Below are 57,671 nucleotides of genomic sequence, written 5' to 3'. Positions count from 1 at the left end.
ATTAATTACTTTTGCCAATTCATCTTGAATTTCATCAGATTGCAAGTTGTTAATTACTTTTGATTTAATAATTGAGAGAGACTGTCCTATATCATCATGCAAATCCATTGAAATTCTTTTTCGCTCTTGCTCAATATTCATTATTAACAACCGGCTAAATTGCTCTTGTTCTTCTTTTAATTTTCGTAAGTACCTGTTATAATAATATATTACTATTGTTATTAATATTATTATTGCAATACCAATTACAAGCCATTTATTGTTTTTTTCTTTTTGATTACTTATTTCAAGTAACATAGATCTGGTCTTCTCTTTCTCTAATTCTGCTTCCTTTTGTTGAACCTTATAGTTATACTGCAAATCCTCTATAATCTTATTATTCAGATTATTATTTATACTGTCCCTGATTTTTATATAATTTAAATAATTTTCCAGTGACTTTTCGTAATTCTTTTTTATAAATTCTTTCTTATATAACAAATAACAATAATTAGATTTTGCTTCTAGGTTATTTGTTCTTACAATTACCTCGTTTGTAAGTTCTAAATACTTTTCAGCTTCTGTAATATTATTAGTTTCAAAAAGAATTAAAATCTTTCCCATATATGCATGAGACAATTCGTTTAATAAATTATTCTTATTTAGAATTGCAATTGAAGAATCATAGTAACAATTTGCAATATCATACTCTTTGTTGTTAAAAAATGTACTTCCTGTATTAGCATAAATATTTGAAAGTTCTCTGGGTAAATTATTGTTTTTGGTATATATTATTGCTTCATTTAAAACAACCCTTGCTTTGTCCGACTCTTTATTAAGTATTTGAGCCAAGCAAATATTTAGTTTTAAATGATTTGCCAACCTTTTATTATTCCCTTTCTCGGCTAACTTTAAACCAACATAAAAATCTGACAAAGCTTCTTTTATCTGGCCAGAACCAAGTTTTATTAAACCAAGATTATTTTTAAATACGCCCTGATAATATTCAAGTTTTTTTTCTTCAGATAATGACAAACCGCTATAATACAATTCTGCTGCTTTTTTTATTTCATTTTTTGATTCTTTTATTATCCCTAACAAATTATACAATTCAAGAATATTGCTATAATCTTTTTCAAGCTGAGCTATTTCAAGTAGCTGATATAATGCTTTTTCTGATTTTATTTTATTTCCTTTTTCAAATTGCATATATACTAATCTGATTTTTGCCAGATTTATCCAATGTCTTGACTTAGCTAATTCTGCTTCTTTTAGACTTAGCTTAAAATATTCAATTGCTTTTTCTAACCTATGAGTATAAAAAAAATAGCTTCCATAATATAAATGTACTTCAGCTTTTGTTTCATTTAACGAAGATAGTGAAATGGCTTCCTGTCCCTTGCGAAACATCAATGTAGAATCAAAAAAAGAGGCATCCTTTACATCTAATAACAGGTGCTTTATATCTGTTTGCTGTTGCGCAAAGCATAAATTAAAAATTAACACATATAGGAGACAAATTATTAACCTAATTTTCATTTAATTATCTTTTGAAATGGATAGGCTCATAAATTACAAATATTAACTACACAAAATATTAATAATAAAGTTTATAATTATCATTATCCACCTATTATTTTCAACAGTAATATTTAATAAAATTTCATTCCATAATAAACAAAAGGTGCTACCCCTCTTGATTAATCGTTATAATAAATCAATTTTGTACCTGTTTTCATAGTTAAGAAAGTAAGGGTAATTGGTTTAAAATTTCATTTTGGTTTATGAAATTTTAGCGAAGTGAAAATTTTTCTTATTGCACTTCGAATTCTGTTTGTAGGTAAAAAACCGGCTCTCGCCGGTTTTTTTTGATTATAAATCTCATCTAAACTACAATTAAATAATTTAGCAGATTCATTGTATCTTTGCGCATCATGGAACTCTCATTTGATATTATTGTTGTAGGTGCAGGTCATGCCGGTTGCGAAGCCGCTGCTGCTGCCGCAACTCTTGGTTCAAAAACTTTACTCATTACTCACGACATGACAAAAATGGCGCAAATGTCGTGCAACCCAGCAATGGGTGGAATTGCAAAAGGGCAAATTGTTAGAGAAATTGATGCTTTGGGTGGGCTGGCAGGAATTATTAGCGATAAAACAACCATTCAATTCAGAATGTTAAATAGATCTAAAGGACCTGCTATGTGGAGTCCACGAGCACAATGCGATAAAACTCTGTTTACATTTGAATGGAGAAAAGAGCTTGAGTCAATTCAAAATTTAAGTTTCTGGCAAGATGATGCAATTGAATTAATTATTAAAAACAAAAAAGTTTGTGGTGTAAAAACCCGAATGGGAGTTGAATTTTCTGCTGAAGCAATTGTTCTAACAAATGGAACTTTTTTAAACGGATTAATTCATATTGGAAAAGAAAGTGTTTCGGGAGGAAGAATCTCTGAAGCAGCTTCTTTTGGTTTAACTCCACAACTTGTAGAATTAGGTTTTTCTGTTGGAAGAATGAAAACCGGAACACCTGCACGCCTTGATGGAAGAACTATTGATTTTAATAAATTAATAGAACAAAAAGGTGATAAAATTGCCGGGAAATTCAGTTACCTGCCAACAATAAAATCAAACTTAACACAACGCAGTTGTTTCATTGCTCATACAAGTAAAGATGTTCATAATATACTTGAAACTGGTTTTACCGACTCGCCAATGTTTAACGGAACAATTCAAAGTACAGGTCCAAGATATTGCCCAAGTATAGAAACTAAACTTGTAACTTTTAGCGATAAAAATAGTCACCAATTATTTATTGAACCCGAAGGCGAACAAACAGAAGAATATTATATAAACGGATTCTCTAGCAGCCTTCCCTGGGAAGTACAATATTCTGCTTTAAGAAAAATTGAAGGATTAGAAAACGTTAAAATCTTCCGCCCCGGATATGCAATCGAATACGATTATTTTGACCCAACACAATTGCACCCAACATTAGAAACAAAGCTTATCGAAAACCTGTTTTTTGCAGGACAAATAAATGGAACAACAGGATACGAAGAAGCCGGAGCACAAGGATTAATGGCGGCAATAAATGCACATCAAAAAATTAATAATTCCACCTCATTAGTCTTAAATAGAAACGAAGCATACATTGGAGTTTTAATTGACGATCTTGTAACAAAAGGAGTCGACGAACCCTATAGAATGTTTACTTCAAGAGCTGAATATAGAATCTTACTTCGTCAGGATAATGCCGATTCGCGACTCACAAAAATTGGTCTCGATTTAGGATTGGCAACAAAAGACCGTTACGATGTATTACAAAATAAAACGAAATTTACATCTGTAATTTCTACGTTTTTAAAAGACATTTCTGTCGATCCAATTCTTGTAAATCCGATGTTAGAACTTGCCGGAACTTCCACCATAAATCAAAAAATTAAAGCCATAGATTTGCTGGGTCGACCACAAATAAATGTCATAGATTTACTAAAATTCATTCCAGAATTTGCTCCTATTGAACAAGAAATTCCACTCGAATTGAAATCAGAAATTTTAGAAAGCTGCGAAATTGAAATCAAATATAGAGGCTATATCGAAAGGGAAAAACAACTTGCGAACAAACTTTTGAAATTCGAAGAGCTATCTATTCCTGCCGATTTTGAGTACGAAAAACTTTCATCGTTATCAACTGAGGCCAGACAAAAATTAGCTAAAATTCAACCCAAAACAATTGGACAAGCATTAAGAATTCCCGGCGTATCTCCGTCGGATATAAATATACTTTTAGTATTTCTTGGCAGATAAAAAATGTCGAGTTTCACGTGAAACAAAAATAAATGAATACAATTAAAGGAAATATAGTTGACGTTGTAAACAAAGAAATTTACAAAGGAGAAATCTTTTTTACAGATGTAATCGAAAAAATCGAAAGGAAAAACGTTGAAGAAAATGAGTATATTTTACCTGGTTTTGTTAATGCACATGTACATATAGAAAGCAGTATGCTTTCTCCTTTTGAATTCTCAAAACAAGTAGTAAAACATGGTACTGTTGCGGTAGTTACCGATCCTCACGAAATAGCAAATGTACTTGGAATTGAAGGTGTAAACTATATGATAGAAAATGCTAAAAACGGACCAATAAAAGTATTTTTTGGCGCACCTTCTTGTGTTCCTTCAACAACATTTGAGAGCTCTGGTTCTGTAATTAATTCGAAAGATATTGATGAACTTTTATCAAGAAAGGAGATTTTTTTCCTAAGCGAAATGATGAATTTTCCAGGAGTAATTTTTGGAAATAAAGAAGTACACGCTAAATTAAATGCAGCTAAAAAATATAATAAACCAGTAGACGGTCATGCCCCTGGTTTAAGTAAAATTGACATTCAAAAATATATTTCGAGTGGAATTTCTACCGATCATGAATGCTTCAATATTCAAGAAGCATTAGATAAAATTAACTTTGGAATGAAGGTTCAAATTAGAGAAGGAAGTGCAGCTAAAAATTTCGAAGCTCTATTTCCACTAATAGAATCTCATCCCGAAATGATAATGCTTTGCACCGATGATTCACATCCTGATGATTTATTAAAAGGACATATTAATATTCTTGCAAAAAGAGCATTTGAAAAAAATCTGGATTATTTTAATGTTCTTAGAACTTGTTCATATAATCCGATTAAACATTATAATTTACCTGTTGGACTTTTACAAAAAGGAGACGCTGCAGATTTCATAATTTGCACTGATAAATATGCTTCAAATATTTCAGCGGTATATATTAATGGTAAGGAAAAATTGTCTGAAAATTATAATCAATTTTCTTCTCCTTCTCCAAATAATTTTAAAGCAACTTCAATTGCTGAAAAAGATATTTCTTTTAAAAATATTGGTAAATTTTGCAATATAATTTCTGTAATTGATGGAGAACTTATAACCCAAAAAGAGAAATTAAATTACTCTGAAGTTTTTAATAATGATAATACCTTTAAGTTTGGATTTAATAAAATAGTTGTAATAAATCGTTACGAAATAAATGCAACTCCAGTAATTGGAATAGTAAAAAACTTTAACATAAAAAATGGAGCAATTGCAAGTACAATTGCACACGATAGTCATAATATAATTTCGATTGGCGATTCTGATTTTGAAATTGCAAAAGCAATAAATTTGGTTATCGAATCAAAAGGTGGAATTTCTGCTTGCAATAAAAATAATTCAGAAATATTACCTCTTGAAATTGCAGGAATCATGACATCAAAAAATGCAGAATGGGTTGCCGAAAAATATAAAGCAATTTCTGATTTTGCAAAAAAAGAACTTTGCACAAATTTACATGCACCATTTATGACAATGTCATTTTTGGCACTGCTTGTAATTCCGGAATTGAAAATTGGAGACAAGGGACTTTTTGATATTAGAACCTTGGAATTTGTCCATCTTTTTGAAAATTGATAGTTTCACGTGGAACGCATAAAAGAAAATATTTCGTCAATTGTTCAGAATTTACCTTCTAAGCCGGGAGTATATAAATTCATAAATAAGGACGAAAAAATAATTTATGTAGGAAAAGCAAAAAATTTAAAGAAAAGAGTAAACTCATATTTTTCGAAAATTCATTCTGACGCAAAAACCAGAATTCTTGTATCAAAAATATATAAAATTGATTATGTGGTTGTTAACTCCGAGTCCGATGCCTTACTACTTGAGAATAACCTGATTAAGGAGCTTCAACCAAAATATAACATTTTATTAAAAGATGATAAAACATATCCCTGGATTTGTATAACAAATGAACAATTTCCAAAATTGTTTAAAACCCGAACTAAAATTAATAATGGCTCTTTATATTTTGGCCCATATTCATCCGGGTATTTATTGAAAGTTTTATTAGAACTAATTAAACAGCTATATCAATTAAGAAACTGTCATTTAAGCTTAACGGAAGAAAGTATAACAAATAACAAATTTAAGTCTTGTTTAGAATTTCAAATCGGTAATTGTCTGGCCCCTTGCATTGGCTTACAAAGCAAAACTAAGTATAATGAGAGTATTCAACAGATTATAAAAATATTAAAAGGCGATGTTGCTGAGCTAACTAACAGCTTAAAACAAAACATGGCTATGTTAGCTTCAAATCTTAAGTTTGAAGAAGCTCAGGAACTTAAAAACAAATTGCAGATATTAGAAACCTTTCAGAGTAAATCGGTTGTTGTTAGCCCAACCATCAGCAATGTAGATGTTTTCTCAATAATTAATGATGAAGATGCTGCTTTTGTAAATTATTTGCGTATTGTTAACGGTGCAATAATTCAGACTCATAACATCGTTCTAAAGAAATATCTCGACGAATCAGAATCAGATCTGCTATTATCAGCTATTCAAAATCTAAGAGAGATGTTTGAATCTACTTCAAAAGAAATTATTGTACCCTTTAAACCTGAATTTGAGGTAGAAAATGTTAAAACTATAGTACCTCAACGAGGTGATAATTTAAGGCTTTTGGAACTTTCGCAAAAAAACGTGAAACTTTTCCGCCATGATATGCAAATGAACAAATTAAAAGCAAATTATGGAAAAGTAAATGTTCGCTTGCTTGATGAAATAAAAACAGCATTACAACTTCCCGAGTTACCTGTTCATATTGAATGTTTTGACAACTCAAATATTCAAGGTGAATTTCCAGTTGCATCATGCGTTGTGTTTATTAACGCAAAACCTAGTAAAAAAGATTATCGTCATTTTAACATAAAAACAGTAGTTGGGCCTGATGATTTTGCTTCGATGGAAGAAATCATTGAGAGGCGATATAAGCGTTTTTTGGACGAGAATCAACACTTACCCCAGCTCATAATAGTTGATGGCGGAAAAGGGCAGCTGAGTGCCGCATTATCGTCTTTAAATAAATTAGGAATTGCTGATAAAATAAGTTTGATTTCCATTGCTAAAAAACTTGAAGAAATTTTTAAACCTAATGATTCAGTACCTCTTTATCTAGATAAACGTTCAGAAGTTCTTAAACTCATTCAACGAATGAGAGATGAGGCTCACAGATTTGGAATAACATTTCACAGAAATAAACGCTCAAAGGCATTTATAAAAACAGAATTAGAAGAAATTGATGGCATTGGTGATAAAACAATTGAACTACTTTTAAAAGAATTTAAAAGTCTTGAAAACATTAAAATGGCAACAGAAGAATCTATTGAGAATGTTGTTGGAAAAGCAAAAACTGCTATATTGTTGAGCTACTTAAATCAGCCAAAGGAAAAGTCCTAATTTAACGTGAGTTCGAAATAAAATAATAGAATACAAAGTTTTGTTATATTGAGTGAATTTTCGAAGAAAATTTGTATCGAAATGAACAAAACGACTAGTTTTCGATACGAAATTCTTTCAGAATTTCACTCTTCGCCGCGGCGAACTAACATCGTTTTCTTATTTTGAACTCACGTTAATTTAAAAAAATAAAAAAGAGGGTATTTAACCCTCCATTTTACTAAAATCTTCCTCTTAACGTGGCTATAAAGTTTCGTCCCGGTGACCCAATCCCAGAAGCAAATACACGATAGTTGTGATCAAGAATGTTTTCCAAAGCAAGCTGTAACTGAACATATTTGTTAATTTGCCATGCAGTTCTTATGTTCAAAGTATACCATGCCGGCGTATAACCATCAACAGGATTTGCAGAATACATAACATTATCCTCACCAATAAGATTATAATTTTTAGATAGTTTGGCTCCATTGTAAACTACAAAAAACTCACCTCTGAATTTTTTAATCTGAAGATTAAATGAAGTTTTTCCAAATACAGGTGGAATATGATCCAAAGGATAATCAGTTGTATCGGTTCTTATTCTTCCATATGTATAATTTATAGAAGATATAATTGAAAAATCATCAGTAATATCTGCAGAAAGACTTCCACTTAACCCACAAATATATGCTTCTGCTTTGTTTACCAATGTTGTTACACGACTCATTTGTCCTTCATACAAAATAGAATCTTTTCCATCGTAGGTTGAATAATCTGTTGTTACTATGTTATTGTATATTGTATAATAGCCAATAAGCTCTGTTTTAACTTTCTTATTAAATATTTTAGATAATCCCAGTTCGGCATTATAAGTATATTCTGGTTTCAAATTTGGGTTTGGAACAATTAAATCACCTGCTGCCGAACTAAATACTTTTGTCATATCATCAAGATTTGGAGCCCTGTATCCTGATGAACCATTCATTGCAATTCTCCAGTCATTGCAGAAAGTCCATGCAATTCCTATTTTTCCATTAAATGCACCAGAGTTAACCGTAACATCCTTAAAAGGAAAATTAAAAAAGGTTGTATCAATAAATTTAGAGTTTAAGCTAATGTTGCTGTAACGAATTCCGTCGGAAAGAATTAATCTTGGACTAAATTCCCATGAGTGAGTGACATATGCTGCAATAGTCTGCATAGTTGAACCACCATCAGGATAACGGGTATCTAACGGATCTGATAACCCTGTTAAAATATTCTCAACATTTGCTAATGAGGTTACTTTATTAAAGTTTTCTTCTATTCCGTAACGTATCTCCTGCTTTTTAATTTTCTTTCCAAAATCTGCATTTAAAGAGTATATTTTAACGTTTTCACTTCTGTGATTTAATTTAGTACTATTAAATTTTCTGTCATTACGACTTTCCGTAATGTCCTGATAAGCTAAAATTATTCTCCCCTCATTATAAAAACCTTTATCAGCTTTTAAATTCAAGCTATATGAAGCTAGCAATCTGTTTTGCGGACCATAATACCATTGAGCATATTTTAATGTGCCGCCCGAACTTATTTCTGTTAGCCTATCATAGCGGGGTATATCAGAAGTAGTTGAAAACTGAATATTTAAAACATGTGAAATTTTTTCACTTTGCTGGAAAATTATTTTCTCCATAAAATCACGCTGTTTATATGCAGTTTGTTTTTGAAGATTGGCATCAGAATTTTTAACCATACTATCAGTACCGTTAATTCTAATTGCATAATACTCTCTCTTTCCCCAATTTCCATAATATGGGTTTCGAATATTACCTTGATGAAGATCGCCAAAATCAGAAATTGTAACACTAGTCAGAAATCCGACTTTTTTTAAAGCAATATTAAAATCAATATGCTCTGTTTTTTCATTGTATGCCGTTGAATAACGTGAATATACATTAGCTTTAACAAGCGAAGAATCTCCATCATGCTTAATAATCGGAATTTTAGTATAAAAATGCATTACACCACCCAGAGCATCACTTCCATAAACAACAGAACCTGGTCCAAAAACTATTTCAGTTTTCTCTAAAATTGAATTGTCCAATGATATTACATTTTGCAAATGACCTGAACGATAAATAGCATTATTCATTCTAACACCATCCACAACCATTAAAAGCTTATTAGCTTCAAATCCACGCATAATAGGACTACCGCCTCCCATCTGACTTTTTTGAACAAGTACTTCACCCGTGCCCTGCATAACTTCTGCCATAGTCTGCTGATTCATCATTTCCAATTCTTTAACTTTTATAACCCTTATTTGGTGGGGTACATCTGATTTTTTTTCGTTAAACCTACTGGCAGAAACAACTACTTCATCCATTGAATAGGTTTTTTCAGATAAAGCTACTTTAAACTTCATCTTTTGTATCTGACTGTAGGACAGCACTCTTTCGGCATACCCAACATAACGGAAATAAATTGTATCCTCATTCTTAAAAGCAGAAATATCCATCTGTCCTTTAGAATTTGTTGTTAGCCCCATTGCTTTTTCTTTTCCATAAACATGAACATCGCTAAGTAATTGAAGGGTTGATTTGTCAATTACAGTAACAATTTGAGAAAAAGCTTGAAAAACAAAAAACAATAATGCAAATAACACTATGATTTTTTTCATAATTATCAAATTAATTAATATTAAATATTTGCCAAAAGCATAAATACTTACCAAGTATAATATTAATTAACTGTGCTTTGGAGGAGGTAACTTAACTTCAATATTAGGAGACAAACAGTTTATATTATAATAATTTTCTGTTTTGCACCGTGTTATAGTATTGTGTATGATAATATTTAATGATTGGAAAAAATAATTTAAAATAACTTTGGAAACCCTATGCTTTGCTTTAGAATCTTTATTATCAGAAGAATTATCGTCAATTTGTTTACTGTGCAATTCAAATAGCAATGACTCTCTTTCATCGTCAATGCAATATACTGTAATTGACTCATCTCGATTTTTTACAGTACTTATAACATCATACATTTTTCCATTTAACCTGAATTCCTTACTTTCTTCCCAAACTAAATTTGCATATTCCTCTTTGTTAAACATTAAGATTGTTAATTCATTAGTTGGAACGTTGTTATTTATTCTGTTTTTAATCTCCGCCTTTGCTAAGGTTTTCATGTAAACAAAGACAGGATAGTACAAACAAAAATTGAAAAAGAAAAAAAGGATAAAGAAATATGAGAAAATCTTTTTCAAAACTATATTGATTGATATTCAACTCAAATATAATAAAATAAAACTAAACAATATAAAATCCTAAATAATTAAACTATTTCAAATATTTTTTTATAATCTCTTCGCCCGGATTATAATAACCATGATAAATTTTTGGAAATTCTTTTTTTACACTTTCTATTACATTTCTCACACCCAATGTTTTACTATTGAACTTATAAGCAGTTTCCTCAATATACCATTCGGGATCAATATTAAAATTTCTCCATTGTATCATACTAATATCGTATTCTTTAAGAAATTTTTGTAACTCTGAATACTCAGCTTCGCAATCTGTAATTCCCGGAAAAACAAAATAATTTATTGATATCCATATATTATATTTTCTGGCAATTTTAATGCTTTCTAAAACATCTTTAAATGAATAATTGCGGGGCTTGTAATATTTGTTATAAACGACTTCACGAACAGAATTCATACTTACTCTAATGCTCTGCAAACCCGCCTTGCACATTTCCTCAATTGCCTTGGGATTACTTGCATTAGTATTTAAATTAATTATTCCTTTTTGAGTTCTTTTTCTGATTTTTAAAACTGCATCTCTTAACGTTTCCCATACTAAAATTGGTTCTCCTTCACAACCCTGACCATAACTAACCACAGGATTTGGCGCAGTTTCTAAATGGTCAACAGCAACATCGGCAATTTCATCAGGTGTTGGGACAAATGTTATACGGTTTTGTGTTGATGAGATTTTATGATCTTTTGGCTGATATGAAATACATCCCAAACATTGTGAATTACAGGTTGGCGATGTTGGTAAAGGTGCTTCCCAACGATTTAAAAAGTAATTTCTTGCTGCCGGACAGAAATATTCTAGTGCGCAATATGATAAATGTTTTACCAACCTGTTTTCAGGTTTTTGTTTTATCATTTTTTTTGAACCTGCAATTACTTTTTTCTGATCAAACTGATCACAATCCTGTCTTATATCAACTTCTATTCTTAATGCAGGAACATAAAATTTATTATTTAGCCAGCCTACTGCAGAAAAAGCAAAAAGAGGTAAACGAGGAGCTCCTTCATTTGTTTTCCATGCCGCATGGTGTGTTACGGTATAGGCGGGTGCTACAAAAGCAGCTACTGCCAATCTTGATTTAAGTACTTCAGTTTGTCCTGTCTTAATGTTATAACCTATTGGATTTCGTCCAGGTAAAAAGAACATATCGCTACCAAACGGTAATTCGATAAAATCTTGTGGACTAAGCTTTATTGGTTCATTTCCCGCTTGTCCCATAACATTATACCTTTTATCTTCAAAAATATTTCCTTTATCGTCACAAACAAGCAAATAAGGAACTTTATCGGGATGATTAATTTTCATTATATAAATTATTAAGAGTCACCCTGAGCGGAGTCGAAGGGTTTTTTATAGAATTCATGTGAAGTCTCATTTTGGCATTTAGAATAAGTTTTAAGCAAATCCCAATTTTCATTTATTAAAGCTTCTTTTTTCTTTCTTGTCCACTTTTTTAAGGTCTTTTCAAGCTCGATAGCCTGATTTGGATCCATATTTTCTGATACCCATTTTAATTTTACAGGTCTTCTTGAAAAAGTAAAAGATTCTTCAACTTCACTATTATTATGCTCTAGCAACCGTCTTTCAATGTTATTTGTTACACCCACATAATAAGATTTATCAGAGCACTCAAGTATATAAACACAAAGTTGACTCATTTAGAACTGCTTTTTTAGTCCCCTTCGACTACGCTCATGGTGACTGTAGCGTAATTTAAGAAACTTTATTTTTTTACTATTTTACTCCAGGCATCTTTTAAACCAACTGTGCGATTTAAAACAATGTTATTTGCTGTAGTATCCTTATCAATATTGAAATATCCTAATCTTTCAAGCTGATAACTCTCGCCAGCTTTTGCATTCTTAACAAATGGCTCAATATATCCTTTTATTACTTTTAAAGAATCAGGGTTTAAATCTGCTTTAAAATCCTGTCCCTCTTCCGGATTTTCGCTTTTAAATAATCTATCATAAAGCCTTACCTCACATTCAACCGCGCTTTGTGCAGATACCCAATGGATAGTTCCTTTAACTTTTCTTCCATCAGTAGTTTTTCCACCTTTTGATTCTTTATCGTAGGTACATTGTATTTCAATAATTTCACCGGTTTCAGGATTCTTAACAACGTTCTCACATTTAATATAAAAAGCATAACGAAGTCGCACTTCTCCACCAGGTCTTAATCTGAAATAATCTTTTGGTGGATTTTCCATAAAATCCTCTTGTTCAATATAAAGTTCTTTAGTAAATGGTATTTTTCGTCCCCCAGATGATGCATCTTCGGGATTATTTATAGCATCAAGTTCTTCAACATAATTATCCGGGAAATTAGTAATAACAACTTTCACAGGGTTTAATACGCCAAGAATACGATTTGCTTTTTTATTTAAATCTTCGCGAACACAAAACTCAAGTAAACTTACATCAATTACATTTTCGCGTTTTGCAACTCCAATCCTTTCGGCAAAATTTCTTAAAGATTCGGGTGTATATCCGCGACGACGCAAACCACATATTGTTGGCATGCGAGGATCGTCCCATCCATTCACGTAATTACTTTTAACGAGTTCTAACAGCTTGCGCTTACTCATTACGGTATAAGTAAGATTTAATCGCGCAAATTCGATTTGGCGAGGTCGTGGCAAAGGTAAACCTATTGACTCAAGAAACCATTCGTAAAGTGGGCGATGAACTTCAAATTCTAATGTACAAATCGAATGTGTAATTCCCTCAATATAATCAGATTGTCCATGTGCAAAATCGTACATTGGATAAATGCACCATTTATTGCCGGTACGATGATGATGAGCTCGTAAAATTCTGTATAAAACAGTGTCGCGCATATGCATGTTTGGCGAAGCAAGATCAATTTTTGCCCTTAAGGTTTTACTCCCATCAGGAAATTCTCCATTTTTCATTCTTTCGAACAAATCAAGATTTTCCTCAACACTACGATTTCTGTAAGGACTCGGTGTTCCTGGAATAGTAGGTGTGCCGCGCATACTTGAAACTTCTTCGGCTGTTAAATCGCAGACATATGCTTTTTCTTTTTTGATTAGCACTACTGCCCAATCGTAAATCTGCTGAAAATAATCTGAAGCATAAAACAACCTGTCTTCCCAGTCGAAACCCAACCAACGAACATCTTCCATTATAGAATCAACGTATTCTACATCTTCTGCAACAGGGTTAGTATCATCAAAACGAAGATTACATTTTCCGTTATAATTCTTTGCTAAACCAAAATTAAGGCAGATAGATTTTGCATGACCAATATGTAAATAACCGTTTGGTTCAGGTGGGAAGCGGGTATGAACTCTAGGAAAAGTATCTCCAACTTTAGCACTCTCAACAATTTCCTCGATAAAATTAAGAGGACGACTTTCTTCAACAGGTAATTTTGATTCAGTATTCATTACAAATATTTTCTTGAAATTTTGTACAAAAATAATCTGATTTAACTAATATTGCTCATTATTTTTAAAAACAAATAACGTTTGTCAATCTGAGCATCCGACGCGACGGACGAAGAATCTATTCTTAGACCTTTTCGATCCGCCGCGGCGGACACTCAGGGGGACAGCTAAACAAGTAATTAATGGGACAAATTATTGTTGAAGGAATGGAGTTTTATGCCTATCACGGGCATTTTAAAGAAGAACAAATTGTAGGAAATAAATTTCTTATTGACTTAATTATCGATACCGATACCTCAAAGCCTGAAAAAACTGACAATTTGGAGGACGCTTTAGATTATTCTGCAATTTATAATGACATAAAAGATGAAATGCAAACAAAATCTTTTTTAGTTGAAAACATTGCTGGCAGGATTATTAATCGATTGTATGATAAATATTCAGCAATAATTAAAATTGATCTTAAAGTTTCTAAACTTAACCCTCCCCTAGGTGGTAAAACAGAAAAGGTAAGTATAAGACTTACAAGAGAAAGGGAGTAGAAATAAGTTCCACATGAAACAATAAAAAATTATTTGTCATTCTGAACGTAGTGAAGAATCTATTTTGATAATCCGAACTAGACTCTTCGCTTTGCTCAGAGTGACAAAAAACTACTTAACCACAATAACCTTTTTAAACTGTGAACCTTGTTTTGTTTCTATTTTAACAATGTACAGACCACCATAAAGATTATCAGTGAGAATTCGAGTTTGATTACCGGTAAATTGTTCCTGCTTTACAAAAACTCCTTCAGCAGTATATATTTTTAGTGTTTTAAAATCGTTATTGTTTTCTAATTTTATATCAAAATAACTGCTTGCAGGGTTTGGAAAAAGACTAAATATATTTTCGATATTAACCTCTGCAATACTTATATAAATTTGGTATTCATATGCGCCAATATCAACAATTGTATCATTAACCCTTGGGTTTCCTGCAATATCAGTTATAAAATATAAACCATTAGTATTTCCTGAATTTATACAAGGTGATGATTCTTTTAATTCCCAATTGGCAGATAATGCATTATAATTTTTACCACTGCCAATTGTAGGTGATTCTAATTGGGGATTCAAATTAATATTATTATTAAATGTTCCCAAAAACGTATTAGTGTTTGTATAAATTGCATTTAATCCACCTTCTAAATCGCAAAATAAAAATGAGGGGTCGTTTAAACTATCTTCAAAACTAACATTTACCGTATCATAAAAACTAACATTATTTCCATTATCTGCGGTATTACCATAAATTATAGAATTTTGAACATAGGGATTAGAATTAAACTCACATTTTATACCTCCACCATCTGTAACGGATTTATTATTACAAATTGTATTATTTATTATTCTTGGAGACGAATTATAACAGAATATTCCACCCCCTCCATCGCTAAACAGACCATATCCATTTATTGATTCATTATTCGCTATTAAATTATTTAAAATTTCAGCATTAGAATTAAAACAACTAATTCCTCCTCCACAATGAGCAACATTATTAAATATTTTATTATTAATAATTGTTGAGTTAGAATTTTCCAATCGTATACCTCCACCGCCAACAATAGCATCAGTGTTATTCCATGAAATAACATTATTACTTATTAACGATCTTGAGTTCATGCTTCTAATTGCACTTCCCTCAAGATTTCCCCATATAAAATTTCCAATTATTGTTAAATCTGAATCGATGAAATAAATGCTGTTTGCTTGCATCAATTTATTATTTAATACTTTTACATTCATACAATTTCTAAATTCCATACAATAGGTTAAAACAGGTGAATATAAATTATTAAAAGTATTATTTTCAATTAGTACAGACGCAGAGGAGCAAAAAATTGACCCCCCACCACGTTGTGCACGATTATTTGAAAAAAAACTATTTCTTATAACACATTTAGAAAAATTAAATATATATATCGCTCCCCCAAAACCATCTTCACATCCCGAAGAATACGCATTACCATTAAGAAACGAACAAAATTCAAACTTAGATGAATCATTTAACGATGATGTGTTATCAAAACGAATACCCCACCATCCAGTAGATATACTTTCTGATGAAACAGTAAAAGTTATACCGTTAGAAATATTTCCCAAAGCCAAAATACGACCATTACAATTTAATTTATAATGCCCCTGAAATTCAACAATTACCCCTGGGCTAATTGTTAATGTCGAACCATTGGGAATGGTAATATTATCATGTATCAAATATGGAGAACCCGATATTGGCCAGTTCCCACTAACATTCCCGCCAAGAATAATAGTTTGAGAATTTGTATTTATATAAATACAAAGCATTAAAACTAGTAGTTTAATATTTTTCATAGCCGTTTGTTTTTATTATAACAAAGCTATACTCGAAGAACTCTTTTTACAATGACGAACTTCCCAACAAGCTTTAACAATATACAAAACGTTGTTTTGAGTTTCCCAACAAATAAAATAAGATTTTGCTCCGCTAGAAATTGTAGCTGGTCGATTCGCCCCGACGTATCGATCCACCATCTACATTATGAATATAAAAAAAGCAGTCAGGTCGAAAGACCGTGACTGCATTTTTTGACTAGACCCTTAGATCCACCGAGGCGAACACTCAAGGGGACAAAACTTTGGTTCCTACTTAACCACTATAACTTTTTTAAACTGTGAACCTTGTTTTGTATCTATTTTAACAATGTACAGACCACCTGAAAGATTATCGGTAAAAATTCGGGTTTGATTACCAGTAAATTGCTCCTGTTTTAAAAATACGCCTTCGGCAGTATATATTTTTAGTGTTTTCAAATCGTTATTGTTTTCAAGTTTTATGTCAAAATAAATGCTTGCAGGGTTCGGGAAAAGACTTATTTCTTCTTTATAGTTATTTTCTTTTACCCCCTGACCAAATGTACCACAAGGTGACATTTGATTAATAAAACCATCACGTATAACATCAATCCGCTGCTTCATAACCTCAACACCAGCTAAAGGACTTGGATTAACATAATCCCTACCAAAAACAAAGGCTAAATCAAGTTGATCAATATCGCCAGGTAGCATGGTGTAAGGACCTGCAGATGCAACTCCTCTGTAATCTTTTAAAGAATTTCCTTGAATTGACCATCCCGGTTGAGCAACTCCTCCAGTTCCCCAAGCACATGAATCTGTAGTTGGGCTACCAGGAAAAGCAAAATTTGCTGGAATCGCTGTTTGCGAGGTATCGTACCCAGTTCCACCATAAGTCATTTTTGTACCCTGTTTCCAAAAACCACTCAAAAATCTATAATATTCAATAGCTGTAGATGGGTCACTTAAAGTACTACCATCATTTTGAAAATACATAAATCTACTCATTCCTAAACGTTCGTTATCAATTATTCCATCATTAAAATTTAAACCATTAATACTTTCGTCGCAACCATTTACAATACCAGAACTACCATAATCACTCAAATCTGAATCCATATAAGGACCTCCTAAAAACGTACATGAAAGTGCAGGGGGATTAGTTCCGTAGGTTGCACCTAGACCAGCTCCATCGTTAGCATCACCGTTAAAACCATAAAAACTACCTCTTTTAACATCACACTCAACATAGTCATCATATGCATCACCAACATCGATATCGGTCCAATATCCAACAAAGGTTGAATCGTAACTATTTGTTGATCTATTTAAGATTTCATAATTTATAAAAATTGTGTTCCAAAAAGCAGAATCGGAATTACAATCAAAACCATAAGCCATTGCATGAACTTCTAGTCCTAATTTATTTCCGCCATCTGTTTCAGTGTGGGTAGCCATGCTATCATTAAAAATGAAATAAACAGCCTGATCGCCTTTAATTCTTGGATAATCTCCTGTTTGTGGACTATAAATTCCATCATTGTTTTGATCATAAAAAGGAGCTATAATATTCGCAGACCCACATGTACTACAGTTTCCGGGCCATTGGGCAATTACCTCTGGAATAATATAACCTGGATCAGACCAATGAGCAATATGATATTCTATTTCCTGTTTTGAAACTTTCCATGTTCTATTCCATTTCTCCTGCTCGTTTAAATAACTTATAGAATCCATAATTGGTCCCGGGAAAAAATCGTCTCCATCGCTATATCTCTGACCCGCAACATGAATCTGTCCTGCATTATCACGCGCACCTATCCATACTGCACTAGCATAGTTTGCATGCTTTCCACTACCTATTGGAACTTCAAAAGATGCCATTCTTGTGTTTTTATCCCAAAAAAGCGATCCTTCATTATATATTTTAGCTTTTATGTTATTGATTGAAATATAATCAGAATTCGGATATCCGCCCCCAATTGTTGTTTTATGTATTACACCAGCACTTCCAACCGAATAGCCAATATTATTATCCACAAAAAATATATCGTTTACCAAGTGTCCGGGAACATCTTGCTCTATCCAACTTAATCCTCCATCATTTGTTTTATAAAAAGGAGCATAGCCTGTTAATGTATCAGTAAAAAACAAAGCACCTGCCCCATATGTAGTTGATTGACCAACATTTGTTGTAATCACAGTCCAGCTTGCTCCAGCATTAATTGTTTTTAATAATACATGATAACCACCAATATATCCAATATTGTTAAATATAAAAATTGAATTAAGTACTTGAGTGGTTCCAGAATTTTCAGTTGTCCACGTAGCACCTCCATTAACTGTTTTTAATAAAGTCCCTGAAGCACCAACGGCATAACCAGATTGATTATTAATAAAATTAACAGCTAATAATTTATTTATTGTTCCACTAACTTGCTGGTTCCACGTGGCACCTCCATCAATAGTATTTAAAATTACACCCGACCATCCCACAGCAAATCCTGTTTGTAAATCAGTAAAATATACAGAAACTAAGCTAGAGGTGACCCCAGAAGATTGTATATTCCATGTTATTCCTCCATCAACTGTTTTTAATATTTTTCCTGCACCTCCAACAGCAAAGCCAGTGTTGGGATTAATAAAAAAAACAGAATACAAACTAGAAGTTGTTCCGCTAATTTGTTGACTCCAATTCATTCCACCATTAGTTGTTTTTAATATTGTACCTAAACCCCCAACCGCATAACCCGTTTGAGAATCTGTAAAATAAACGGCATTTAAATTATTGGTGGTTCCGCTTTTAAGTTGATTCCAGGCATATGTATTTATAAAAACACCTAAAATCAAAACCGCTGTTGTAAAAATTATTTTTTTCATAGCTTGTTAAATTAGTTTATACCAAAATTATAGGGTTGGTTAACAAAAATCAATAATGAACTTCCCTACTGTAAATAACAACATACAAAACGTGGGTTTGAGTCTCCCAACGGGGAAATTGAGAATAAAAAAGCAGTCAGGTCGAAAGACCATGACTGCATAAAGTTAGATTGCGGGTCATGCCCGCAATGACGAGTATCTGAATTAATTTACTGTTTTGGTCGACTCCATTCCGCCATCTAAATTTAAGCAAAAAATATAAACAATGTAGTCCGGCTAAAAGTCAGTAGATACAATTTACTCGAATTAGACTCTTCGTTACACTCAGAGTGACAAAAAAATTGATGACGGATTATTTCTCAGTTTTGCCAATTAAGCAGGTAATTGGAAAATGATCGCTTAAATCTTCTTTTCCTATTTTAAAATCGTAGGCTTTGTATTTTGGGCTATGAAAAATATAATCAATTCTTAGTAAAGGAATTTTTCCATTATATGTGCTACCTATGCCACTTCCGGATTCTATATAAGCGTCGCTAAGACCAGATCTTATTGTGTTATAGGAATACGAAACCGGAGTGTCGTTAAAGTCACCACAAACGATTACAGGGTATTTACAAGCGGCTATATGAGCAGCAACAGAATCTGCCTGAGCAGCTCTTTTTGAATAAGCATGTTTAATCCGTTTAATAATATTCTTAGTATCTCTTACCTCAACACTATCAACCTTAAAATCAATTTTATCAATAAATTCGTAGTCTTCTTTACCAAATCTTATACTTTCAAGATGATTGTTATAAATTCTTACAGTATCTTCAAGCATAATGATATCGGTATATATTGTCATGTTTGAAGTGCCGGGAAAAATAATTTCGCCCTTATTAATTATTGGGAATTTTGTTAAAGTAGCTATACCAAAACAATAATTATTTCTGTTAATTACAGGAAATGAAGCATGTACATTTTTGGCTTTTAAGAATTTTACTAAAGTATCTGAAGTAGAAAATTTTCCGTCTTTCTGATAATAATATTCCTGAAAACAAATAATTGCAGGATCTTCTTTTTTTAAGAAATTAAATATTTTATTTTTATTGTGCTCATTGTTTTTCCAGTTATATAAATCAAACAACCTAACGTTAAACGACATTATTTTAACAGTTCCCTTTTCCGGGGTATCATCATTAAAAAAGCCGGGATGATAATAACCAGAAAATACATAAGTTGCATAAAGTATAAAAGGCAGGAATATAAAAAGATGTTTTTTATAACCTCTTAACAATATAAAGAAAAAGAAAATTGCTGATACAGTAAAAATATAAGGAAAAGCTAAGCCTGTAAAAGCCGGTATCCAAAAACTATGAGGATTAATAAATGGTGAAACTAATGAAACAACTAAAAGAAAAAGAATAGAATATGCTGCTATTAAAAAAGAATTTTTAATAAGTAATCTAAAAATTGATTTGTGTTTTTCTTCTTTCAATTAGGTTTGCTTGAGTTAAACAATATCTCCTTTTCTTTCTTAGATAAACTCTCATATCCCGACTTAGAAATCTTATCGAGAACAGCATCTATTTCTTTTTGTTTTCTGGCTTTCTCGTAGTTATACTCTTTATCATCCATTTCCTTAGCTTTACTATAAGTAGCTTTCATTTTAGGCTTACGTTTTAAAGAAAAACTAATGCCGGAGAATAAATTTGAAAACCAGGATAATAAATCCTTACCTCTTTTAAACTGCATTGCATATAAAAAGCCGAAGAAAGCACCACCCAAATGAGCAATATGCCCACCACTATTTTCACCTGCAATACTTAAAAAATCGACAACAATTGAGAATAGTGCTATGTATTTTAATTTTACATCACCAATAAACATTAAATTAACCTTGTGATCGGGAATATAAAATGAGACTGCAACAACTACTGCTATTACAGATGCTGAAGCACCCAATGCATATGATTTAGAAATTATAGGTGCAAAAACAGGAAATAAATTAAACGCTGCAATATAGAATATTGCTCCAAACAGTCCACCGATAATATACAAAGCTGTTAATTTTTTTGCTCCGATATAAGCTACAAATAGCTTCCCAAACCAAAAAAACCATAGCATATTAAACAATATATGAAGGAAGTCCTCATGCAAAAACATGTAAGTAATAACAGACCAAGGGTGATATAATAATGCGTCAAGATCAGCGGGCAGAGAAAGATAATTAACTGGATAATAAACACCCGAATCTCTTACCTGAATAAGAAACAATATAACCCTGAATATACTAACAAACACATAAACAGCAATATTCAGATACAGTATCTTTTCGAAACTGTTTGACTGCTTTAATTTGTTTATGGCAACATTATAAAAACTCATAGCTAATTAAACTTCTTTTTAAACCGATTATTTTGCCAGTACTTAATTAAAATAAACCCAAATAACATTCCACCTAAATGCGCAAAATGAGCAACATTATCGCCTGCCTGATTTGAAATACCGCTATATAATTCAAATGCACCATATAGTAAAACAAAATATTTTGCCTTAAGAGGAAAAAAGAAATACAGATAAATCATTGTATTAGGGAACAACATTCCAAATGCTAACAATATTCCGAATACAGCACCCGATGCACCAACAGTTGGAATATTCATTCTCATTTCAAGCTGACTATTAATAAAACCAGTTGTTTCATTCAAATATCTTGGATCATTTAAATTTTGAGTCCAGTTATAAACAAAGTCAGCAATCGCACCTTTAAATTCAGGAAAATAATCAACAACCAGTTTTGTAAAAGCCTCGGGAGAAGGAGCATTCTGAAAAGCAATAATTCCCGATTGCATATCGCCCATTCTATACCAGCTAACCAATAAATGAAGTCCTGCTGCACCCAAACCTGTAACTAAGTAAAACAACACAAATCGTTTTGTACCCCAAAAATTTTCTATTGCTGCTCCAAACATCCACAATGCAAACATATTTGAAAACAAATGCATAAAACTACCATGCATAAACAAATGCGTAATCAACTGATATGGCTGAAACAATGTTGATTCTGGATAATGTAAACCTAGGTAATCTGTTATATCCATTCCGAATTTCGCATCAATTATCATAGTACCTAAAAAGAACAATACATTGATGATTAGAATGTTTTTAACTGCCGGGGGCATTAACCTAAAACCTATGGGTGAATATTGATTCATTTTTTATTTTAATCGTTTTTCTATTTCGTCAGAATTAATAATTGTGAATATTGTTTTTCCGGATGGCGAGTAGTTTGGATTTGTACTTCTGAAAAGCATATCAATAATATGGCTCATTTCTTCCCATGATAAATTTTTGCCATACGGAACTGCTCCTGAGTCAACTAATGCTGTTATTATTTTTGACTCGTTTACATTCTCGGGTAATTTTTCAAGATTTTGATAAACCCCCAGAAAATGTTCAATAACTTTTTCTATATTATTTGTTTGCATTCCGGCAGGAATGCCGCGAATAACAAAACTATTTTTTCCAAATTCATCAATATCAAAGCCAAGCTGGATTAACTCTCCTAACAATTCACGCAATAATTCTGCATCCTGAACATTTAAATCAAGTTTTGTCGGGAATACAAGGTTTTGAGTTACAATTTTACCCGAAGAAAGTGCCTGACTGAATTCGTCAAATAAAATTCGCTGATGTGCACGGTGTTGATCAATTACCATTAAGCCTGATTTTACCTGACTTAATATATATTTACCCTTAAAATGAAAACACTGCCTGCGAACATCTTCCTTTATAATAGACTCTTCTTTATTCTCGTCAGGAAAAAGTTTTTCATTTTCTGCACTTTGTTCTACAACTTTATATAAATCCTGCCAACCTTTACTATCTGAAGATTTGCTTTGAAATTTAAAACTTGAAGAGTCGGATTTATCTGCAGCAAAAGGATTAAATGTAGGATCAATCTGAATTTCGGGTTCTACAAACTCTTGCCCCTTACGAATTGGAGGAATGTCAAATAATGGCTCATTATCAAAATCCAGTGAAGGAATCATATTTGATTTTCCAAGCGTTTGTCTAACTGCAGCAGCCAGGATTTGAGATACAGCCCTTTCGTCCTCAAACTTAATTTCAGTTTTGGTAGGATGAATATTTACATCGATAAACTTAGGATCTGTTTTAAAATAAACAAAATAGGAAGGGGTCGAATCGGGTGGCAAAAGGTTTTGATATGAATTTACAAGAGTTCTGTATAAAAATGGATGCCTCATATACCTCTGGTTTACAAAGAAATATTGCAACCCTCCTTTTTTCCTTGCACATTCTGGCTTTCCAATAAATCCTTCAATTGTTGCAATTGAAGTCTCGACCTGAATTGTAAGTAATTCGTTGGAAAGATTTTTACCAAAGAGATTTATTATACGTTGTTTTAAAAGTGACTGTGGAAGATTATATACTTCTGAATCGTTATGAATAAGTGTAAGGGCAACTTCAGGATGCGCTAATGCAACGCGATGTATTTCGTCTAAAATATGGCGAAACTCAACTGAATCGGCCTTTAAAAATCTGCGGCGTGCTGGAACATTATAAAATAAATTCTTTACTGAAAAAATACTTCCAACCTGACATGAAACACCCTCCTGTATCTCAAAATCAGACCCGTTAATTCTTATTAAAGTTCCTATTTCATCTTCGGAACGACGCGTACGAAGTTCAACCTGTGCGATGGCAGCAATTGATGCAAGCGCCTCTCCACGAAAACCAAAAGTGTTAATGTCAAATAAATCATCTGCTTTTCTGATTTTTGATGTTGCGTGACGTTCAAAAGCAATTCGTGCATCTGTATCACTCATACCAGAGCCGTTATCAATTACCTGAACTAAAGTTTTTCCGGCATCTTTAACAACAACTTTAATCTGACCAGCACCAGAATCGATAGCATTTTCAACAAGTTCCTTTATAACAGAGGCTGGTCGTTGAATTACCTCACCAGCTGCTATTTGGTTTGCAACAGAATCGGGCAATATTTGAATAATATCAGACATTATTCTTAATTAAAATCTGTTTTTTAGTTTTTTACAAAGGTAATATTTACCTCCTCGTCTGCAAAACATTTAATATACCTTAACGGTTATGTTAATCAGCTTAAAACAAAGAACTGTCAAGAATTTGTATTAAACTTTATAATACACACCTAAACGATCAAGAATATTTTCGTTTTGCTCTCTTAGTTTTTCAGTTATATCAGAATATTGAATCAACAATCTGTTTGACTCTGCTATCTGGAATATTGTTAAATGTCTGTTGCCATCTACCCAATGATACTCTTTATTTAATTCATTTTCTGCAAGATAATCCGCTTCCCCATATTTTTTTATAAAAAGATCCAGCAAATTATTGTTTTGATTTAAAGTATCAATTTGAATCTCTTTTAATTTGTTATTATCAAAAAAACAATAAACTCTTCCAATATTAGAATAATCATGATATTTCATTTTGTAAGATGCTCCTAATACTCCATTTAACGAGCTTACATCTTCAATAATATTTTCATTTTTTAGTTTTGAAAAGTTCTTTTCAACTTCAGTCAAATTCATTCCAAATGCCAGATTAAAAAACAATAAATTGTTTTTAGCACCAGAATAAAATTCTCTTTTTTCGAGCCTGTTTATTACTTCTTCTTTATTTTCAGTGGTTTCAGAATAATTATAGCCTGTAAATTCTATTGGAATATTTATAACACAGGAATATATAATAGCAACCCAAACAACAATAAAAATAATTTTTTTCATATGGTTAAATTTTAATGCCTAATTCATAATCTAAGTTTTAGTATACAAAATTACTAAATAATCAACCACACTAAACTTTTAAAGATCATTTTAACAACGATTTAACTAAATTTAATAAAGATAAACATTCATAGATTTTTGTAAAATTCATTTGCAAATCAAAAAAAAAGATAAATTTGTAATATGAAATATATTCTATTTGCCTTATTAGCACTTTCTACAAGCGTATTTGCGCAAAATACAATTACAACAAATTCGCCTGTTCAGACTTCATTTTGTGCAGGCGGAAATATTGTGGTTCAATACACATCAACAGGAACTTATGCCTTAGGATGCACTTTTACAGCAGAATTATCAGATGCAATGGGGAATTTTTCTAATCCGGTTGTAGTTGGATCGATGCCATTTAATACCGGAATAATTGCTGGCACCATACCATCAAACACTTCATTTGGATTTAATTACAGAGTTCGTGTAGTTGCAAGCAATCCTTATACAGTTGGATCAGTTAGTCCATTACCTCCATTAATTATTACAAGTACTGCGGTTTCTGCTTCAATAGTTGCAAACCCATCATCGGAAATTTGCCAGGGCGACACAGTTTCATTATGGGTTACTTATAACGAATCATATTTTTGGTCAACTGGCGAAACTACCCAAACAATTAATGTTACCGAAGGTGGAACATATACTGTTACTGTTACAAATTATTTAACAGGTTGTGAGGTCACATCAAATCCAATTGACGTTACGGTTCATCCAAAACCAATAGTAAATTTTGGATCAGACATAGAGCTTTGTGACGGTCAGAATACATCGCTCAATGCAGGTTCGGGATATACCAACTATAACTGGAATAACGGGTACACTAATCAAATTCTTACTGTTAACAATACAGGAAATTATTCGGTAATTGTTACTGATGGTTTTGGTTGCAAAGGTGGAGATACAATTCAGATAATGGTTCATCCAAATCCAACTTTAGACCTTGGTGCTGATACTATTTTCTGCGGAAACTCGCTTTTACTTTCAGCCGGAGCTGGATTAAGTTCATATAACTGGAACAATGGACTTTCATTTAATCCAACATTTAATGTAGAAACATCGGGCATTTACTCTGTTTCAATTACTGATGCAAATAACTGCACAAATGCCGATACAATTTCAGTAGCATTACATCCTCTTCCTGTAATAAATCTTGGAAATGATTTATCTGCTTGCGGAAACAGTATAGTACTTAATGCAGGTAATGGATATTCATCATATAACTGGAATAACGGCTTGAGTATAAATCAGTATTTACCGGTGCACACTACAGGATCGTATTCGGTAAATGTAACCGACCAGTATGGCTGCAATGCAAAAGATACTATAATTGTTACAATTAATACTTTACCAGATGTAAATCTTGGCTTAGATATTCAACTTGCGATTAATAATTCATTAATTCTTGATGCCGGATCGGGTTATTTATCTTATCAATGGAACACTGGTGATGCAACGCAAACCATTCAAGTTAATGGATGGGATTATCCTTTAGGTCCAATTTCATTTACAGTTTCTGTGATTGATACCAATGGCTGTTTTAATACCGACCAGATAACTGTTACAATTGTCCAATCACAAGGTATTGATGAAGTTTCATTGCAAAGTTTTGAAATTTTTCCTTTGCCTTTTAACGATATTTTAAATGTAGTATTTAACCAGGATTTATCTCAGTCAAAACCAATACTTACCGACATGCTTGGAAGAAATTTCTTTCCTGAATTTACTATTGATAAATCAAAAATGAAGATTAGCCGTGGAAATCTTTCAAAAGGTTATTACATGCTTTTGATAAATAATGGTAATGAGGTTTTTGTAGCAGGCAAAATTTTTATTGACTAAAAAACATCTGTTCATTTCTTAAATTTTATTAAAAAAACAATTAATTCTATCTTATAACTATTGTTATATTTGGCTTTGAGATAAAGGTTAGAATTATTTTGTATTTTTGCAGTCTACTTATAGAAATCATTTTTATATGCTTTTTAACAGTTATAAATAATTTATTACTATGAAAAATAAAACTTCTCTTACTAAAATTGGTGTTTTTTATGACGGAAACTACTTTCTTCATATTAGCAACTATTATAATTACAATCACTCTAAAAAAAGCAGAATAAGTATTTCTGGTTTACATAATTTCATTAGAAATAAAATCTCTGAGGACGAAGATACAAACTATGGATTATGTCAGATAGTTGACGCACACTATTTTCGTGGTCGATTAAGCGCACAAGAAGCAAGTCAGAAAGGTAATTTACTTTATTACGATAGAGTTTTTGATGATATTTTAATGTCGGAAGGTGTTGTTACTCACTATTTACCTGTACGTACATTTTTTGGAACAAAAAACGAAAAGGGCATTGATCTTTGGTTAGCTCTTGAAGCATTTGAACTCGCTTTTTACAAACAGTTTGATGTAATTGTTTTAATTGCTTCTGATGGGGATTATGTTCCTTTAGTTCGCAAATTAAATACACTAGGAACTAGGGTAATGGTTTTAAGTTGGGATTTTGAATTTCTAAATGATGAGGGCCAGAAAGTAATTACCCGTACTTCACAGGATTTATTAAATGAAGTATCGTACCCTATTGCTATGCACGAATTAATTGATGAAGGTTTGGCTGAAGAAGATGAAAATATTGTAAAACTTTTTGTACAACAAGCAGCTCCAAAACCTGTTCAACAAAATGAAACAGAACTAAGTGGTGATAGACTAATAGGACATATTTTAAGTCTTAAAAACGGTTTTGGATTTATAAAATATCCTCCGAATAATCTTTTCTTTCACTACGGTAACTTAGTTGATACAGATTTTAACGATCTGAAAGAGGGTGAGCCCGTAGAATTTACAATGGGATATAATGATAAGGGTGATGCTGTTGCTAAAGAGGTTCGATTAACCGTACAGGAAATTAACGGAAATATTCTGGAAGAATAGAAAAGTAAATCTAGCTGGCGTTTTATAAACCCGTTAAGTTTGGAATACTTATTACAATTGATTAACGCATTTAAAACTTACCTCAACATCGTCAATATAAAACGGTTTTGAATGGTCGTTCCAAAAATATAGTTTAAAGAATAAGGTATTTCTGGTAGAATCTTGTGGAATATAAATTCTGTTGGTATAAGCAATTCTGTTCCATTCATTACTGTTTCTTAATTCGCTTCTCAGTGATTTTCCAAGCCATACTAATGATTTAGCATTTGGTACTTCTAACGACATTACCATTTGACCTTCTGAACTATCAGTTAAAAATATTGCTGTGGATAATGTTACATCAACCCAATATGTAGAATCTGAAATCAACATATTTAAAGGACAAACTAACGTTGAGGAATATCCTTGCCCCGGTATGCTATTAGAGCGTAATCCGGTAAAATATTTTTCTCTTATTAAAGATAATGGATTTATTTCCCATGCCGAAAGTGTATCATATTCAAAACCATTTTCAAATTTAATTTCCTTACCTTTTACCAATAAATATTCATGTTTTGGCACTTCATATAATCTCATATTAATAGTTGAATCTACCTTTACAAAAGCGGTATCCCTGAAGTCTTTCAAGAATAATGGCAGTCGTTCGGGAATCATTTCAGAAATCCATGTAGTATAGTCGTTTATTAGTATATATACTTTCTCGTTGTTAAATTTAAAATTCTGAGCATCAAAATAGCTTATAAATCTTGTGTTTGTTGTATCAAATTCCAAATAATAAGGAGAAATTCGTGTTAAAACAGGATCAGAAATTACTATATTTTTTTCTTTATTATTCTGAAAACGGGCTTTAAGTAAAACACCAATATCATTAAATTTCATGCTTCTGTTTGTAAACATTACAATTACTGGCTGAACAAATAATAACAATATAAATAATACTATTAAAGCTTGTCGTAATTTTGCAGGAATAAATACCGGCAGAAATGAACGTACTGCAATTATTGCGGTTAATGGAATCAGCACATACAAAGCATCATTAAAACCATTAATAATTGAAATAAACAAGAAAAATAAAGAAGTAAACAACAAAGCAAATCTAATTTCGCGTAACTGAAAAAACTTTAGAACAAAAGGTGCTGCAGCAATTGCTAAAAGTGGTGAAACAAATAAATAATGACGAACATCAAGGCACATTGGCACATAGGCCGAAAAACTTGTGGTCATAAAGTTACCAGATATTAAAGCAACTGTTGCAATTGCAATAAAATACGATTCCTGACAAGGCATTCTAAGCCATTCTCTAAATCTTACGGAGAGAATTGACGGAATAATAAAAATAAAACCGGTTATCATAATTTGCTTTATAAACTCGAACCATAACTTATATGATATTCGCTCTAATAAATCGCCTAACGGGAGTAAATCGTAACGACATGGATTTATATAACTATTTTGAGAAATTGCCTCAAAACGTATCCAGGGGTTTCCTGTTTTCATATTTAACAACAAGAAATAACCAATTAGAAAAACAGCACCGGTAATTACTGAATAAATCCAGAACTTAATATTACGTTTTTGCCATATGTCAGAAACAAAAACAAATAACAAAACCGGAATAATTAAAAAGACCGTTTCTTTTGAAATAAATGCAAAAAGTAAAAATCCCGAAAAGATTATTGCATGAAGTATTGTATATTTTCCTAATTTTTCGAATCTGTAATGCCATATTGTTGCAAAAGCACCTAGAATACCTAATGCCACATATGAATCGGGCATTATTTTATCAGAATAAAACAAAGTCCACTGATTTAAAACAAACAATGACATGGCAATAACAGATACCATTTTAGACATTTTTCTTGTAATCCAGAATATTATTGCCAAAGACAGCACTGTAATAAACATTGATGGTATAGCAGAAGCAAAATCACTCATTCCAAACAACATATACGAAAGTCCCGTAAATCCAATAATCGTCCACCGATATGTAAAATGATTCAATGTTAAATCAAAATTTCCGTCTGCCCATTGCTTTGCTAAACGTGCATACTCCATATCATCCCAACCGTAGTGGCCAACGTAGCCAAAGAAATGATTGAAAAATATAACAATTATCAATAATAAAAAGACCGATAATTTAATACTGTAATTTTTCATTTTTTAAATAATGTATTCTGCCTATTATTTATCTTTTATATTCAACAAATATTCAGCAATTTTCAAATCTATTTCGGTAGTAATTTTGATGTTGCTTTTTTCACCAACTACTAGATTTATTTTAAAACCAGCTTTTTCGATTACAGATGCGTCATCGGTAAACTCAACAGAAAAGGGTAATTCGTATGCTTTCTTTAAAATTTCAGTTTTAAAAACCTGAGGAGTTTGAATAAGTTTTATATTATTTCTGTTTAGCTGTTTATTCCCATCTTTAAAAATTTCACGAACTGTTTCATTTACTTCAACACATGGAATTGCATTGTCATTTTTTAGTGCTTCCTTAAAACAGAGTTCAATAAGTTCTTTACTTACCAAAGGACGCACTCCATCATGCACAGCCACAATGCCTTCTGAACTTATTGAGGCAAGTCCGTTCTTAACCGACTGATATCTGGTTTCACCACCTGCTACAATTTCGTGTTTCACGTGAAATTGATATTTTTCACATAAACTTTCCCATGTAGAGAAATGTTCTGTGGGCAAAACAAGGATTATATTAATGTATGGATCGTATGCGTAATATTTTGTTATAGTGTGCATTAAAACAGGTATTCCTTGTAAATTTAAAAATTGCTTAGGAGTAGATGCACCCATTCTTAAGCCGATACCGCCCGCAACAATAATAACAAATTTATTATTCATTTTATTTATTAATGCAACCTTGTTGTTTTGCTTTAATTTCTAACCATTGAAGGTTATCAAATTTTAATCGTTTGTAAGTATTTGATTCAATATCTTTAATTGTACCAAACCAATCACCAAGATAATCATCTCCAGATAAATCATCTCTGTCGTATACACCTATTTTAAATTCTTCATTGTTAGAAAAATGGTACAAATAAATAGTGTCTTTATCGCTATAACCGGTTGCATAAGTAGCCTCTTTTGACCTCCAATAGGGAAAAGTAAAATCACTCTCGCCATATGCGGGATAAAATATTTCCCAATAAATATCTGGATAACCCTCTCTAAATGAAAAATCCATTCCTCTTGGAGAAAATTTATCATCATTACGCAATTCAAGACCATTGCCATAAATAGTTGTAAGATAAATCTCGGGAACTTTAATTTTAAAGTTTACTTTTCCGCTTATATCATTATTATCAACTTCCAGTTCAGTTGTTTCTTTAGTCTCCTTATCATAATGAGAGCCATAAAATTTAGTTATAAATAATTCCCCGTCAATCTTATGATTTCCTGCTTTTAACATGTGAAATACTGCCATAGAAAATTTAACCTCATCATGATACGTAGGATAAATTAATTGCTTTTTAAATGGAATAATTAAAACACTTGTATCAGAAGCAGAATCATAAAAACCACGATAACCTAATACATTTCTGTTAAGTGTTATAGGTTTACCATCACATAATAATCTCAGATAAAATCTGGTTTCTGTAAGAGTATCACCATAAAAACTATCAACCGGAAAACTAAAGTTTTTTGGAAGCTTATAATCTATTGTTATGGTTAATATATTATCATATTCATTAACTTTCAGTCTTACGTTTTTAGTACTAAAAGTACTTGTAGTTCCAAATATTTCTGTACTTATTTGTTTTTCATCGAGTTTGCGATCCCATTCGCCAACACAACCGGTGAAAAATAATCCCATAACAATAATTACAATTATATTTCGCATTTTAAAAAAGAGTTTGATCCATATTGGGTAATTTCATTCCTAAATGTTTATATGCAAATTCGGTAACTTCCCTACCACGTGGCGTACGTTTTAAAAATCCTTCCTGAATTAAAAATGGTTCGTAAACCTCTTCAATAGTACCTGCATCCTCGCCCACCGAAGTTGAAATTGTATTTAAGCCAACCGGTCCACCTTTAAATTTATTGATTATTGTTAGCAGAATTTTATTGTCCATCTGATCTAACCCATATTTATCAATATTTAAAGCATCAAGAGCATATTGTGCAATTTTTAAATCAATATTTCCATCACCTTTTACCTGGGCAAAATCTCTTACTCTTCTTAACAAAGCATTTGCTATACGTGGGGTACCTCTGCTTCTGCGAGCAATTTCATATGATGCATTTGCGTCTATTGTTACCTGAAGAATAGAGGCCGATCTGTTAATTATTTTATCAAGAATTTCGGCACTATAATATTCAAGGTGCATTCTAATTCCGAATCTTTCGCGCAATGGGCTTGTTAATAAACCCGAACGTGTTGTTGCACCAATTAAAGTAAAAGGATTTAAAGTTATTTGAATTGATCTGGCGCTTGGTCCTTTATCCAGCATAATATCAATTCTGTAATCTTCCATTGCCGAATAAAGATATTCTTCAACAACCGGGCTCAATCGATGAATTTCGTCGATAAAGAGAACATCGCCAGCTTCTAAGTTAGTAAGTAATCCGGCCAAATCACCTGGCTTATCTAATACTGGACCCGAAGTAACTTTTAAGTTAGCTCCAAGTTCATTTGCAATAATATTTGCTAAAGTAGTTTTACCTAATCCCGGAGGTCCGTGAAGCAAAACATGATCAAGAGATTCGCTTCGCATTTTTGCAGCCTGAACAAATATCTGTAGATTTTCAACTACCTTTTCCTGTCCGAAAAAAAACTCGAATTCATTAGGTCTGAGCTTGCGTTCGACTTCTTTATCGTTTTCGCCTGTGTTTTCTTCTCTTATATCGAATTCGCTCATTATAATAAACCATTAAACTATTTTCAAAAGTATTAAATTTTTACCAATTGTCAATTTTAGAAAAAATAGATTCCGGAACAAGTCCGGAATGATGATTTGGAGAGTGGGACTGGTGTAATGTTAACAAAGTTTACTAAGGAGTAATATGCCCTTAAGTCCGGAATGACGAAAAAGAGAGGGAATTGCCACACTCCCTATGGTCGCTCGCAATGACGTAAATAAGTTAATAAATTAGTGTCAAAAAATAATCTATAATTTCTTTATTAGCGTTTTTCAGTGTTAATCAGCGTCTATTTCTTCTTTTTAGGAAAAACAGATCTGTAAATTTCGCCAAGAAAGACTTTAAACTTTACAACATAAATTGGTGTATTAAAATTTTCCTGAATAGCCGGATTATCTTTTAACATAAGCTGATAGCCAAATCCAGCTCCTATACCAACCCATTTTATTATTTTATACTGACCAGAAACACTTGCTTCATAATTAACAATCATGCTCCAGTTATTTCTGAATTTAAATTTATCAAAACGATATTCATAATGTGTATTTCCAATTCCAATTTGAAGCGGAATACTAAATTCCCATCGCTTATTTCTAAAAAAAACATATTCTATAAAATAACTCATATAACTCATTTTAAGGTTTGATGTTAAAACAGTATCAACACCACCTTCGTTATAATAAACAGGTTTAGTTAATGTAGAATTTAGTAAATTATACCCACCACCTACTTTAAATTTATCGTTAAACTCGGCACCTATTTTTATTGCAATAATTTTAGATGGAGTAGTGGCTGTAAACGAATATCGGTTATCTAACCTTATTGAGAGTTTTGGCTTAAATTTTATTGCCTCAGAAATTGAATCAACTAACTGTGCTTCAGTATTAATTTTGAAAAATAAAATAAAAATTGATAGAAATAATAATACTCTCACCGCCACTTATTGTTCGTTTGATCCCTTAGGTAATTTAATTTTAACACCATTCAATTTAATTTCCTTATCGTTTTTATAAGTAATTGTCAAATAAAGGTTTCCTTCGTAATCAAATTTATTCCAGTTTTTTTCTTTACTTCCCATCGAAAAAATTCCTTCTTCTCGCAAATTACCGTTTTCATAATATAATTTATACTTACCATCGGGAACTCCTTGTACAAAATTAACCTGATAATTTAGTTTTCCATTAGAAAACCAACCTTTCCAAATTCCATTTTGCAATCCACCCTGATAGCTACCTTCTTCTGTATTATCACCATTATTAAAGTTCCATATTCCTTCACGCTCACCATCAACATATTCGCCTTTTAATATAACAATACCCTCTTTATTGTATTCTGTTATACTGCCCTCTTCAACACCTTTAATAAGATATTCTTCACGCCATTTATTACCGTTGTTATAGTACCAAGTCCACAAATCAGTTGGCTTATCCTTATTATATTTTCCGCGTTGCTCAATTTTTTCGTCGATATAATAAAATATCCATTCACCTGTTTTTAAATTATCTTTAAAATTTCCTTGCGATTTTACTTCACCACCTTCATAATAATATTTCCAAACACCTTGTTTTTTATCATTTTCATCAACTGTTCCATCGCCAATAAAATTTCCATTTTCATCGTATTCTTTAGCAATTACAATAGTACCATCACGAGGATATTCTTTATGTATTCCAATAGGTAAACCATCCTTATATCCACCACGAAATTTTACTTTTCCATTATCATAAAAATCTTCTACCCATTTAATAGGATTAGCTTCAGATACAAGACTATCTGATAATAATTTCCCCGAAAAATATTTTTCAAGTTTTATTAATTTACCAACCATATCAAATTCTTTATAATAGCCACTTAAAGTATCATTTAAAAAATTTGACTCAATTGCTATTTTATCATTTGGGTGAAATGTTTTCCATACACCTTGTTTTAATCCAACTTTATCAACCTGATTAATTCTTTCTCGATTAATAATATAATCATTATTGTATTCTGTTATGGCTACTATCTTTCCGTTTTTATCAAATTCTTTAGATAAGCCATTTTTCTTTCCATCTTTATAGGTAACAGATTTATATAAAGAATTATTTTCATAATAATAAGATATTCCTTGTTTTATGTCATTTAAAAAAAGTTCTTTAGATATTATTCCACCAGTTTTTATTCCATTTTTTAAACCATATTCATAGGTTGATAAATATCCATTCTTTTTACCATTTTTATAATTTATTTTTAAAGTAGTATCTCCTTTATCATTAAAAAACAACCATATACTGTCCAACTCATAATTAAACCTATTACCTTCAGACTTTAAAATACCATCAGCATAATATGTTTTCCAAAAACCATCAGGTTTTCCGTTTCTCATATTACCCTCACTGGAAACTTTACCATTGCTGTAATAAAATTTATTATAACCATTTGGATTAACATCATTTGGTTGTGAAAAAGCAAAAGGAATCACAAAACAAATAAGCAATATTGATATGGCTATTTTTTTAACCATTAATAGTTAAATTTTTCACAAAGATAATGAATGTTTTAAAGCTTATGTAACTCTTTATTTTACTATTTGGCTGAAATTTCAAGCATTCTACGTATTGGAATAACAGCTTTTTTTATTAGTTCTTCTGATAAAATTATTTCAGGCTGTTCGTATTTTAAAGCTATATAAATCTTTTTTAAAGTATTTAATTTCATAAAATTACAATCATTACAACCACATGTTGAATCAAGTGGTGGTGCTGGAATAAATAATTTATCGGGACAATTTTTCTGCATCTGATGTAAAATTCCGGATTCTGTTGCTACAATAAATTTTTGTGTTGAATCTTTTGTTGTATAATCTAATAATGCAGCTGTTGATCCAATAAAATCAGAAATTATTAATATAGGTTTCTGACATTCCGGATGTGCAATAATTTTGGCTTCAGGATTTTCTTTTTTTAATTTAATAATTCCTTCTATCGAAAATTGTTCGTGAACATGACAGGCACCATCCCATATAACCATATTTCTTCCGGTTTTACTATTAATATAGTTACCAAGATTTCTATCTGGTGTAAAAATTATTTTCTGATTTTTCGGAAAACTTTCAACTATTTTTATTGCATTAGATGAAGTACATATTACATCTGAAAGGGCTTTTATTTCTGCAGTTGTATTAACGTATGAAATAACAATGTGATCTGGATAATTCTCCTTAAACTTAATAAAATCAACTGCTTTAATTGAATCAGCTAAAGAGCAACCAGCTTTTAAATCAGGAATTAAAACTTTCTTTTGCGGTGAAAGCATTTTTGCTGTTTCTGCCATAAAATGTACTCCGGCAAATAAAATAATATCTGCATCATTATCCGCAGCTTTTCGGGATAACTGAAGACTATCACCAACAAAATCTGCAATATCTTGAATATCTCCTGTTTGATAATAATGAGCTAAAAGAATTGCATTCTTTTGTTTTTTTAATTCATTTATTTCTTTTTTTAAATCAATATTAGAATCTATACTAATATCTAAAAATCCTTTTTCTTCTAAATCGTTCATATTTTATAAAATTATCAAAAAACAAAATTAACTTGTAATTCTATTAAATCTCATTTATTCACTTTTTTTAAATATTAACTCTTAATTATTATTATTAATTAAAACTTAAATATGTTTTTATAATGATGATAATAGTCGGTTAGTATAGTTGAAACTTTTATTTAAGCATACTTGTATTAATGAAAATCTAAATATTAATAACATTAAGTTAACAATGATTTATTCGTATGGTCAGTTAATTAAAAAGAATAATTAACAATGTTTATAAGTTGAGTTAACAACCTATTTTTAATAAATAAATTTATAAAAATTGTCAGTGTTTTTGTTCAATTATTTTTTTCAAATTCGTCAAATAGATTTTTAAAATTAGAATTCTTGGTTATACAGTTTTTCAAAATCACAACTCAAAATATATTTGTAACCGATAATAAAAAATTATTGAAAATTAATTAACAATTTTTCAATTTATAAAAGAACTGATAATAAGAATAAAAACTTATTTATTAATTATAACAAATTATATATTAGATTATTAACGATGTTAAAAAATAATATTCAAAAAAATAAACAAAATATAATAAAGTTTGGAAATAATTTAATATTAGAAAATCATTTTTTAAAATTTAATTATAAATAAAAAAAAATAAGAATAATTTTAATCTCATTTCTTATCTTTAACCAAAAAGAAAAATAATATAATATGAAAATTTCTATAGCATCGGATCACGCAGGATTTGAATTAAAAGAAAACATTATAGTATGGTTAAAAGAAAAAAAAATAGAAGTTATAAATAATGGATGCTTTAGTTTAGATAGTGTTGATTATCCTGATTTTGCTCACAAAGTGGCAATTGATATTAGTAATGGCAATGCTGATTTGGGTTTTGTTGTTTGCGGAAGTGGAAATGGTGTTAATATGGTTGTAAATAAGTACGAAAAAATAAGATCGGCTTTATGCTGGACTGAAGAAATTTGCAAACTTGCAAAATTACATAACAACGCTAATATATGTGCTTTACCGGCAAGGTTTATTTCTAAAGATGAAGCAAAGGCAATTGTAGAGGTTTTTTTATCTACTGATTTTGAGGGAGGCAGACACCAGAAAAGAATAGATAAAATCCCAAAAAATGTGTTATAAAACTTTAAGCATTATTAAGTTTTATAAAATTTGGTATAGCAAACTTAATAGTTACCTTTGCAAATCTATATTTTATGTAGATTAAAAGGAAATTTATTACTCCTTATAATTTTATTTGAATGATAAACGGTAAAGAACCGCATACTTTTCATATTCCGGTAATGGGAATTGGGTATTCAATAGATAGTCCCGTTCGTGTTGCTAAATACGGAATTAGTTCTGTTATTTCTATGGTTGATGATGGAATAATAGAAAAAATGCGTCAGTATTATAGTTTTAAATTAAACATACCTTTTCAACCAATACCAACTAACTCTGAAGATTATCGTGCAAGAAGAATTACTGCATATCTTAACCTAATCGATGAGTTGGTAAAACAATCTTTTGAAGAATTAAAAGACTCATTTGATAACAAATCAAAAGAGCTTCAAAAATATTTTGAAATGCTTCCCGATTCTGATTGGTTAAAAGAAAAATATGAATCGGTAGTTCAAAAGCTTCAAGGCATTGATTTAAAAAAATGGTTAAATGCCAATTTAATTTCAGGAGCTATTGATGTAAACATTATGACTAAACTTGATAAGGCAAATACTTATCAAAACAACCCGTTACCTGTTGAATATAATGATGCTCATGCAGCTATGCGTGGGTTTGCAATAAGTAATTTATCAAATTCTTCTCTTGTATTATCTGCAGGATTAAATCCAAGATTATATAGTTATATTGAAAAATTCGAAGATTTTTATCCTAAAGATGATTCCGGTTTTTTAAAGAAGAAGATTACATTAAAAGTAAGTGATTTTCGTTCAGCATTAATTCAGGGAAAATTTTTAGCAAAAAAAGGAATCTGGGTTTCGGAATATAGAATTGAATCAGGATTAAATTGTGGGGGACATGCTTTTGTTTCACAGGGAAGCCTTATAGGACCGGTGTTAGACGAATTCAGACTTAAACGCGATTCTCTTGTTAGCGAAGTTCATGCTGTTCTTGTTCAGGCTTTGAAAGATAAAAACAGATTTGTTCCGCAAAATCCGCTTCAAATTAAGGTAACCGCTCAGGGTGGCGTTGGTACTTCTATCGAACATAATTTTCTTTTAAAATATTATAACTTAGACTCTGTTGGCTGGGGAACACCTTTTCTATTGGTTCCAGAAGTAACTAATGTTGATGACGAAACATTAAAATTGTTACAGGATGCAAGAGAAGAAGATGTTTATTTAAGCGACATCTCTCCATATGGAGTTCCTTTTAATAACATTAGGAATAATACAAAGGATATTCAGAAAGAAAAGCGAATTGCCGATGGAAAACCAGGAAGTAACTGTATAAAAAAATATGGTTCTTTTAATTTTGAATTCCCTGGAAATCCAGTTTGCACAGGCTCAAGAGAATATCAGAAAAAAAAGTTAGCAGAATTAAGCGAAAAAACTATTGATAAAGCGACATACGATAAGGAATATCGAAAAATTGTTGACAAAGCTTGTATTTGCGTTGGATTGGGTACTGCAGCATTAATGAAGAATGGAATTTCAATTGCAGCTGAAGGTGAAGGCGTTTCTGTTTGTCCGGGGCCAAATATTGCATACTTCTCAAAAATAGTTTCTTTGCAGGAAATGGTAGATCATATTTACGGAAGAACTAATATTATTGAAAGAACAGATCGACCACATGTTTTTATTAACGAGCTTGTTATTAATATTAATTATCTCGAAACAAAAATAGCCGACAATACAATTCCAACCGACAAATCAAATGAATTAATAGCAGGTTTTAAAAGCTATTTCTTAGATGGAATTAAGTATTACGAGAATCTTTTTCAGACTGTAACAGTTGATTCAGAGGCTGTAACAAAAAATTCTTTAAAGCAATTAGAGGAATTAAAACTGAGGTTAAATAAACTCTAAAATTAATAGATGCTATTTTTTTACAGAATTTAAATTGATTTTTTCTGCTAAAAAATAATAATTTTGCATAAACTTAGTTTATAGTAAACTTGTTTTTACAATTTTGAGATATCGTAGATTAATATATTTATTGTCTTTACTGATTTTTGTAACACTTTCGTGTTCAAAAACCAGAAATACTCTTATTTCAAGATCATACCACAACCTTACAGCACACTATAATGCATTTTTTAACGGAAGAGAGTCTTTTAAACAAGGAGTAAAAAAAGTCGACAATACAATTAAAGACGATTTTACAACTTTTATTCCTGTATTCCCAATTAGTAATGAACAAGCAGCTAAATCGGCTTCGAGTGAAATGGAGACCGCTTTAAACAAGTCAGCTAAAGTTATTAAGTTACATTCTATTACAGTTCGTCCAAAAAGAAAAAGCGGTAATATTTCTAAAAAGAAAAAAGCATTTTATAATAAAAGTGAATATTGTAATTGGGTTGATGATAGTTGGATGCTTACCGGCAAAAGCAAATTTGTAAATCATGACTTTTACGCATCCGAAGAAGCTTTTGAATATATAATTAAAGAATATACTTACGAAGAAATAAAATACGATGCAAGTATATGGCTTGCAAAGACATATAACGAAATGGGGAAATTCAATGATTCCCGTAACATTTTGGACAGAATAGAAGGTGAAAAAGATTTCCCTAAAAGGCTAATAAAAGAACTCACACTGACTTATGCCGATCTTTATATAAAACAAAAGAAATATGAAGATGCTATTCCTAAGTTAAAAACTGCAATAACATTATCGCATAAAAAAAGAGAGAAGGCTCGTTATAATTATATACTTGCTCAGCTTTATCAGCATTTTCAACAATATACAAATGCTTCAGAAGCCTATACTGCTGTTACAAAGTATAACCCTCCATATGAGATGATTTTTAATGCACAGATTAATCGTGCAACTTGTTTTGATTTTGGTTCGGGTAATGCCGATCAAATAAGGAAACAGCTTTCTAAGATGTTAAAGGACGATAAAAATATTGATTATCAGGATCAGATTTATTACGCAATAGCCAATCTTTATCAAAAAGAAAATAAAACAGAATTAGCTCTTGAAAACTATAAATTGTCTGCAAAAACCAGTGTAAGCAATCAAATGCAAAAAGCATTATCGTTTTTGGCTATGGCAGATATATATTTTGGAAAACAAAAATATATTACTGCACAGGCATATTATGACTCCACAATGTCCTTTATTGATACAAAATATCCAGACTATTCTGTTGTTGATGCAAAAACCAAAAATCTTAAGGAATTGGTAGAGAATCTTTTAATTATTCAGAATGAGGATAGTTTACAGCGTATTGCTGCAATGACCGAGAAAGACAGAAACAAATTAATTGATGATCTTATTCAGGAAGTTGTAAAGGAAGAGGAGCGCAAGAGACAAGAAGAGCAGCAACAGCAGATAAATTCTATGTTGTTTCAACAAAACCAGCAAAACCAGAATATGGGAACAAACGCTGGCGGAAAATGGTATTTCTATAATCCTGCTACATTAAGTTTTGGTGTAGCCGAGTTTAAAAAGAAATGGGGAAACAGAAAGCTTGAGGATGACTGGCGCAGAAAGAATAAAGCAGTTAAGGTAATGGCAATGGCAGACGATACAAATGCTGTGGACTCTGTAATTAAACCAGCAATAACCGATAATAAAAAACGTGAATTCTACTTACAGCATTTACCGCTAAAGGACTCATTGTTAAAACTATCTAACCTTAAAGTAGAAGAGGCCTTATTTAAATCTGGCGAAGCTTACATGAACAGGCTTAAAAATTTTCCTTTAGCAATTATTCAGTTCGAAACATTAAATAGCCGTTTTCCAAATTCAGAGTATAAGCTGGTTTCTTATTACGATTTATATAAAATGAATGTAGAGTTAAAAGATAACGATAAAGCAAATAAATATAAAAACCTTATTTTACAGGAGTTTCCGGAAAGTAATTTTGCGCACATGCTATCTAATCCTAATTATTTAAAAGAACTTTCAGAAGCAAAAGATAAGGTTAATCAACTTTATGATAATGCATATCAGGAGTTTTCTAATCATAATTATTTTAAAGTTTTTGGTTATTGCAGAGTTGCCGATTCGTTATATACAAATAACCACATTAAAGCAAAATTTGATTTGTTAAAAGCATTATCTACAGGTGGTACAGGCAACGTTGACGGATTAAAAACATCTTTATCTGATATTATAACAAAATACCCCGGTACAGAAGAAAAAATGACCGCTGAAAGTATATTGGCTTTTGTGTCAAAAGGTGATTATACATATTTAGCAAATCAAACAACTAACAACAACTCTACTATAACTAATAATAATACCATAACAAATAATACAACACAGAACCAAAATAATGTAGAGACCAATCCTGTAACACAAGTTGAGACTGAAGATGCTCTTTATAAATTAGATGAAACAGATAAACAATATTTTATAATTTTATTAGATAAAAATGCAGATATTTATCACTTAAAATACAATCTGTTTGGCTACAATATAGATTATTTCAGCATGTTTAATTTTGAAATATCAACAGGAACATGGAATGATCGTTATCAGCTAATAAAAGTTCAGCCATTTAATTCCAGGAAAGAAGCAGTTAAATATTATAAGTCTGCAAATAAACATAAAGACGTTGTGTTTAAGGATATTGATGAGCGTCAGTACAAATTTTTTGTAATCTCAGAAAAAAATATTGAGGTTCTTCAGGCAGATAAAGACTTTGACAGATACCAAAAGTTTTTTGCCAAAAAGTATCTCGAAAAAGGCAAATGACAGAACCAACAATAAAAGCTAAGCTATTATGGACCGACGATGAAATTGATTTGCTTCGTCCGTATGTAATTTTTTTAGAAGAAAAAGGCTATTCGGTAGATATATCATACAATGGCGATGATGCTATTGCAATGGTTAAAGCCAATAATTACGATTTAGTATTACTCGATGAAAACATGCCAGGATTAAGTGGTATACAGGTTTTAGACGAGATAAAAAAGATCAGTCCTTTGGTACCTGTTATTATGGTAACAAAGAGCGAAGAAGAGAATATTATGGAGCAGGCAATTGGGTCAAAAATTGCCGATTACCTAATAAAACCGGTAAACCCCAATCAGGTATTACTTGCAATAAAAAAGAATCTTGATAACAAAAGGCTGATTTCCGACAAAACAACTCATTCTTTTCAGATTCAGTTTAGTAAACTTTCGCAGGAAATTTCATTTGCAAATAATTTTGAAAGCTGGAAGAAAGTATATAAAAACTTGATATATTGGGAAATAGAACTTGATAAGAATAATGATCATACAATGGACGAAATTTTGCAAATGCAAAAATCTGAAGCAAATGCAGCGTTTTCAAAATTTATAAAGAATAATTATGTTAGGTGGTTTGATCAGAAAACTCAGGATAAGCCACTTATGTCTCCAGGAGTATTTAAACAAAAGGTTTACCCTTTGTTAGATAAAGGCAAGCAGGTTTTTGTTGTGTTGGTTGATAATCTTCGTCTTGATCACTGGCGCGTAATGGAAGAAAAATTACACGACATTTTTACAGTTGTTGATGATGATGTTTATTGTTCGATTTTACCTACAAGCACTCAATATTCACGAAATGCAATGTTTGCAGGACTAATGCCTTCAGAAATTGATAAGCATTTTCCCGACATCTGGCTTAATGATGAAGAGGAAGGTGGTAAAAATATGCACGAGGAAGAATTGCTTAATAAGCAGCATTCCCGCATGGGGAGAACAGATCCAATTTATTATAATAAAATTCTTAACAACAGTCAGGGAAAACAATTGGTTGATTCGTTTTCTGATATTTTAAAATTCAAATTAGGTGTTGTAGTATTTAATTTTGTTGATATTTTATCTCATGCCCGTACTGAGCTGAATATGATTCGCGAATTGGCCGAAGATGAAGCTGCTTATCGTTCTCTTGCAATATCCTGGTTTGAACATAGTCCATTGTTAGATTTTTTAAAATTACTTGCCGAGCACGATATTACGGTGGTTTTAACTACTGACCATGGTTCTATTAAAGTTGATAAACCCGTAAAAGTTGTTGGAGATAAGCAAACTACTACTAATCTTAGATATAAACAAGGTAAAAATCTAAATTATAATGCAAGAGAAGTTTTTGAAATAACAGATCCAGCAAAAGTTTATTTGCCAAAATCTAATCTTAGCTCCACTTATATATTTGCATGTAATAATGATTTTTTGGCCTATCCAAATAATTTTAATTACTACGTTAAGTATTATAAAAATACATTTCAGCATGGTGGTGTAAGCATTGAAGAAATGTTAATTCCTGCCGTAACATTAAGCCCTAAAAAATGATTTCGTTTCAGTTAGATTCATTGTCGCAATTAACACAAGCGGCCGAGTGGGTTTTAAAAAACACTAGAAAAAATAAAATTATTGCATTTTATGCTGAAATGGGTGCAGGTAAAACAACATTAATTAAAGAAATTTGTAATTTATTGGGCTGTACCTCAAATGTTACCAGTCCTACTTTTGCTATAATTAATGAGTATGTAACAACTAACAATGAGTCAGTTTTTCATTTCGATTTTTACCGTTTAAATAAAATAAATGAAATAATAGATATTGGCTTTGAAGAATATATTGATGGGAAAAATTATTGTTTTATAGAGTGGCCCGAATTGGCAGAACCTTTATTACCAGCCGAAACTCAAAAAATCAGTATAAAAATAGACGAAAAACAGAAACGTACATTAACTTTGTACGTATAACGAGAATTAGTTCAATTATCTGGTTTCTAATATTTAATTTATGGTAACTTCAAAATCTGGTGCTAAAGGTATTTCATTGGCAGGAGCTAAGTTAATGCCAATGGAAGAGATGCTTGCAGTAAAAAATCATCAAAAGAAACTTACAATTGGAATACCACTGGAAGAAGAACGAAATGAAAATCGTGTTGCCCTTACCCCAATTACAGTTGAATTACTTATAAATAACGGCCACGAGGTATTAATTCAATCCAATGCAGGCAAAGCAGCAAATTTTTTAGACAATAGCTACAGCGAATCAGGTGCACAAATAGTAACAAGTAAAGAAGAAGTTTTCAGATCTGATGTGTTACTTAAGGTTGCACCTTTAACTGATGCTGAAATTGGTTTAACCAAGGCTCATCAATTAGTAATTTCATCATTAAACGTAGCAACTCAAAATGCTGAATATCTTCATCGTTTGATGAGAAAAAAACTTACATGTCTTGGATTTGAATATTTAAAAGACGAAAATGATTGTTATCCTGTTGTAAGATCGATGAGCGAAATAGCAGGAAGCACTTCAATATTAACAGCTGCAGAACATTTAAGTAATGTGCATGGTGGAAAAGGGGAAATGTTGGGCGGAATAACCGGAGTAAATCCTTCTGAGGTTGTTATTCTTGGTGCTGGAACAGCGGGAGAATTTGCAGCGCGAACTGCTATTGGTTTGGGTGCTATGGTAAAAATATTTGATGCATCTGCTTGGAAATTAAAACGTTTACAAAATAATTTAGGACGACATATTTATACTTCAGTTTTACATCCACTGGTTCTTGCAAATGCTTTAAAATCTGCTGACGTATTAATTGGTGCTATTCGCCTGACCGAAAAAGGAACAAGCTATTTCGTTACAGAAGAGATGATTAAAACAATGAAAAAGGGTAGCGTAATAATTGATATTAGTATTGATCAAGGTGGTTGTATTGAAACTTCAAGACTTACAACACATACAAATCCTGTATTTATTAAACATGGAGTAGTTCATTATTGTGTGCCAAATATTGCATCCAGAGTTGCCCGTACAGCTTCATATGCTTTGAGTAATATATTTGCTCCATTGATTCTTGAAATGGGTAAGGCGGGAAGTATAAATCGCTTTGCAAAAGAAAATATTGGCTTCAGACATGGGATTTATATTTTTAACGGAACTCTTACCAATCGATATATAGGAAGCTTGTTTTCTTTACCAACACAAGATATTAATTTATTAATGGGGGCGTTTTAAATTGTTTAAAATGAGATTACGGCTCAAGGCCGTAATGACGAAAAAAAACTCTAGCACGTCATGGCGGGCATGACCCGCCATCTAAGTAGCAGTATAATAAAATAAAAAAAGTCAGGTCGAAAGACCTGACTTCATTTTTATTAATCTATTTCAAACATTTATTCAGCTTTTTTGTAAACAATTGAAACAAGAGTTTTATCATCGCCACCCATGTTAATTGTTAATCCATATGGACGATTAGGTTTAATAATTATTTGAGCATCACCAGCTTTTCCTGTTAATTGTTCTAAAATTGTTACTGCCTGATGAACTCCGGTTGCACCTGTTGGATGTCCCCAACCAATTAAACCACCAGTTGTATTAAATGGAACTTCGCCAGTACGAGATGTATTGCCAGCTAAAACATAATCTGGTCCTTTTCCATGTTCAGCAAATCCAATAGCTTCTGTAGCCATAATTCCAGCAATAGTGAAACAATCATGACATTCAACAGTACCAATTTGGTCTTTAGTAATATTAGCCATATCCAAAGCTTTTTTAACAGCAGCAGCAGTTGTATCGAGTTTTGTATGATCTGCTGGTGGTAATGTAATATCGTTTTCTGTCTGACCAAATCCTATAACTTCAATAGCGTCTTTTTTATCAATTCCACAACGTTTTAAACCTTCTTCAGAAACAATTGCTATTGCTGAAGCACCGTCAGATACTTTAGAGCAATCGAATACATTTAAATGATCAACAAATGAACGACCATTTGGCTCCATCATTCCAAGAGCTTCTAAATCTTTTGAAGTATTATGAAATTCCTGAGCAGTTGAGCAAAGTCTAGCATTTTCCATTGCATTTACAAACCACTTAGCCATTGCTTTACGGGTTTTTTCTTTGCCAAATTTTTCGTAATATTTTCCAGCACGATCGCTGAATTTTCCAGGGAAGAAATATGCATGTCCATCTTTTCTTTCTTTGCTCCAGCCAGCAGCAGCCAAAATATCTGCACCGTAAATTGCTTTTACCGTATTCTGAACTTCGATACCAACAACTAGCACAACTTCTGCTGTTTCGGCAAGTACTGATTTAATACCATTCATTAAAGCAAGAGCTCCTGTTCCACAAGCACCTTCAACTCTGGTGCATGGTTTATATTTCAATCCTTCATCAACAAAAGGGAAAAATCCCGCCATATTAGCTTGTCTGTTGAATCTTGCTCCAATAAAATTTCCAACTACACATTCGTCAACATTTGCAGCACCACCAATTTGTTTTAAGACACCCTGTCCGGCTTCTTTCATATATTCTTCAAGGCCTGGACGTTCTTTTTTTGGATTAAATTCTTTTCTGCCGGTTCCCATCGATATGGTGTTATAACCAGCAACCATATATATTTTTTTTCTTAGTTTCATGATTCTATTTTTTTAAGGTTATTGTTTCTTTTTATTGCCACCAAAGCACTAAAGCTCGAAAATTTCACAAAAGTTTTTATTAATTAATGTAACGATGAATTCCCATTCCAATATTTTTAACATTAAAGTTAATCAAATAACCAAGTCTTTTATCTGTTAATTTTAAATGACTTAGAATTTGAGCTTCCCAAACAGGATTCATTTCATCAACTGCTTTAAGTTCACAAATTATTGAATTATCTACCAAAACATCTAATCGTAAACCTTCTTCAAATCTGATTCCTTCATAAACAATAGGAATATCAACTTGACGAAGAAATGAAATGTTTCTTTTCTTTAATTCATGACAAAAACAAACTTCATATACTTTTTCTAACAAACCGGGACCTAAAGTTTTGTGAACAGTAAAAGCACTGTCAACAATCTTTTTTCCAAGATCTTCGAGTTGTTCTGTTAGAGGAAGATAATCCATTTTGTGATCTTTTGTGTTTTTGAGATTTAGTGGCTATTTTTTTAGTTTAAATAATCGTTAATTGGACCATAAGCATGAAAAAATCCTGTTAATAGCACAGTGTTTACATCTTTTTCGTTAAGAGCAACTTTATCACTTACTAATTTTTGTCCGATTGCTTTTGAACGAATAGCATAAAGAGTAGCCATTTTTGCACCTAATGTGTCCATTGTTTTTAATTCTGTAAAATACTGTTTAAAGATTTCTTCTTTTGCAGGATTTCCAACAACAGCTTTCCATGGTTTAATTGTAGCAGGTAATGCTCCTAATTTAGCATCACATTTTGCTGCAAAACTTTCAATAGCAATATATTGTTTTGTTTCAGGATCATATATTGCGGTAACTTTTCCTTTTTCATACTTTAAGAAACCGTCTTTTTGTGAACCGTCTGAATTCTGTCCACCCTTTACACCCATTTCCATAAATTTATCTAACAATGGACTATGAATATCTTCGTCAGATACATGAGGTTTCATTACTTTCATAATGTATTGGCAAACATCAATTCCAACATAGTCTATTAGCTGAAAAATACCCATTGGACGAATTAAATAATCCTGAGTGATTTTGTTGATTGCATAAACAGCTTCAACGAAAGGCATTTGTGCAGAAAGTTTAACGGCTTCATTCATACCATAAAGTGCATCGCGCATAAAATGTCCGTTACCAATAAAACCAGCAAAATCGTTTGAAGGAACTTCAATTTTGCGAAGATTTTTAATTAGTTGAGTTGCAAATTCTGGTAATTCAGGTACGGTATTTTCTGATTTAATAACCTCAACTAATTTTTGTACTGCAGGAGGGTTGTAAAAATGAACTCCAAGAACTCTACCTTCTAATTTTGCTTCTTTATCAAGATATCCAATTGGAATTGACGATGTATTTGTAAGGAACCAAGGTTTTACTTTTGAGTTTTGGTTTATTTGTGAAAACATTTTAATTTTAAGATCCGGGTTTTCACTGGCAGCTTCAAAAACAATATTAGATTCGTATGCAGATTCTAAAGTAGTTACTGGACGAATAATATTCATTACGTCTTTTACATATTGTTCTATGATTTCAAGATTGTCAATTAAATCTTTTCTGTCAGCATAAATTTTACGTAAAGCAATAGTTTTCTTTTCAGCAGCTTTAAAAACCTGTGCTTGTATGTATTTCATGAGGCCACCCAATGCTTTTTGATTGATATCAACAGCATACAAAATAAAAAGTTTGTCTTTATTTTCAGGTTTAAGGCTCATGTCTGCCATCTCTATGGCTGTAAGTAAAAGTATTCCGCTACCCATTTTGCCGGCAGCTCCTAATACGCTTACATTTTGAAATTTCTCAACATAATTCATATTCATTTGGTTTAATTAATAATTATTTATTTTAAATAAATTCCAATTTTCAAAATTAAATACCCAAACATTTCTTTGAATTTGGGGCTTGTTATTTGGAATTTGTTATTTTACCAACTTGGTTTTCTTTTTTCAAGAAATGCTTTCATCCCTTCTCCTGATTCGCCATTACCAAAGAGGTTTCCAAATTCAACTGCTTCATTGTTTTGAGCTGAATCAAAATCAGTTTTCATGCCCATAATGGTAGTTTGTTTTACCATTTTAATAGCAATTTTACCTTTTGCAGCGATTTTGTTTGCTACTGTTATAGCTTCTTCCATTAATTTATCTGGTTCAACCACTTTTTGAACAAGCCCTATTCTAAATGCTTCTTCTGCATTAATCATATCAGCGGTCATTAATAAATAAAGAGCATTTGATAAACCAACTAATCTAGGTAAACGCTGTGTTCCTGCATAGCCTGGGATTAATCCAAGATTTACCTCCGGCTGACCGAATTTAGCAAAAGTGCTTGCAATACGAATATCACAACCCATAGCTAATTCACATCCGCCACCAAGCGCAAAGCCATTAACAGCAGCAATTACAGGTATTGACATTTTTCCAAAACCATCAAAAACTTTTTGTCCGATTTTTGAAAAATCTTTTCCTTGTTGTGAATTCATATCAGACATTTCTGAAATATCAGCTCCTGCAACAAAGGCCTTTCCGTCGCCGGTAATAATCAATGCACGCACTTCATTCATATTTGAAATTTGTGTTTGCATTGCTTCCATTTCTTTAAAAAAGTCAGAATTTAAAGCATTCATTGCCTGAGGACGACTAATGGTAACAATTGCGATATTGTCTTTAATTTCAAGTTTTAAGATTTTGTATTCCATGTTTTAAAGCGTATTTTATTTTGGGAGTTAAATATAGAAATAATGTTGAAACATATTATAGGATTTCTCATCTTTCTGATGTTTCAATCTCTCAAATTTTCTTAATTTTCTAATGCCAACAGGCATTATACTGTTTCCATGTTATTTAACACTACAAACATAAACAAAGATGAAGTTAAATAAGTAGAGTAATAAATAGGACTAATTTCAAATCACAAATTTGTATTGTTTTATCTTACGTTTTATCGTTATATATTTGATAAAAAAATTTTAGGTGAAGATTTTAATAGCCGATTCGCAACCAGTTACAATTGAGGGAATAAAATCAATTCTTAGTCAGTTTAACAATATTAGAATTATTGAAGAAGCTGAAAATAAAATTACCTTATTTGAAAAATTAGAGAGTTTAACACCCGAAATTTTAATTATTGATATTGAACAAATAGCGGGATTAAAAATTAGTGATATTGGTTTAATAGAAAAAATTTCTCCTGACACAAATTTGTTTATTTTTCAAGATAAATATAATGAAGAAGATGTTCTTTTTTCATTGGAATATAACAGTGTAAAAGCCTATCATTTAAAAAATTGCAAGAAAGTTGATTTTGTCAGAGCAATTACCGTAATATCAAATAATGGTAAATCTTTTTGCGAAACAGTAATTGAATGTTTGCATAAAGCGTTAACCAACAAAAAAATAACAACAAAGTCATCAATAAATATAAAAGAATTAACAAAGCGCGAAACAGAGATTGTTAAACTGGTAGCCGAAGGAAAAACAGCAAAAGTAATAGCTGAAAAACTGTTTATAAGTATTCATACTGTAAATACTTACAGAAAAAATATTCTTAAAAAACTTGGTGTAAAAAATTCATCAGAGTTAGTTCTGTTTGCGATTAAATCAAATCTTATTGACTCTACAGATTTTTATATTTAATCTTTTTCAAAGTAGTTTTTTAACAATAATATAAAAAGTTATATATTTGCTTAAATCTTAATATTTAAACAAATATGAAAAAACAGTTACTTCTTTTAAGCTTTGTTCTATTAACATTATCAGTATGTTCTCAAAATTCGATACCTAATGGAGATTTTGAATTATGGCAATCTGGTATTAGCGAAGCTCCATTATATTATCCCGTTAATTCAAATGCTCAGAATTTTTTCAGGTTTAATCTTCCATTTAATGTTACTAAAACAACTGATGCATATCATGGAAATTACGCTGTTCAACTTACAACCAACGCAAATTCTACAGATACTTCTGTTGCTTATTTTGTGAACGATAGTCCTGATGGAGATCCTTCATCTTGGGTTGGAGGTATACCAATTAGCGAAAAACCAAATGGAATCAGAGGTTATTATAAATATAATGTTGCTAATACAGACTCTGCCACATTTATTGTAACATTTAGCAAGGCAGGTGTTAATATTGGTTCATATATTTATCTCCTAAATGGAATTCAAAGCAGTTATACATTATTTGATTTTACATTTAACCCACCACTTTCACAAATTCCTGATTCATTTATTATTGCGGCTCTTTCTTGTAATTTGAATAATGCACAGCAGCAAGGTCCAGGTGGACCAGCTGGAAGTACTTTAATTCTTGATAGTGTTTCACTGAAAGGAATTACAAGTCAACCTATTCAAATGAACGGTGACTTTGAATTGTGGCAGAATCAAACTTTTGAAGTTCCTGATAGCTGGTATACCGAAACAGAAATTGGTGAGGGGCTGGCTAAAACTAACGATGCTAATTCAGGATCTTATGCTATTGAACTTCAGACTTATTTAGGTAATCAAAATAGCCAACCTGTTGCACGATCAGGTAGAATATCTACCGGCTATTATCCAAATAACTGTAATGGAAACTGTAATCAACAGGGTGGTTATCCATATTCAAATCAAATAGACACTCTCACCTTTTTTTATAAGTATTTTCCATCAGGAAGTGATACTGCAATTGTACAATTGAATTTCAAAAACAACCATATAAATTTCTGGGGAAACAGCATCGAGCTTTTTGCTTCATCATCATATCAATATATAGAATTTCCATTTAGCTTACCACAAGCGCCTGATTCTACAATTATTAGCATTTATTCATCAAATTGGCAAGATACTTTATTGTCCTTTGTTGGCTCAAGCTTAATTATTGATGAATTACATTTTAAATCACAGCCTTTGGGAACCAATATTATGTCGAACTTTATTAATAATAATATTATTACTTTATATCCAAACCCTTTTAGATCAACAGTTACAATAGAAATTAATTCAAAAATAGATGTTTTGGGAACAGAATTAATGATTATTGATTTAACAGGAAAAGAGGTTAAAACTATACCTGTGGATAAATATAAAATAATCGTTAATAAAGATGAGTTAAAAAGTGGGTTGTACCTTTATGAATTAAGAAAAAGTAATAAAACCTTAAATTCAGGCAAATTTATTATAGAGTAAATACTTATAAAAATTAAAAGGTGGTAAAAATTATTTACCACCTTTTTTTATTTAAAAAATGTCACTCTGAGGTTCTCGAAGAGTGTGTCATACTTCGAGTGCTTCAGTATGACAATAATAATTACTCGTTTAAATTATAAAGCAATGTTGTCAAATATCGTTCGCCGGTATCTGGTAGAATAACAACTATATTTTTTCCATTATTTTCAGGACGTTTTGCAAGTTCGGTTGCAGCAAAAACAGCAGCACCTGCAGATATCCCAACAATTAAACCTTCGGTTCTGGCAAGGCTACGACCAACCTCAAAAGCTTCTTCGTTTTTAACCTGTATAATTTCATCAATTACTTTTGTGTTTAAAATTTCTGGAATAAACCCAGCTCCAATTCCTTGAATTTTATGTGGACCTGGTTTTCCACCTGACAATACAGGTGAGTCAGTTGGTTCAACAGCTATAATTTTAACATTGGGGTTTCTTTTCTTTAGAATTTCACCAACTCCGGTTATTGTTCCACCTGTACCAACTCCTGCAACAAAAATGTCTACTTTACCATCAGTGTCTTTCCATATTTCTTCAACTGTTGTTTTGCGGTGTATATCAGGATTTGCAAGGTTTTTAAATTGTTGTGGTACGTATGAATTTTTTATTGTTGAAGCCAATTCATCAGCTTTTTTTATAGCGCCGTTCATGCCTTCTGAGCCTGGCGTTAGAACGAGTTCTGCTCCAAGAGCTTTAAGTAAATTTCTACGTTCCATGCTCATGGTATCTGGCATAGTTAAAATTAATCTGTAGCCTTTTGCTGCCGAAATAAAAGCGAGAGCAACACCGGTATTTCCACTTGTTGGTTCAATAATTACAGTTTCTTTTGTTATTAATCCTTTTTCTTCAGCATCTTTAATCATCGAATAACCAATGCGGTCTTTTATGCTTCCTCCTGGATTAAAATATTCGAGCTTTGCAATTATTGTTGCATGTAAGTTGTTTAATTTATTATAGTTGGAAAGCTCTAATAAAGGTGTGTTTCCAATTAATTCTGTTAAGTTTTTAGCAATTTTTGACATAGTTGTGTTTTTTTCTGCAAAGTAGAGCACAAATAAAGCAAAAGTAAATACCTATTTATAGGAGTATTTTAGTCCTTATTTTAGCAAAAAGGAAATTTAAATTAAAGCGGTTATCTTATTATATAATATTTTGTTACATTTGAAACAACAATTTGTAAATTTAAGATGAAGTATTTTAATTTATTTGTAATAATACTTTCTATATGTCTCAATAATAATTCATTTTCCCAGGATATTATTTATACCAAAGATTTTGTTGATACTATTGAATGTAAAATTGTAAGGGATAATATTATTTCTCTTGAATTTCGTTACTGGAATAATTCTGACACAACAATACATGTTTTAAAAGCAAATGAAATAGAATATTATCTGACTTCTGAAAAAAGGATAACAGATGAAAAGCTTAAAATAAATGTAGATACGTCTAGATTACAACTTTCTGATTACAGGTTTCTTGGTGATAGCAATAAGACAATATTTTATTACGGTCCAACATCGCTTGAGGAGATACTTAAGGCAAATATAAAAGGACACATAGAGTTAAAGAGGAAGATACAATTTAGATATATTTATCCCAGCGGATTAATTGTATTGGTAAAGTATAATTTTGATGTTAATGGAATTGGAAATAGTCGCGTTGGCCTTGGCGGAGGGAAATTAAAACCATTCTTAGTAAATGATAAAATTGTTTTAAAAGATATTTCAACCTATTCAAGTTTACGAATTTGGGGATTGCTGACCATGTATCCCATTCCTTGTTCTATAATGCTTTTAGGTGCACTAAATGATGGCGACGTAGAAGTGTTTTTACCTGTTGCAATCGCTTCATATTTAGCAGGAAAAATTATTTATCATTTTATTGCAAATAGTTATTTAAGAAAAACAATAAACCGGCATAATGATATTGTAGAAGAAATGAGAAAAACGCAATAACAGAGATTTCTTCTCTTTCCTAACTATTCTACTTTTTTAATTAATTCCTCTTTAATTTTTCAAAAAAAATCATGACTTTTGAGGGTTTTATATACATTTTATAAATTATGCAAGATAAAGAAGCTTACAGACCAAAAAATCACATTAGAATAGTTACAGCTGCATCGCTTTTTGATGGTCATGATGCTACGATTAATGTAATGCGTAGAGTAATTCAATCGTCTGGTGCCGAGGTAATTCATTTAGGTCATAATATTTCTGTTCAGGAGATTGTTGATTGTGCAATTCAGGAAGATGTGCAGGCGGTTGCAATAACTTCTTATCAGGGTGGACACATGGAGTTCTTTAAATATATGTTAGATCTTTTTAAAGAAAGAGGTTGCGGACATATAAAAATTTTTGGTGGTGGTGGTGGAGTAATACTTCCCGAGGAAATAAAGGAACTTCAGGATTATGGTATTGCTCGTATTTATTCACCGGATGATGGTCGTGAAATGGGCTTACAGGGAATGATAAACGATTTGCTAGAAAAATCAGATTTCCCTTGTGGTAAAAATGTAAAAACAGATATATCTAAAATTAAAAATAAAGATCACCATACAATTGCGCAGTTAATATCAGCAGTTGAAAATTATCCCGACGAGGTTAAGGCAGAAATAACTCAAATAAATGAACTTGCTGTTAATGTCACACTTCCTGTTTTAGGGATTACAGGTACGGGTGGGTCTGGAAAATCATCTTTGGTTGATGAGTTTGTAAGAAGATTTTTAGCCGAATTTAGCGAAAAACAAATTGCAATAATATGTGTAGATCCTTCGAAAAGAAAAACCGGTGGTGCTTTGTTAGGAGATAGAATTCGCATGAATTCAATTGTTAATCCTCGCGTTTATATGCGCTCAATGGCAACTCGTCAATCGAACTTAGCTCTTTCAAAATATATTAAAGATGCTCTTAACATTTTAAAAGTTGCTGGCTTTGATTTGGTAATTCTCGAAACTTCTGGTATTGGTCAATCTGATACAGAAATTATCGATCATAGTAATATGTCGCTTTATGTAATGACACCGGAATATGGTGCAGCATCTCAACTTGAAAAAATTGATATGCTTGATTTTGCCGACATTATTGCGCTTAACAAATTCGATAAACGTGGTGGAATGGATGCTTTAAGAGATGTGAAAAAGCAATATCAACGCAATCACAAGCTTTTTGAAAAGGAAGTTGACACAATGCCAGTGTTTGGAACAATTGCTTCACAGTTTAATGATCCGGGCGTAAACCAGCTTTTTAAAGCAATTATTGAAAAGGCGAATGAGAAATTGGGTGAGCATTTTAAATTAACATCTAGGGTTACTGATGAGATTCCAGAAAAAATTTATATTATTCCTCCTCATCGAATAAGATATTTATCAGAAATTACTGATACAATTAGAGGCTATAATTTAAAAGCTGACGAGCAGGCAGAAATTGCTCAAAAACTTTATAGTTTAAGATTAACTATAGAAACTATTAAAAAATCAAAGAATGACGAGAGTCTTTTAAAAACTCTTGAAGATCTTTATTTAGAAATAAACGAAAACCTGGAAAACAACAATCGCAAAATTATTGAGGGTTGGGAAAAGAAAGTTGACTCATATAAACAGGAGTATTATATTTTTAAAGTTCGCGATAAGGAGATTAAAATTAAAACTCATACCGAGACTCTTTCTCATACTATTGTACCAAAAATATCAATGCCAAAGTATAAAGCTTGGGGCGATATTTTAAAATGGAACTTAAAAGAAAATGTACCGGGAGAGTTTCCTTATGCGGGTGGTGTGTTTCCTTTCAAGCGTGAGGGCGAAGATCCAACACGTATGTTCGCTGGAGAGGGCGGTCCTGAAAGAACTAACAAAAGATTTCATTATGTTTCACGTGGATTATGTGCAAAAAGACTCTCAACTGCCTTTGACTCAGTAACGTTATATGGTAATGACCCCCATACACGCCCTGATATTTATGGAAAAATTGGAAATTCGGGTGTTTCAATCGCTTGTTTAGATGATGCAAAGAAATTGTATTCTGGCTTTGATTTAGCCGATCCTATGACTTCTGTATCAATGACAATTAATGGTCCCGCGCCAATGATGGTTGCATATTTTATGAATGCAGCAATTGATCAGAATTGTGAAAAATATATTATTGCAAATAATTTAACTGCTGAGGTAGATAAAAAAATTGAAGCAATTTATAAACGCAAAGGAACAACAAGACCAAAATATCAGGGAGATTTACCAGATGGAAACAAAGGTTTGGGTTTAATGTTACTAGGTGTTACGGGCGATCAGGTTTTGCCAAGGGAAGTATACGATAAAATTAAAACCGAAACAATTTCAGTTGTTAGAGGCACAGTTCAGGCCGATATTTTAAAAGAAGATCAGGGTCAGAATACTTGTATTTTCTCCACTGACTTTTCTTTAAAGCTTATGGGCGATGTGCAGGAATATTTTATAAATAACAACGTTCGCAATTTTTATTCGGTTTCAATTTCAGGTTATCATATTGCCGAAGCAGGTGCTAATCCAATATCGCAATTAGCTTTTACGCTTTCAAATGGTTTTACTTATGTTGAGTATTATTTATCAAGAGGAATGGACATTGATAAATTTGCTCCAAATCTTTCTTTCTTTTTCTCGAATGGAATTGACATTGAGTTTTCTGTAATTGGTCGTGTTGCCCGTATTATCTGGGCAAAGGCAATGAAATTGAAATATAAAGGAAATGCCCGTTCGCAACAATTAAAATATCATATTCAAACTTCCGGTCGTTCGTTGCACGCACAGGAAATTGATTTTAATGATATTCGCACAACACTTCAAGCTCTTTATGCAATTTATGATAATTGTAATTCATTACATACAAATGCATACGATGAAGCTATAACAACACCTACAGAAGAATCAGTTCGTCGTGCTATTGCTATTCAAATGATAATTAATCACGAATTAGGATTAGCCAAGAATCAAAATCCAACGCAAGGTGCGTTTATAATTGAAGAATTAACTGATTTGGTAGAAGAAGCCGTTATGGCAGAATTCGATCGTATAACAGAACGTGGTGGCGTTTTAGGGGCAATGGAAACAACTTATCAAAGAAGTAAAATTCAGGAAGAATCATTGTACTATGAAACGCTAAAGCATTCTGGTGAATTACCAATTATGGGTGTAAATACATTTTTATCGAGCAAAGGTTCGCCAACTGTAACTCCAGGAGAAGTTATTCGTGCAACAGAATCAGAAAAGCAGTATCAGATAGAAATGTTAGAGCAACTTCATAAAACCAATGAAGACAAAGTTCCTGCATTATTAGAAGAGTTAAAACATGCTGCAGTAAAAAATCAAAATATTTTTGATAAGCTAATGGAAGTGGGTAAATATTGTTCTATCGGACAAATTACCAATGCTTTATTTGAAGTAGGAGGGGAATACAGAAGGAATATGTAATTTGTTACGGATTACAACTATTACGAACTTATTTTAATCGGGATTACAAATCCCGATT

At 31.6% G+C, this 57,671-nt stretch carries 41 protein-coding genes (1 of these 41 running past the window's edge); 16 read left to right on the top strand and 25 right to left on the bottom strand.

Annotated features, from left to right (window positions below):
* Positions 1-1,518, bottom strand: the 5' portion of a protein-coding gene (locus HY951_11060; GenBank protein MBI5540589.1) for a sensor histidine kinase. It extends 429 nt beyond the left edge of the window; the window shows 1,518 of its 1,947 coding nt (coding positions 1-1,518); it begins with the start codon at positions 1,516-1,518; its stop codon lies off the left edge, out of view.
* Positions 1,519-1,913: 395 nt separating this feature from the next.
* Between HY951_11060 and mnmG the strand changes: the two genes are divergently transcribed.
* From mnmG to HY951_11045, 3 genes are read left to right on the top strand one after another with little or no spacing between them, the layout of a single operon-like run.
* Positions 1,914-3,791 (top strand): tRNA uridine-5-carboxymethylaminomethyl(34) synthesis enzyme MnmG, encoded by a 1,878-nt coding sequence (gene mnmG / locus HY951_11055; GenBank protein ID MBI5540588.1) that lies wholly within the window; start codon positions 1,914-1,916, stop codon positions 3,789-3,791.
* 32 nt (positions 3,792-3,823) lie between these two features.
* Positions 3,824-5,440, top strand: coding sequence for an adenine deaminase (ade, locus tag HY951_11050; protein ID MBI5540587.1), 1,617 nt, complete (start codon positions 3,824-3,826; stop codon positions 5,438-5,440).
* Positions 5,441-5,449: 9 nt separating this feature from the next.
* Positions 5,450-7,264 carry an excinuclease ABC subunit C gene (locus HY951_11045; protein ID MBI5540586.1) on the top strand — a complete coding sequence of 605 codons (1,815 nt, stop codon included), beginning with the start codon at positions 5,450-5,452 and terminating at the stop codon, positions 7,262-7,264.
* Between the two features lie 220 nt (positions 7,265-7,484).
* Here HY951_11045 and HY951_11040 read toward each other — a convergent pair whose 3' ends face one another.
* The 5 genes from HY951_11040 to HY951_11020 form a co-directional block, all read right to left on the bottom strand.
* A complete protein-coding gene (locus HY951_11040; protein ID MBI5540585.1) occupies positions 7,485-9,905 on the bottom strand; it encodes a TonB-dependent receptor in 2,421 nt (806 codons plus the stop codon).
* A gap of 66 nt (positions 9,906-9,971) precedes the next feature.
* Positions 9,972-10,418: a hypothetical protein gene (locus HY951_11035; protein ID MBI5540584.1), complete on the bottom strand. Its 447-nt coding sequence runs from the start codon at positions 10,416-10,418 to the stop codon at positions 9,972-9,974.
* A 151-nt stretch (positions 10,419-10,569) separates the two neighbouring features.
* A complete protein-coding gene (locus HY951_11030; GenBank protein MBI5540583.1) occupies positions 10,570-11,859 on the bottom strand; it encodes a radical SAM protein in 1,290 nt (429 codons plus the stop codon).
* Positions 11,860-11,870: 11 nt separating this feature from the next.
* Complete coding sequence (locus HY951_11025; protein ID MBI5540582.1) at positions 11,871-12,212, bottom strand: GIY-YIG nuclease family protein; 342 nt, start codon at positions 12,210-12,212, stop codon at positions 11,871-11,873.
* A 65-nt stretch (positions 12,213-12,277) separates the two neighbouring features.
* Positions 12,278-13,969 carry a glutamine--tRNA ligase/YqeY domain fusion protein gene (locus HY951_11020; protein MBI5540581.1) on the bottom strand — a complete coding sequence of 564 codons (1,692 nt, stop codon included), beginning with the start codon at positions 13,967-13,969 and terminating at the stop codon, positions 12,278-12,280.
* A gap of 182 nt (positions 13,970-14,151) precedes the next feature.
* Between HY951_11020 and folB the strand changes: the two genes are divergently transcribed.
* Complete coding sequence (folB, locus tag HY951_11015; protein ID MBI5540580.1) at positions 14,152-14,511, top strand: dihydroneopterin aldolase; 360 nt, start codon at positions 14,152-14,154, stop codon at positions 14,509-14,511.
* Positions 14,512-14,622: 111 nt separating this feature from the next.
* Here the strand turns inward: folB and HY951_11010 are convergent, their stop codons facing one another.
* From HY951_11010 to HY951_10980, 7 genes are all read right to left on the bottom strand, one after another.
* Positions 14,623-16,347 carry a right-handed parallel beta-helix repeat-containing protein gene (locus HY951_11010; GenBank protein MBI5540579.1) on the bottom strand — a complete coding sequence of 575 codons (1,725 nt, stop codon included), beginning with the start codon at positions 16,345-16,347 and terminating at the stop codon, positions 14,623-14,625.
* Positions 16,348-16,638: 291 nt separating this feature from the next.
* A complete protein-coding gene (locus HY951_11005) occupies positions 16,639-19,227 on the bottom strand; it encodes a T9SS type A sorting domain-containing protein (GenBank protein ID MBI5540578.1) in 2,589 nt (862 codons plus the stop codon).
* Between the two features lie 352 nt (positions 19,228-19,579).
* Positions 19,580-20,704: an endonuclease/exonuclease/phosphatase family protein gene (locus tag HY951_11000; protein ID MBI5540577.1), complete on the bottom strand. Its 1,125-nt coding sequence runs from the start codon at positions 20,702-20,704 to the stop codon at positions 19,580-19,582.
* Positions 20,701-21,594, bottom strand: coding sequence for a rhomboid family intramembrane serine protease (locus tag HY951_10995; protein MBI5540576.1), 894 nt, complete (start codon positions 21,592-21,594; stop codon positions 20,701-20,703). The genes HY951_11000 and HY951_10995 overlap by 4 nt, the downstream gene beginning before the upstream one ends.
* A gap of 2 nt (positions 21,595-21,596) precedes the next feature.
* Positions 21,597-22,424, bottom strand: coding sequence for a rhomboid family intramembrane serine protease (locus HY951_10990; GenBank protein ID MBI5540575.1), 828 nt, complete (start codon positions 22,422-22,424; stop codon positions 21,597-21,599).
* A 3-nt stretch (positions 22,425-22,427) separates the two neighbouring features.
* Complete coding sequence (mutL, locus tag HY951_10985) at positions 22,428-24,251, bottom strand: DNA mismatch repair endonuclease MutL (protein ID MBI5540574.1); 1,824 nt, start codon at positions 24,249-24,251, stop codon at positions 22,428-22,430.
* A gap of 129 nt (positions 24,252-24,380) precedes the next feature.
* Positions 24,381-24,998 carry a hypothetical protein gene (locus HY951_10980; GenBank protein ID MBI5540573.1) on the bottom strand — a complete coding sequence of 206 codons (618 nt, stop codon included), beginning with the start codon at positions 24,996-24,998 and terminating at the stop codon, positions 24,381-24,383.
* A 183-nt stretch (positions 24,999-25,181) separates the two neighbouring features.
* Here HY951_10980 and HY951_10975 point away from each other — a divergent pair, with 183 nt between their 5' ends.
* Positions 25,182-26,885, top strand: a complete 1,704-nt coding sequence (locus HY951_10975; GenBank protein ID MBI5540572.1) for a hypothetical protein — start codon at positions 25,182-25,184, stop codon at positions 26,883-26,885.
* Between the two features lie 169 nt (positions 26,886-27,054).
* Positions 27,055-27,984: an NYN domain-containing protein gene (locus HY951_10970; protein MBI5540571.1), complete on the top strand. Its 930-nt coding sequence runs from the start codon at positions 27,055-27,057 to the stop codon at positions 27,982-27,984.
* 51 nt (positions 27,985-28,035) lie between these two features.
* Here HY951_10970 and HY951_10965 read toward each other — a convergent pair whose 3' ends face one another.
* The 7 genes from HY951_10965 to nadA form a co-directional block, all read right to left on the bottom strand.
* Positions 28,036-30,141 (bottom strand): hypothetical protein, encoded by a 2,106-nt coding sequence (locus HY951_10965; GenBank protein MBI5540570.1) that lies wholly within the window; start codon positions 30,139-30,141, stop codon positions 28,036-28,038.
* Between the two features lie 24 nt (positions 30,142-30,165).
* Complete coding sequence (locus tag HY951_10960; GenBank protein MBI5540569.1) at positions 30,166-30,843, bottom strand: 2-C-methyl-D-erythritol 4-phosphate cytidylyltransferase; 678 nt, start codon at positions 30,841-30,843, stop codon at positions 30,166-30,168.
* A 1-nt stretch (position 30,844) separates the two neighbouring features.
* Positions 30,845-31,843 carry a hypothetical protein gene (locus tag HY951_10955; GenBank protein MBI5540568.1) on the bottom strand — a complete coding sequence of 333 codons (999 nt, stop codon included), beginning with the start codon at positions 31,841-31,843 and terminating at the stop codon, positions 30,845-30,847.
* A gap of 1 nt (position 31,844) precedes the next feature.
* A complete protein-coding gene (ruvB, locus tag HY951_10950; protein ID MBI5540567.1) occupies positions 31,845-32,870 on the bottom strand; it encodes a Holliday junction branch migration DNA helicase RuvB in 1,026 nt (341 codons plus the stop codon).
* A 284-nt stretch (positions 32,871-33,154) separates the two neighbouring features.
* Positions 33,155-33,799, bottom strand: a complete 645-nt coding sequence (locus HY951_10945) for a hypothetical protein (GenBank protein ID MBI5540566.1) — start codon at positions 33,797-33,799, stop codon at positions 33,155-33,157.
* Positions 33,800-33,805: 6 nt separating this feature from the next.
* Entirely contained in the window at positions 33,806-35,368 is a 1,563-nt protein-coding gene (locus tag HY951_10940) for a hypothetical protein (protein MBI5540565.1), read from the bottom strand.
* A gap of 62 nt (positions 35,369-35,430) precedes the next feature.
* On the bottom strand, positions 35,431-36,408 hold the full coding sequence (gene nadA, locus HY951_10935) for a quinolinate synthase NadA (GenBank protein MBI5540564.1): 978 nt from the start codon (positions 36,406-36,408) through the stop codon (positions 35,431-35,433).
* Positions 36,409-37,108: 700 nt separating this feature from the next.
* Between nadA and rpiB the strand changes: the two genes are divergently transcribed.
* The 6 genes from rpiB to HY951_10905 all read left to right on the top strand — a co-directional run bounded on the left by rpiB (position 37,109) and on the right by HY951_10905 (position 45,537).
* Positions 37,109-37,546: a ribose 5-phosphate isomerase B gene (rpiB, locus tag HY951_10930; protein ID MBI5540563.1), complete on the top strand. Its 438-nt coding sequence runs from the start codon at positions 37,109-37,111 to the stop codon at positions 37,544-37,546.
* 119 nt (positions 37,547-37,665) lie between these two features.
* Positions 37,666-39,450, top strand: coding sequence for a hypothetical protein (locus HY951_10925; protein ID MBI5540562.1), 1,785 nt, complete (start codon positions 37,666-37,668; stop codon positions 39,448-39,450).
* Positions 39,451-39,580: 130 nt separating this feature from the next.
* On the top strand, positions 39,581-42,292 hold the full coding sequence (locus HY951_10920; protein ID MBI5540561.1) for a tetratricopeptide repeat protein: 2,712 nt from the start codon (positions 39,581-39,583) through the stop codon (positions 42,290-42,292).
* Complete coding sequence (locus HY951_10915) at positions 42,289-43,857, top strand: PglZ domain-containing protein (protein MBI5540560.1); 1,569 nt, start codon at positions 42,289-42,291, stop codon at positions 43,855-43,857. Before HY951_10920 ends, HY951_10915 begins: the two co-directional genes overlap by 4 nt.
* Entirely contained in the window at positions 43,854-44,273 is a 420-nt protein-coding gene (gene tsaE, locus HY951_10910) for a tRNA (adenosine(37)-N6)-threonylcarbamoyltransferase complex ATPase subunit type 1 TsaE (GenBank protein MBI5540559.1), read from the top strand. Before HY951_10915 ends, tsaE begins: the two co-directional genes overlap by 4 nt.
* Before the next feature lie 40 nt (positions 44,274-44,313).
* On the top strand, positions 44,314-45,537 hold the full coding sequence (locus HY951_10905; protein MBI5540558.1) for an alanine dehydrogenase: 1,224 nt from the start codon (positions 44,314-44,316) through the stop codon (positions 45,535-45,537).
* Between the two features lie 158 nt (positions 45,538-45,695).
* On the opposite strand, the gene HY951_10900 is transcribed toward HY951_10905, so the two are convergent.
* From HY951_10900 to HY951_10885, 4 genes are all read right to left on the bottom strand, one after another.
* Positions 45,696-46,940 carry a 3-ketoacyl-CoA thiolase gene (locus HY951_10900; GenBank protein MBI5540557.1) on the bottom strand — a complete coding sequence of 415 codons (1,245 nt, stop codon included), beginning with the start codon at positions 46,938-46,940 and terminating at the stop codon, positions 45,696-45,698.
* Positions 46,941-47,016: 76 nt separating this feature from the next.
* The gene (locus HY951_10895; protein MBI5540556.1) at positions 47,017-47,409 is read right to left on the bottom strand and encodes a GxxExxY protein; all 393 of its coding nucleotides are present in this window, start codon (positions 47,407-47,409) and stop codon (positions 47,017-47,019) included.
* A 41-nt stretch (positions 47,410-47,450) separates the two neighbouring features.
* Entirely contained in the window at positions 47,451-48,794 is a 1,344-nt protein-coding gene (locus HY951_10890; GenBank protein ID MBI5540555.1) for a 3-hydroxyacyl-CoA dehydrogenase family protein, read from the bottom strand.
* Positions 48,795-48,898: 104 nt separating this feature from the next.
* Complete coding sequence (locus tag HY951_10885; protein ID MBI5540554.1) at positions 48,899-49,669, bottom strand: enoyl-CoA hydratase/isomerase family protein; 771 nt, start codon at positions 49,667-49,669, stop codon at positions 48,899-48,901.
* A gap of 274 nt (positions 49,670-49,943) precedes the next feature.
* Between HY951_10885 and HY951_10880 the strand changes: the two genes are divergently transcribed.
* Both HY951_10880 and HY951_10875 read left to right on the top strand, forming a co-directional pair.
* The gene (locus HY951_10880) at positions 49,944-50,606 is read left to right on the top strand and encodes a response regulator transcription factor (protein ID MBI5540553.1); all 663 of its coding nucleotides are present in this window, start codon (positions 49,944-49,946) and stop codon (positions 50,604-50,606) included.
* Positions 50,607-50,680: 74 nt separating this feature from the next.
* Positions 50,681-52,135 carry a T9SS type A sorting domain-containing protein gene (locus HY951_10875; GenBank protein MBI5540552.1) on the top strand — a complete coding sequence of 485 codons (1,455 nt, stop codon included), beginning with the start codon at positions 50,681-50,683 and terminating at the stop codon, positions 52,133-52,135.
* Between the two features lie 121 nt (positions 52,136-52,256).
* Here HY951_10875 and cysK read toward each other — a convergent pair whose 3' ends face one another.
* Positions 52,257-53,195: a cysteine synthase A gene (gene cysK, locus HY951_10870; protein ID MBI5540551.1), complete on the bottom strand. Its 939-nt coding sequence runs from the start codon at positions 53,193-53,195 to the stop codon at positions 52,257-52,259.
* Between the two features lie 165 nt (positions 53,196-53,360).
* Here cysK and HY951_10865 point away from each other — a divergent pair, with 165 nt between their 5' ends.
* Together HY951_10865 and HY951_10860 are read left to right on the top strand one after the other, a co-directional pair.
* The gene (locus HY951_10865; GenBank protein MBI5540550.1) at positions 53,361-54,131 is read left to right on the top strand and encodes a hypothetical protein; all 771 of its coding nucleotides are present in this window, start codon (positions 53,361-53,363) and stop codon (positions 54,129-54,131) included.
* 107 nt (positions 54,132-54,238) lie between these two features.
* Complete coding sequence (locus HY951_10860) at positions 54,239-57,613, top strand: methylmalonyl-CoA mutase family protein (GenBank protein MBI5540549.1); 3,375 nt, start codon at positions 54,239-54,241, stop codon at positions 57,611-57,613.
* The last annotated feature ends 58 nt before the right edge of the window (positions 57,614-57,671 follow it).

This window comes from Bacteroidia bacterium (assembly GCA_016218155.1).
Classification (GTDB): Bacteria; Bacteroidota; Bacteroidia; order Bacteroidales; family GWA2-32-17; genus GWA2-32-17.
Note: the sequence above shows the minus strand (reverse complement) of the source record. Positions and strands in the feature narration are given on the sequence as shown.

Excerpts from the sequence above, each read along its gene's own strand:
- mnmG (MBI5540588.1), top strand. The coding sequence starts at position 1,914 with ATGGAACTCTCATTTGATATTATTGTTGTAGGTGCAGGTCATGCCGGT.
- ade (MBI5540587.1), top strand. The coding sequence starts at position 3,824 with ATGAATACAATTAAAGGAAATATAGTTGACGTTGTAAACAAAGAAATT.
- HY951_11040 (MBI5540585.1), bottom strand. The coding sequence starts at position 9,905 with ATGAAAAAAATCATAGTGTTATTTGCATTATTGTTTTTTGTTTTTCAA.
- HY951_11035 (MBI5540584.1), bottom strand. The coding sequence starts at position 10,418 with ATGAAAACCTTAGCAAAGGCGGAGATTAAAAACAGAATAAATAACAAC.
- HY951_11030 (MBI5540583.1), bottom strand. The coding sequence starts at position 11,859 with ATGAAAATTAATCATCCCGATAAAGTTCCTTATTTGCTTGTTTGTGAC.
- HY951_11025 (MBI5540582.1), bottom strand. The coding sequence starts at position 12,212 with ATGAGTCAACTTTGTGTTTATATACTTGAGTGCTCTGATAAATCTTAT.
- HY951_11020 (MBI5540581.1), bottom strand. The coding sequence starts at position 13,969 with ATGAATACTGAATCAAAATTACCTGTTGAAGAAAGTCGTCCTCTTAAT.
- folB (MBI5540580.1), top strand. The coding sequence starts at position 14,152 with ATGGGACAAATTATTGTTGAAGGAATGGAGTTTTATGCCTATCACGGG.
- HY951_11010 (MBI5540579.1), bottom strand. The coding sequence starts at position 16,347 with ATGAAAAATATTAAACTACTAGTTTTAATGCTTTGTATTTATATAAAT.
- HY951_11005 (MBI5540578.1), bottom strand. The coding sequence starts at position 19,227 with ATGAAAAAAATAATTTTTACAACAGCGGTTTTGATTTTAGGTGTTTTT.
- HY951_10995 (MBI5540576.1), bottom strand. The coding sequence starts at position 21,594 with ATGAGTTTTTATAATGTTGCCATAAACAAATTAAAGCAGTCAAACAGT.
- HY951_10990 (MBI5540575.1), bottom strand. The coding sequence starts at position 22,424 with ATGAATCAATATTCACCCATAGGTTTTAGGTTAATGCCCCCGGCAGTT.
- mutL (MBI5540574.1), bottom strand. The coding sequence starts at position 24,251 with ATGTCTGATATTATTCAAATATTGCCCGATTCTGTTGCAAACCAAATA.
- HY951_10980 (MBI5540573.1), bottom strand. The coding sequence starts at position 24,998 with ATGAAAAAAATTATTTTTATTGTTGTTTGGGTTGCTATTATATATTCC.
- HY951_10975 (MBI5540572.1), top strand. The coding sequence starts at position 25,182 with ATGAAATATATTCTATTTGCCTTATTAGCACTTTCTACAAGCGTATTT.
- HY951_10970 (MBI5540571.1), top strand. The coding sequence starts at position 27,055 with ATGAAAAATAAAACTTCTCTTACTAAAATTGGTGTTTTTTATGACGGA.
- HY951_10965 (MBI5540570.1), bottom strand. The coding sequence starts at position 30,141 with ATGAAAAATTACAGTATTAAATTATCGGTCTTTTTATTATTGATAATT.
- HY951_10960 (MBI5540569.1), bottom strand. The coding sequence starts at position 30,843 with ATGAATAATAAATTTGTTATTATTGTTGCGGGCGGTATCGGCTTAAGA.
- HY951_10955 (MBI5540568.1), bottom strand. The coding sequence starts at position 31,843 with ATGCGAAATATAATTGTAATTATTGTTATGGGATTATTTTTCACCGGT.
- HY951_10940 (MBI5540565.1), bottom strand. The coding sequence starts at position 35,368 with ATGGTTAAAAAAATAGCCATATCAATATTGCTTATTTGTTTTGTGATT.
- nadA (MBI5540564.1), bottom strand. The coding sequence starts at position 36,408 with ATGAACGATTTAGAAGAAAAAGGATTTTTAGATATTAGTATAGATTCT.
- rpiB (MBI5540563.1), top strand. The coding sequence starts at position 37,109 with ATGAAAATTTCTATAGCATCGGATCACGCAGGATTTGAATTAAAAGAA.
- HY951_10925 (MBI5540562.1), top strand. The coding sequence starts at position 37,666 with ATGATAAACGGTAAAGAACCGCATACTTTTCATATTCCGGTAATGGGA.
- HY951_10915 (MBI5540560.1), top strand. The coding sequence starts at position 42,289 with ATGACAGAACCAACAATAAAAGCTAAGCTATTATGGACCGACGATGAA.
- tsaE (MBI5540559.1), top strand. The coding sequence starts at position 43,854 with ATGATTTCGTTTCAGTTAGATTCATTGTCGCAATTAACACAAGCGGCC.
- HY951_10905 (MBI5540558.1), top strand. The coding sequence starts at position 44,314 with ATGGTAACTTCAAAATCTGGTGCTAAAGGTATTTCATTGGCAGGAGCT.
- HY951_10895 (MBI5540556.1), bottom strand. The coding sequence starts at position 47,409 with ATGGATTATCTTCCTCTAACAGAACAACTCGAAGATCTTGGAAAAAAG.
- HY951_10890 (MBI5540555.1), bottom strand. The coding sequence starts at position 48,794 with ATGAATATGAATTATGTTGAGAAATTTCAAAATGTAAGCGTATTAGGA.
- HY951_10885 (MBI5540554.1), bottom strand. The coding sequence starts at position 49,669 with ATGGAATACAAAATCTTAAAACTTGAAATTAAAGACAATATCGCAATT.
- HY951_10875 (MBI5540552.1), top strand. The coding sequence starts at position 50,681 with ATGAAAAAACAGTTACTTCTTTTAAGCTTTGTTCTATTAACATTATCA.
- cysK (MBI5540551.1), bottom strand. The coding sequence starts at position 53,195 with ATGTCAAAAATTGCTAAAAACTTAACAGAATTAATTGGAAACACACCT.
- HY951_10865 (MBI5540550.1), top strand. The coding sequence starts at position 53,361 with ATGAAGTATTTTAATTTATTTGTAATAATACTTTCTATATGTCTCAAT.
- HY951_10860 (MBI5540549.1), top strand. The coding sequence starts at position 54,239 with ATGCAAGATAAAGAAGCTTACAGACCAAAAAATCACATTAGAATAGTT.